Genomic DNA, 56948 nt, shown 5'->3' on the forward strand with positions numbered 1-56948 from the left:
CCTGCAACTCTCCCACCCCAAAAGAAAAACCCCCTGATTCATCAGGGGGCATAACCTTGTGTCACCCATGGGGGCACAACCTTACAGCGCGTGACACACTGCAATGCCCCTACCAGAGAATTTTGCTGATCAAAGTATCTTGACTAGAGCAACTGCTGCGATATCGTTTAGAAGTTGCTTCAACGCCCTGTCTTGTGCAGCAAAAAGCAAGATTTCTGAAACGCCCTCTTGACGAAAACTTTAGGAGTTTTTTGCTGAATAGACCGTTTTGCTGCTGTAGCTCACCTTACTGGATGAGGTTACTTCGGTAGCGATCGCCCATCGCCGCAGGTGCAAATACTTAATTTATACCTGGAGATATATGACTAAAGTAACTCGCCCTCTCAAGCTAAAGCTAGCTAAAAAAACGCTGGGGCAGGCTTGGTTAGAGGTTTTTACGTGGGAGCTGTAGGCTAGGAACAGCTTGCGATCGCCCTAAATGCTTCGTACCGTTATGCTGCTATGAACGTTCGGCCTTATTTGCGTCCTAAAACCTACGGCATAGCGGTTTTGAGCGTGACGATGGCGCTCCTGCTGATAGGGTTACTGAATCCGGTAGCCGACATGGCTACGACCCCATTTTTACTGTTTTTTGGATCGGTGATAATCGCCGCCATGTGGGGCGGTGTTGCCTGCGGATTGCTAGCCACAGGGTTAGCGGCCTTGCTCAGCAACTATTTTTTTATGTCCCCAAATGGTGGCCTGAGCTTAGATGCTCCAGCCATTATTCGGACCCTAGTATTTGTTACGCAAGGGGTTGTTCTTAGCCTGCTGTGTGGCTCGTTTAGATCGGCTCGCGATCGCTTAGAGCACAGCTCTCTACAGCTGCAAGAAAGCGAGTTTTCTCTACGCCACACCAACCAGTGGGTGACGGCTATTTTAGAGAGCGTTACCGACGGCTTTTATGCTGTCGATTTGCAGTGGCGGTTTGTGTACATCAACCCCCAGGCGCAGCACCTATTCAACCGTCCTCTAGAGGAGCTACTAGGGCAATCAATTTGGGAGGTGCTGCCAAACTTAGAGGGTAGCGCCATGGGGGAATCGTTTCAGCGGGCGATGACAACTCGACAGCCGCTGATCGTTGAAATTCCAGGGGTAGCGCACCCCAATCGCCTGTTTGAAATGCACACTAACCCCCTGGAAAACGGGCTGGCCATCTATTTTCGCGACGTGACCGATCGCAGAAATAGTCAGCGTCAGCTCTACCAGCAAATGCAAATGCTCGACTTGGCCAACGACAGCATTATTATTCAAGACCTCGACACGGCCACAATTACCTACTGGAACCAGGGGGCCGCGCGGCGGTATGGCTGGTCGGCGGAGGCGGCGATTGGGCAATCGACCACAGATTTACTCAAAACCGTTTTGCCAGAGCCCATGGAAGCGATTCGCGAGGCCATTTTGCAGGAGGGCTACTGGGCAGGGGAGTTGATGCAAACCACCCGCGACGGCCGCTCAATTATCACCAACAGCCGCTGGACGCTGCAATCTACCCCGGCAAATGAGCCCGCCGCCGTTTTAGAAATTAGCTCTGATGTGACTGAGCAAAAGCAGGTGGAGGAGGCCCTGCGCAAGAGCGAACTGCACTTTCGCACCCTGGCCAACTCTATGCCGCAGATGTTTTGGACGGCGCTACCCAATGGCCAACTGGAGTACTGCAACCAGCGCTGGTACGACTACACGGGCCTGACCCCGGCCCAGAGTTTTGCCCAGGGCTGGCTGGCGGTGCTGCACCCCGACGATCGCGATCGCGGCCAGGCTGCCTGGGACGAGGCGCTGCAAAAAGGGCTGCTGCTGGCCCTAGAAACCCGGCCACGGCGGGCCGCCGATGGTCAATACCGCTGGCACCTGGTGCGGGCGTTTCCCCTGCGGGATGAGCGGGGGGAGGTGCTGCGGTGGTTTGGCTCATCGACGGATATTCACGACCAGAAAATGGCGCTGGTGGAGCGCGATCGCGCCTTGGCCCAAGAGCGCGTCGCCCGGGAAGAAGCCGAGGCGGCCAACCGCATCAAAGACGAGTTCTTGGCGATGCTCTCCCACGAGCTGCGCACGCCGCTGAACCCAATTTTGGGCTGGGTCTCGCTGCTGCGATCGCGCCCCCTCGACGAGACTACCCGCACCCGCGCCCTCGAAACCATTGAGCGCAACGCCAAAGTTCAAGCCGAGCTGATTGAAGATCTGCTCGATGTGTCGCGCATTTTGCGCGGCAAGCTACAGCTTAATATTCAGTCTGTGATGCTGTCTGACGTGGTGCAGGCCGCCTTAGAGACCGTGCAGCTCGCGGCCCGAGCCAAGGAGATCACCCTAATCACCAAATTTGACCCCGACCTAGGAAAGATAGCGGGCGACCACAACCGCCTCCAGCAGATCGTGTGGAACCTGGTCTCCAATGCCATTAAGTTCACCCCCAAGGGGGGTGCCGTCACCATCGGCCTGCGCCGGGATGGTAGCTATGCCATTATTGAGGTGGCCGATACTGGCCATGGAATTAGTGCCGATTTCCTGCCCCACGTGTTTGAGCGGTTTCGCCAGGCTGACAGCAGCAGCACCCGGGCCTTTGGCGGACTCGGTTTGGGTCTGGCGATCGTGCGCTATCTGACAGAGCAGCACGGCGGCGAGGTGTCGGTGACTAGCCCAGGACTGGGGCAGGGGTCAACTTTTACGGTGCGACTGCACTTGGCCACTACAGCCTCACTCTCCCCAGCAAGCGCCCCCCCCGGCGTCATCAGCTTCACCGATCGGCGGGTGCTGGTTATAGACGACGATCTCGACTCGCTGCACCTGTTGACGGCCTTGCTAGAAGGCTACGGCATGGAGGTGCTGACCGCTAAATCTGCTGAGGAGGGCATGCACCTGATCGAGCAGCACCATCCCGATCTTCTAATTAGCGACATCGGCATGCCCGAGAAGGATGGAATTATGCTGATTCAGGCCCTGCGCCAGCGGCTAGCGGCAGAGGGGGGGCTGACCCCGGCGATCGCCCTGACTGCCTACGTCGATGGGCAAACGCGCGATCGCGTCCTCGCCGCCGGGTTTCAGCGTCACCTGAGTAAACCCCTCGACCTAGAGCAACTGGACCAGGCCCTGGCAGAGCTGCTCGGCGGTAGCGGCTAGGTCCACCTCTACTTCACCGCCGCCCCAACTCTATTTAAGGAAAACTCATGAAAATTTTGATGATTTTGACCTCTCACGACCAGCTGGGAGACACCGGCAAAAAAACCGGCTTCTGGCTAGAAGAATTTGCGGCCCCCTACTATGTGTTCAAAGATGCTGGGGCCGATATTACCCTAGCCTCACCCCGAGGTGGGCAACCGCCGCTAGACCCCAAAAGCGACGCCCCTGACGCCCAAACCGAGGCTACCGATCGCTTTGGCCAAGACCCCGACGCCCAGCAGGCCCTAGCCAACACCGCCGTGCTGTCTACGCTGTCAGCCACCGACTACGACGCCGTGTTTTATCCCGGTGGCCACGGGCCGCTGTGGGATCTTGCCGCTGACACCCATTCCATCGCCCTCATTGAGGCCTTCTATGGGGCGAATAAGCCCGTGGCCGCCGTGTGCCATGCCCCTGGGGTGCTGCGCCATGCTAAAGCGCCCGATGGTTCGCCCCTGGTGCAAAACAAAGGCGTAACCGGCTTTACCAACAGCGAGGAAGCCGCCGTGGGCCTGACCGACGTGGTGCCCTTTTTGGTAGAAGACATGCTGAAGCAAAACGGCGGCAACTACTCCAAATCTGATGATTGGCAGACCCACGTGGTCCACGACGGTCTCCTAATCACTGGGCAAAATCCAGCCTCCTCGGAAGCGGCGGCCCAAGCCCTGCTGCAAGCGCTAAGCGTCGCTCGGTAGGGGAAGAGCGGAGGGTGCGATCGCGCCAGGGTCAAGGTTTGAGGCCCCCATTTTGTAGGGGCGTAGCATGCTACGCCCCTACGGGACTCCTGCCTATGAATCGGGGTTTACCAAATCAGAACTGAGGCGCGAATTTGGGCAAGGGCAAACGCCGTTTGTCCCTATGAGGGACCTTTGAATTTACGAACGAGCTTGGGTGAGTTCGACCACGGCCTGCACCAGCTTTTCCAGATCGAGGGGTTTGCTGAGGTGGCGCTGATAACCGCTGGCCAAAGACTGCCGCTGATCTTCGTCGCGGGCATAGGCGGTAAGGGCGATCGCCGGAATGTTCCCACCCTGGTCTGGAGGCAAAGCGCGCACCCGGCGAATCAGCTTGTAGCCATCCATCTCGGGCATGCCGATGTCGCTGATCAGCACGTCGGCATGCATGGTTCTGAGGGCGGCCAGGGCTTCGCTGGCCGAGCCGGCGGTAATCACGTTGGCCCCGTACTGCTCTAGCAGCACCGTCAAGAACTCACGGGTATCGGCTGAATCATCGACAGAAAATACTCGAATGCCGCTCAAATCGAGGGCTGGTTTGGGCAGGGCAGCGGCGGGGTCAGTGCTCGTCTCCACCGACAGCTGAGGGAGCCGAACGCTGAAGGTGGCCCCCTGCCCCTCGCCAGGGCTGCGGGCGGTAATGGTGCCACCGTGAACATCGACTAGCTGGCGCACGATCGCTAGCCCCAGCCCCAGCCCCCCATGCCTGCGAGTAATGGAAATATCCTCTTGCCGAAAGGACTCAAACAGGTGAGGCAAAAACTCTGGGCTAATGCCAATTCCTGTGTCGCTGACGCTAATTTCGGCCTGGTTATCGACGGATTTTAGAGTGACGGTGACCTGGCCGTCGCTAGGGGTGAATTTGATGGCGTTGGAGAGCAGGTTGCTGACGACTTGCTGCAGGCGCGCAGTGTCGCCCGCCACTTGAATGGTTGGCTCCAGATCGAGCTTGAGGGCGATGGTTTTAGTCGCTGCCGAGGTCTTCACCGTCTCCACGGCCGCTTCGACTATGCCAGCTAGGTAAACCGGCACCGGGTTGAGGTGGAGCTTGCCGCGCAAGATTTTGGCCAGATCGAGCAGATCGTCAACCAGCTGGGTCTGAAGCAGGGCGTTGCGCTCAATGGTGGCCAGGGCCTGGGCGGTTTTAGCCGCATCGAAGCTGCGAGTTTGCAGCAGCCTGGCCCAGCCCAGAATAGGGTTGAGGGGCGACCTCAGCTCGTGGGAAAGCACCGCCAAGAACTGATCCTTGAGTCGATTGGCCTGCTCAGCCTCTTCGCGGGCGATGCGCTCGCGCTGGAGCAGTTGCTCGCGCTCGTGCTCGCTCTGTTTGAGCGCGGTAATTTCGATAAAACCTGCGATCGCCCCTCGCACCTCGCCGCTGGGAGCGTAGAGCGGCACTGCTTTGCCATAGATATAGCGCACCGTGCCGTCGGGGTAGACAAACTCGATTTCATCGGTGACTTCCTGCCCGGTGCGAATGGCCTTTTGCATCGGCAGATCCTGGGGCAGCAGTTCTTGCCCCTGCTTGTACTGCTTAAACGGCAGCGAACCGCCCCCGACCCAGGAGTTGGCAGTGGACAGCGAGCCCGGCTCCGCCTGCATGAGCTGGTGGGCCATGCGGTTAGCGGTCATCTGAGAACAGTCGACATCGTGGGCAATCCAGATGGCGGCGGGGGTGGCTTCCATCAGGGCGGCCAGTTCTTCAGCCTGGGTGCGGGCGATGGCTTCGCTGCCGATTAGGGCTTGCTCAAAGCGCTTTTGCTCGGTGACGTTGATGGCAATGCCGGTCATGCGAATGGGGTTGCCCGCTGTGTCGTAGAAGGTCTGCCCCCTGACCATGATCCAGCGGCGGCCGTCCTCAGGGTGGCCAATGCGAAAACTGACCTTCAGGTTTTTGCCCCGCTCAATGGCCTCACGGACTTTTATCTCAACGTGGGGGCGATCGAGTGGTGAGATGCTGGCCAGCCAGTTGTCGTAGGAGGGCTTTACCGTCAGGTCCAAGCCATAGAGGTGATAGTACTCCTCTGACCAGGTAACGTGATTGTTGACCATGTCCCAGTCCCACAGGCCGGCCTCAGCGCCCTGTTGAGCTAGGCGCAGCTGCTCTTCGCTCTTGCGCAAGGCGCCCTCCGTCGAGGGGCAATGGGTGGGCTGACCAGTAACAAATACTCCGCCGATTTGGCCAGCCTCATCCCAAATAGGGCTACAGGCCCAGTGATGCAGGGTAGCACCTTGCATAAAGTCGAAGGACTGCGATCGCCCGTTGGCAAACACCTGCTCAATGGCGCTGCCTGCCGCTCCCCAGCCGTCAATGGCGGTGAGGGACTGTCCTTGGGCATCGGCCGGTAGCAATGGGGCGCAGGCCGAGTTGTGCAATAGGATGCGATCGCATCCCCAAATGCAGGCCATGGGTGTTTCGGCGCTGAGTACTATGCCCAGGGTTGTCTTAAGGGCAGAGGGCCAGGTGGCGGCATCGCCCAGCGAGGTCTGTGACCAATCGCGCGATCGCAGCAGCGCGGCTAGTGGGGCGGGGCCAGCAAAAACAGCTTGGGTGGTTCCCTGAAGGGACATTATATTCTCCCGTAATGCCTGTGCACCTAGCGCCAGCAGCTCTCAACCCTAAAGGAATATAGCGGCTCTGCAATGCAACGCTGCGGCAGTAAATCACCGCTCGGTTAAATCAGCTGCCTGAATGGTTTTACTGACTCAAGCCTGGTTCAACCACAACTTCACTTGCCCAAAGAGCTGGACTACTAGGCCTGTATCGTTAGCTATAGCCGCGAAACTATAGCTATGACTGATAATCATCCTTTTTATAGAAAGGGTGATCTATCTTAGGGTAGAAACCTTTTTTACTTTTAATTACGCTAACCAATTCAGGCAATTAAATATTGGCTTCTATTAAAGCCAGTTAGTTAAACAAAGCGTTAAAAATACCTGCTGCAAACACTTAACTCAAATGTGCTGTCAACCAAAGCCATCGTCCTTGTGCAAAAGCTTGCCTTTGACTATATAGCTCACAAGAGGCTTAAAGGACATTTGTTATCACCTCTACTGCCTGGTTTTTCCTATGCTTTCTTTAAGAAAAGAAGCTACTTGATTTAAAAATCTTCTTTTATATCACTTTAGTTTTAAGCGAGGCTGTCGAATTTAAGTATTTGATTTTTACTGCAGAGAATAGCAATTTTAAGAAGAATATTCATAAATTAGATAGGTAAAGAGCGGTTTAGCTAACCATCCCATTTGAGAAGTCAAAAAATAATTTAAATGCTCCCTTAACATATAGAGCAGATTGGTTATTGACATAATTCTAAGCGCGATGAAAGAGTATACAGGAGCTGAGGGCCTGTGGACAACCTCTTCCCGTGGTTGTCCAAAAAATATAGCAAAAGACAGAGGCAAACGTCGTTAGGCGTATATCTTGGGAGCGATGTTGAGTCACTGCCGTTGTCCTAATGTTGGAATGCTAAAGCCAAAAACGTAGTGGACTATACCATAAGGCTTTGTCGCAAGGCTGACCATAAAACATCTTTGGTTTCTTTCACAACGGTTTTGGCTTTAAAGATAATTTGCAACAATTAAGTTGAAAGGATAATTACATGGAACACGTTCTACGTCGCCTAAATCGCAACCTGGCTCGGATTTCTATGGTGGTAGTAGCCTCGCTGTTTTTGCTATTAGGGATAGCTAACCCAGCAATGGCTTTTGGCAACTCAAGCAGCAGCCCCTCTGATGGCACCACCCAAATGAATAATCTCCAGGAAACGTCAGAGCGTGCCCTTGATGCTGAGCCTCGAAACCAGCAAGAAGTTCGGCGTAAAGCCCAGCAAGGCCCTAATGAAGTGCAAGGCGATGCTGACCTGCACACCATGAATTCCCCCGCAGATTCTCAAACTGCTACCACCGTTCAGGATCAGATTGAAAACGTTCTAGAGAAAATTACCCCCGGCAACTAGACCCCGTTGGTACCAGCGATGTCTTGAGCTACAGTCTAATGCCTCAAATCCCTCTCCTTGAAAAAGAAGAGGGATTTTTTTTGGGCTGTCAATCTGTAAACGTACTGTACCTAGCAAAGTCTCCCCATCTTTACCAGGTGAAGTCTGTGAAGCTCATGGTGAAGGACTTTAGAGTGTTGATTCCTCCCAAGGGGGAGAAGGGGAGGAATCAACAAGCAATTTTCAGAGAACTCGGTGGCTGTCTGCCGAACTAGCTAGTTTGGTGACTGTGAACGATGTCTTGGCAAAGCCGCTGAAGGTTGGAGTGAGACCCAGACGCTAGCGCTGGCTGAGCAACTCGGCGGTAGCTGCGGTGGGCCTCCTTAGAGCGCCCCAAGCGCTGTAGGGCAACGCCGCGAAAGAGCCATGCTTGGCTGTGCTCGGGGTTAAGCCAAAGGGCGCGATTGCAGCAGGTGAGTGCGTTTTCTAGACGGTTGAGCCAGATCAGCACCACGGCTTTTTGCACCAATAGTCGAGTGGTGGCAAACCCAGCTAGGGTTTGGGCCTGCTCTAAGCTGGCCAAGGCATCTTCGTAGCGGTTGAGGCAGGTGAGAGCTTCGGCTCGGTTGTGCCAGCTTTCGACATCGTGGGGTTCTAGGGCTAAGGCATACTCAAACAGCTCAAGGGCGTCTTCAAAGCGCCCCATCTCTAAGCGAATCTTGCCGAGTTCGCACTGGCCCATGGCAACGGTTTCGTTGTCGCAGGGAGGTAACGCCCTGGGAGCGGTGGCCAGAGACCGGCCTTGAGGTAGCGTTGCATTGGATCGAAGGCCAACGGGTGAGATTTGGCGATCGCGAACCATAGTTTTCATAGCTTTGTCCTTTTCCTAGAGGGAATCGGTGCATTTCAAGTAACGGTAGTTAGCGGTTGTGGCAATTTTGTGTCGGTGGCGTCTCAGTCCCGTCTCGTCGGTGTTGCCCAGGCCAGATTTAGCTCTTTTGTCATAGTCTTGGCACAGCAATGACACACAAAAAACCTACTCTGAACACCATCGTTAGGAGGTAGACGATGGATCTGGAACTGTCCTGTAAGCGATATCAGCTTGATATTCCCCACGGCATTTGGCAAGAATTTTTTGCCCAGCTCACCGATGAGCACCGGGGCCGGTTGATTACGTTGAAGCAATTAGACCAAGAACTGGGCGACTTTAACGTGCTGTATCAAAAGCCGCTGTTTTCGATCACCTACGACCAGCCCGACCACAGCAACGACTTGATGGTCACGGTCAACCGCTTTTTGGGCACCCGTGAGGCTGTTTATGCTCACCGCATTGTGTCTCCTCAAGCCGTCAGTATAGTTACTGATGAAGATGGGGCAATTCAGTCTTGCACCATCACCGATGAGGATTACGCCCAAACCGTCATTAGTTTTCAGTTTCAACGGCTGAGCCCAACCGGAGGTTTTTAGGGCTACGGTTTACTAACGTTTTTGAAAAGTGGTGCTCGATCGATCGGGCACCACTTTAGATTTTGTGGGCAGTTTGACTAGGCAGTGGTTCAAAGAATTCTGCAATGGCAGGGGGAATCAACAGATACCCCCTGCCCTCTTAAGGAAGTTAAAACAGGTCTTGGCAGTGCCGCCTAGCGGTTGACGGTGCTCATATCGGCGTAGCGATCGCCCACGGCGGCACCCTGGGGGGCTACAGCGTTAATGCGATCGAGTTCGGTCTGGGACAGCTCAAGTTCCACCGCCGCCACGTTTTCTTCGAGGTACTTGCGGCGCTTGGTGCCAGGGATGGGCACCATGTCGTCACCCTGGGCCAGCAGCCAGGCCAAAGCGAGCTGGGCGGGGGTAACGCCTTTTTCCTGAGCGATCGCCTTCACCTGATCAACTAAAGCCAGATTTTTGGCAAAGTTTTCACCTTGAAAGCGGGGGGCATGGCGGCGATAGTCGTCGGGCGCAAAATCGTCGGGTGTTTGAAAGGCACCAGTCAAAAAACCGCGCCCTAAGGGGCTGTAGGGCACAAAGCCGATGCCCAGCTCACGCACTGTTGGCAAAATGTCGTCCTCCGGCTCCCGGCTCCAGAGGGAGTATTCGGTTTGCAGCGCGCTGATGGGGTGCACAGCATGGGCGCGGCGAATGGTGTCAGGGGCCGCCTCTGACATGCCCAAGTAGCGCACTTTACCCGCCTGCACTAGCTCGACCATTGCCCCGATGGTGTCTTCGATGGGCACGGTGGGGTCTACCCGGTGCTGGTAGTAGAGGTCAATTACCTCGACCCCGAGCCGTCTGAGTGAGTCATCGCAGCACTGCTTGACGTAGTCGGGCTTGCCGCTAACGCCGCCCCAGCCGCCCTCGGCGGTACGCACGTTGCCAAACTTAGTGGCCAGCACCACCTGGTCGCGACGATCTCTGATAGCGCGGCCCACCAACTCTTCGTTGGTAAAAGGCCCGTACATATCGGCGGTATCGAGCAGGGTGACGCCAAGCTCTAGGGCACGGTGCAGAGTGGCGATCGCCTCCGCCTCATCGCGATCGCCGTAGAACTCTGACATGCCCATGCAGCCGAGCCCAATGGCAGAAACTTCCAGTTGACCTAATTTACGGGTTTTCATGGCTTAACTCCTAGTTGACGTGTTCTATTTCAAAATCGTTTTTCCCAAACTCCCAAATTTGGGGGTTTGGGGGTTGGGATGCTCAAACTTCCGCAGCACAGATCCAGGGGACCGGCTGCGAGCGGTGAAACTTGAAGGCTTAGACCTTTTGTGTGATTAGTAAACTGGCGAAAATCTGCGCTCCTGCCGCCCTATCCACTGCTGGTAAGGGCTTGATCGCAAAGATTATGCGTCAGGCAGAGCGGGTTTGTTCAGATGGGTTGAGTGAGTCATGAATGTTTGCCTCTAGTTCTGAATAGTGCTGAATCTTCCAGTCGATGACGGCCAGGTTGTCTTGCAGCTGCTGAATTTGGGCCAGCACTGCTTCACGGTGAGATTCCAGGATTTGCCGTCGGCTGTGGAACCCAGTGTCGGGCTGAGACCTCACCAGCTCTGCGTACTCCTGCATCTGACGAATGGGCATCCCCGTCAGGCGCAGGTTGTTTAAAAACTCGATCCAGCGGAGGTCGTTGGCTGAGTAACGCCGATGGCCGCTAGTGGAGCGACCAATGGGCGCAATCAGGTTGCAGCGCTCGTAATAGCGCAAGGTGTAAACGCTAAGCCCAGTGGCAACGGCGACCTGCTGAATGGTGAGTTCTTCCATATGTGCACGTTAGAGGTTAGAGCGCACTCTAAGTCAAGCAGAATTTTTCAAATCTGTCTGGTTTGATCTGGGGCAAGAGTGCTTGCCCTGAGAAATCCGTTTGCCAACCATCGCTTCATCAAAACAAATGCCATTTGCCCTACCTAGGTGCCCATGGGGATAGGATTGCCCCCTAGCCCCCAAAAATGGGGGAGTACAGAGTCTCAAAGTCCCCCAGAATTGGAGGATTTAGAGAGCCAGCGGAGTCTAAAGGTTTTGCCAGTTCATTCCTCGATTAGCAACGCCGAAGTGTTGAGTTCGAGTTCGGTATTAGACTTTAATCGCGGGCTGCGATAGCCCAGCTTCATTCGCTTTTTCCCAGCATGGCAGAACCGATTACCACTCTGACCGACTACGCGATCGCCCTGGAATGCCTGATTTTAGCCGGGCTGCTGCTGGGACAGGGGGGCGTGCAACGGCTATGGGCGGCCGCCTTTACCAGTGTTAGCGGCGCGGCCTTGATGGGGGGCATTTACCACGGGTTTGCCCACCAGATGTCTCTGCTCCAGCGAATTTGGCTCTGGCAGGGCATGGGTATAGCGGTAGCGATCGCCAGTTTTTTTACTGTTGTAGCGGCGGCGATGACCCTGCGCCGGGGCCGTCGCCGGGCCTTACTAGCCTTGGCGACGGCAAAACTCGCCCTGGCGATCGCCGCAGGGTTCACCCTATGGGGTTTTGCTCTGCGGGTGGCCGATTACCTCAGCGCGTTGCTCATTGTGCTGTTGGTGCAATGGCTCCAGCGCTATCGGGATCCTAGTGCCCCAGTCTGGCTGCTGGCTGCGATCGCCTTCTCGGGGCTGGGGGCCATAGGGCTGCTAATTCCCTGGCCTGGGGTCAGCCCTTTGGTGGTCTATCACTTGGTGCAAATGGTGGCGCTGTTCTGCATCTACCGCAGCGTTGCCGCTAAGCACCAGGCTAATGCCGGTGTTCCTGGCTAGAACTGAGTTTAGGAGATTACGGGTAGCGGCAGCGAGAAAGAGGAAAGGGGAGATGCAGCTGTGTAGTAGGCGATTCATCTCCCCTACCTCCCCTTCTCTACCCACTGACTCTGACTATGTCTCCCTCGCAGTCGATGTTGAGGCAAAGACGGTGGGCTTAGTGTAAAGCGAAGACATTAGATGTGGATGACTATATGGCTTCTAACAATCAAACAACTCAAATTACTGAAGACTCTACTAACGACCTGTTTCAACGCTACGACGCGCTGTCTGTAGACGATAAGCTGGCATTGCTCTACTACATATATGAGGCCATGGGCGGCTCTATCACTCCAGCAGCGCCCGAAGCCGCCGATCCTGAACTGGCTGAGCCGCTGATTAAAGCGCTGTATGACCTATCGGAAGAAGATCAGCTTGAGGCCATGCGCAGCGTTGCGCGGGGCGAGCACAGCGATATATCTGAGCGCTACGGTGCTTTGAGCGCCAACAACCAGCTGCTAGTCTGGTATGGCTGGGCCGAAGCCATGGGCAAGCAAATTGTCGATATGCCCAGCGACTACGAAGCCGAAGGCGATGTCAGCAAAATTCTGTCCGACATTAAGGGCATGGAGTTTCAGTCACAGATTTCGCTGCTGCGGGAAGCTGCCACCCAAATGGGCTTCACCAGCGTCACCGCTCCCCCTCCCCTATCCGAAACCGGCATCACCAACAGCTTGTAAGAACAATGCGGCCCCGGCATCTTTGAAGATGCCGGGGCCGCGAACATAGAACCTTGTGTTCAAGCTACTACCGGTGGTTTTCGAGCTGGTCGCGCGCCACGAAATAGCTATCTGGGCTATGGCCGATACGTAACCCCGCATCAGACCAGGCGATCGCCCCCCACTGCGCTACTGCCTCGGCATGGGTTTTGACGGTGCCAAGCTGACCGCAATCGTGGATGTAGCTGGTGCCCCGCCCGATGTTGTCGCGTCCGATGTAGACCTTAGCCCTGACCGCATAACCGCTGCTTTGGGGTTCCAGATATACCAGGGCACCGTAGAAGGCATCGCCATACTTGCCATCGCCCCAGCCCATAGCAACAACTCGGTTAATCTCCACCGTCTCTGAGCTATGAGCCACGGCCAGACCCGAGACGAAACCAATCATCAGAGCTACAGCGATGCTGAAAAAGAGCGGTAGAGAACGTCTCACGGCATAGCCTCAGCATCAAATTTTTAGCTCAAGCGGCTTTGGCTTCGGCCTCTAGATCTGCAATGTAGCCGTCGATCGAGTGGTCGCTAAAGCGGCGGCTGAGCACTTGCCATGTCCAGCGAGAGCCCAACTGAATAGCTTTTTCCACATGATCAAAGCCCTGCCAGGTGCGGGGAATGCGGGTGACAATATCCCAACCGTAGATGAAGCGATAGCTGTTGGGAATGCGGCCGTTGTACGACTCGACCATGGCGCGGTTGCCCACCCGAGGAGCGCCAAAGGTGTACACCTCAAAGCTGAGATCGCGCTTGCCGCCCAAGTTGTACTGGATGTCGAGGGCGGCGATGGTGGCCAAAGCCCCACCTAAGCTGTGGCCGGTGACGATGACGTGCTGCCCCACAAACTTTTCCATCGCATCCAGCAGCTGCTTGCGCACGGCGAAGTAGGCCGTCATAAATCCCTGATGAAACTTCACCTCGGTATTGCCGTCTCCGTAGGGATAGACCTGCTGGCGGAACTGAACATTGTTCATCCAGTCAATGGATTTGTCAGAGCCGCGAAAGACAATGTAGAGCCGATCGCTAGTCATCTCATTCAAAATCGACACCTGAGTGTCGGTAAAGCCATTGTCCTGGCTTTCGACAAACACTGGTTCAACGTCGGGATAGCTCGAAAACCGCAGACCATTAAAGTCGCGGTAGACCTCTTGGCACAGGCGAGCGCATTTGAGAGCAACGGCGTAGTCGACCATTGGGCATTCCTCCAAAAAGGCATAGTTTTTCCCTGAAAACTGGTAGAGGAGTAGCTGAAACCCCTGCTCTAGATTCTAAGGTGCAGGCACCGACCACCAGGCCAGGGCGTAGGGCTGGGTGGGTTCGCTGTGGGCCTGCTGCTGATAGATAACTCTCAGTTTGTACCGACCCGTTTCCGGAATTTGGTAAAAAATATGTTCAATACTGTCAACCTCGCTCACCGATGACCACACACTCTTGGTGATGTCGTCTTCGTCAGCGGGCATGAGGTACACATCGAGGTTGTTGAGCCCCTTGTCGTTAAAGCCCTCGCCCAGATCGTAGAGGCCGTTGCTGTTGGCATCGGCCAGTTCTACCACTCGCTCCCAGGCCAGGGTGGCCGACAAAAAGCTGCCCGCCTGGAGAGCATCGGCAAACTCGTAATCGTGAACAGTGGCGGGCTTAGCCTCCAGCTCAGCGAAGTTCCAGCCGATGGCGGGAATGGCCTGATCGGGGCCAGTGGCACCGGGGGCTAGCTGTTGGTAGGCGCGGTAGGCGTTGAGGTGGCCAGTGCCCAGGTCGCTGTGAAGCGGAATTTTGGGGTCGCGGTAGGCATCAGACTCAAGCCAGGAGCGGTTGCTGTCATCCACCAGGGTCCGGCTCATGCCCAGGCGTAGGCCGTCGCCGCTGTCTTTGATTTTGTCGGCGGAGTTGAGCAGCACGGCTTTCATCACCATGGGGTGGCGGGCATCTAGGGACCAGTTGGGCGACCCGGTGCGAAACTGGCGATCGACAAACTGTTGCAGCAGAGCAACGGCGCCCACCACGTGAGGCGAGGCAAAGCTGGTGCCGCTGGAGCGCCGCACCTGTCCGTCGGGGTCGATGAGTTCAATGTCGCTGCCGGGGGCTACCAGGGTAATCGAACGGCGAGGGCCTTCATTGGTTTCGGGGGCGGCCTGGCGCGATCGCAGTGTGGGTTCGCTGCCCAGGTTAGAGTAGTCGATTTTGCTGAATTGGCCGTTGACCTGGCGCGAGTAGGCGATGTTGAGCCCGTTAAAGTTGTCGGTGGGAATGGGAATGCCCCCGCCGCCCTGATTGCCCGCAATCACATACAGAGCACCGTGCACCCGCGATGACCAGTCGATGCACTGGGTGAGCAGGGCGTTGCCGTCGAGCACCGCGTTGGGGCGCGGGTCGCGGCCCAGGGGCTCACCAAAGCTAAAGTTGATCGCCCGCACGTCACCGCCGTTCTGCGACGCTACCGACTGGGAGGCGAGGCATTCTTCGGGCTGGGCGCTGCGATCGCCCAGCTCCCCTACCGCACCTGAATACAGCATGGCGGCGGGGGCAACTCCCACCCGCAGCTTGTCTTGGCTGATCATGACGCTGGCTACATTGGCGGCGTGGCCATCGACATACTCATCGGCCACGGCCCAGCCGTCGAGCACCAGCACGCGCCGCACCACCACAGGCAGGGTTTCTGAGGCCACTTTGTCGAGGCCAAACTGGCTGGGGCGGCCAATTTCGACCTGGCCAATGGCAATTTTTTCGCCAGTCAAATTGTAGGGGGCGTCGTGCAGCCGCCGGGCGTCAATTCCTTCAGGGCCAACGGATTCGGTGAGGGCCAGCACCGGCAGGGCCAGGGGCACCAGAGCACCGATTCCCCCCAGCCAGAGCAGCGCCCTCAGACGAGACTTTAATCCTTGGTGCTGCGTCATTCCTTTACCCCGCTTCGCCATAGCCCTGCCCTGCTGCAAATATCTCTGGGCAAACTCTATCGCAAAGGCCCTAGCCCCGGTAGGAAAACCGCTGAATCTATCTATTTCTTCAGAATCTTCTGCTGTTTTGCCCTAAGGCGGTGGCATCACTTGGGCTTTGACTTGGGCCCGCGTGAGCAGGCGGCTAAGGCGTAGGGCCTGGTGGCGGTAGAGCGGCAGCGGCAGGGTGCCGGGTAGCTGAGCCATAAACTCCCGCGCGTCGCCGAGGCGGTAGCCAACCACCCGAGCCAGCTCGGTGGCACCATCAAACAGGGCATCGGCGGTGAGGGCCTTTTCGAGGTAAATGTGCCAGGTGCGGGGGGCGAGTTCGCGCTGCTCAATGCGGCGCAGACCGCTGATGGTAGCCAGTACCGCCAGGCGATCGCCCGGCTGCAAGCGAGTGTCGTCGGAGGGCATGATTTTGCCGGGTTGATCGCCATGCTGATGCCATAGGGGCACAACGCCATAGCCATAGGCCACCTCCGACAGCAGCATCTCGGCCAGGGTATCGCCGGTTTCAACCCAGTACTGGGTAATCAACACCGTTTGGTCGTAGAGGCGAAATAGGCCAATGACATGCTCCCCAAAGGCCGTTGCAGCGAAGGCTTCAGCCGATAGCGCTGAGGCACAGAGCACCTGGGCGAAGGGAAAGATCTGGGCAACGCGATCGCTGAACTGGCGATCGTAGGTGCGAATGATGGCGCGGCAGTCGGGGTTGAGCCGGTGGGCCAACAGCCCCATCTCCAGGTTTTGAATTTCGTCTTCGCTAACGGCTACTACGCTTTTGGCCGTGGCCAGATTAGCCCTGGCAAGGGCGACATTGACATCGCCAGTCAGCAGCGGCACTTTAGGCAGCACGTCGGCATCCAGCGCCTGAGCCGAAATACCCACTATCGGCTGATCGAGTTCTTGCAGCGCCGCTACCACCTGCCGCCCGACCCGCCCCAACCAAATCACAACGACGTGGTCTTTTTCAGGTACGGGGGGGCGGCGCTCCATAAACTCAAACCGCAGCGTGAGCAGTTTTTCGGTGAGCAGGGCATAGAGTACGCCGACAAAAGCGGCTCCGGCCACTGTTAGCAGCACCCCAAAGGTCTGGAGCAGACGCGGATGCTCAAAGTCTGCGAGAGCGGCGTAGACATCGCCGTAGCCGCCAAACAGGGTAATAAATGTGTACAAAAATGCTTGAAATAGAGGAATGTCATCGGGGGAATTGGCATCTAAGAGCAGGGTGCCAACCAGACACAAGGCCAGCACGGTAACGCCGCAAACCGTGGCCACCCGGCGCAGCTGATGGCCAGAGTTAGCCTGCCAAATGCTGAGCAAGCCCTGCTGCAGGGCCGGCCAGTCGCGCAGACGGGCGATCGCCTGCCGCAGTCCTCTAAATGCCCCCTGACGCAGAGGTTTGGGGGCTTCGAGATGGAGCGATCGCAGCTGGGCGTCGCATTCGATCAAAACGACCTCGTCACCGGCTCGCAGCACCGTGTCGGGTAGCCATCTGTAGAACAGCGCCGAGGGGCTGGCAGCTACCCTATCCGGATCTGGAGCGAGGGGAGTATGGCAGAGTACCCGGCGATGGCTGGTGTCTAGCTGGTGGAGCTGGCGGCGATCGCACCAGCCATGCCTTGGCTCCAGCCGCTGCATCACCACCTGAAAGCGGTGGCCGTCGAGGCTAAAGTAGCCGATCAGCTCTTCCCCAAAGGCTCCTAAGGCAAAGGCCGGAGCCGCCAGCTGCGTGGGCTCAAGGGCGACAAAGTTTTTGAGCTGCTGCCCTATCAGCTCGTTGAGGTTTTGCTTATCTGAACGCATCACTAGCCGCACCCGAGGGTTCAACACCCGCGCCGTCAGGGCCGCCTCCAAATTGACCCGCTCATCCTGAGTGACCAGCAGCACCGCCCGGCACTGGCGAATTCCCGCCCGCTCCAGCACCTCTGCCGAGCGGCAGTCACCCAGTTCTAAGTGGTCAATTAAATCCCGTAGGCGGGGTACCTCCCACTGGTCGGGCAGGGTGTTGTTGATAGCATGGACAGGCACCCCAAAGCTTTTGAGATTGGCGACACAGTTTTGGCCCAGGCTACCTAACCCACACACCAAAAAGCCGTCGCTGGGTAAGGGTGGCGAAGACTTCAGCGGCTGAGGAACTGCGTCGAGCACAGGGAGAGCGGGGAAGTAGAATGCCGCTATTGTAGGCGGGAGAATTGAGCAGTGGCTGCTTCGCAGACAAGTTTGCGGTAAACACAGGTCAAACGGTGAGCACTATCTCAGTGCAAAACGAAATATCCTAAGCTGACCTACCGCAGAGCCGTACTTTGGACCTGCAATGCCAAACTGCTGTGCCGCATTGGCGATCTGAGGGCACAGATCACTAAACTGCTGTGCCAGATCGGTGATCTGCTATGCCACATTAACGATCTGCTGTGCCACATTAACGATCTGAGGGTGCAGATCACTAAACTGCTGTGCCAGATCGGTGATCTGCTATGCCGCATTGACGATCTGAGGATGCAGATTGCTTCGCAACGCTGCGCGAATATAAAGCGCTGTGCCACTTTGCTTAATTATGGTGTTTAGAGGCCGGGTGCCTTGGCTTATAGCTCAATTTGGGCCAAAGCTAGCGCGGTCCCGGCCTCGTTGATCAGTGGAGCTACTCCTCTATAAGTAGGGTTTTAGTCAAAATCACCATCCACTGCATGTCTGGGGAGGCTGTGCCCACCACTCCGCCTGGCGGCACGGGGATGGGGTCGCTCCAGTCGTTGGGGTCAGCGTAGCCGTGGGCATGGAGAATTTTGATGGTGCAGTCTATGGCGGCTAGGCTGCCGTAGAGCAGATGACGCACTTTCTCGGGGTGAGTTTGGGGGTTGCTGCGCGGAGACGGCGGCAGGTTAGATGCGCCGCGATTATCGGGTTCGAGATATTCAAACATCGGTTCTGTTTCCTTTGCGTATGGTTGCAAGAAACAGAACGCGAAAACCCTAGCCGCCCGCAGCTTGAGGTGCAAACTGGGGGGCTAGGGTACCATGAGCCTAGCCTCGCAATCTGCGTTAGAGATTTGCGGGGTTAGCTGTCGGTTGGTGCTGGTACCACCTTCCGGCAGCGCTAAAGTTTCCGAGTTCTGTGTGGTCACCGCTCTGCTGAACGGCTTAACGCAAAAAATAATGGTACAAAAGCTCCCCGTCAACCGTATAGCAGCAGGAACGTTTTAGATCGGCGCGGTTTATACCCTACCTCTAGGGCGGGCGTCAAAATGTAACGTCATGAGCCTAAGCGAACGCACCTAGCAAAATGGAAGATATACAGATTACTCGCTGCCTATCTATCTACCCGATAACGACAATCAAGCTGCAAGTAATCCGCCTATCTACTCTGTAAAGGGAATTAGGCAGATTAAAGCGATCCAATAACTTGTTAGCCTCTTGGGTTATTGCGAAGGTCGGTTCTTGCAACTTATCTGCTAGCACTCATAGTTAACAATACTCCGGACAAAAATTTGCCCTCCTATTGCCGTAAGCCAGAGCCTACGTTGCTCGAATTGTTTAAATCAAGGTCAGCCTGCGAGCTAACTTTGATTCAAGTAGCCAATCGCTGGAGTGATTGCCCTATAAGCCTTATAGCTTCGTTGCTAAAACTGTCCGGACTGTTGAGTTAAGTTACTTAAAGGTTATTGACGAGACAATGGTTGAGGCTGTTTAGGGAGCATTCTGTTAAATAAAGTTGAGTTTGCCTGGAAAGCCTCTGCCTCACAAGGAAAATTAGGTAGAAAAGAGGAATAGAGTCAAAATTTTTGATAAAAAGGAACTTCTCTTGATAAGAATGGCTACATCAGTATCAAACCATTGATTCTGCTGCTCTCGCTGGAGCCACTATTGCAGCTTCTTTGACCATTTTCTCAGTTCCCGGACCTTTTTCCCGTTAAACGGTGCTGTCGGGCTTATACTACTCACTCTTCTACTTTCATATGAGCTGAAACGGTATCGGAAGGGTTGGCAGAACGTAGCTTTTGGAATGGTTTGTGCTCTATGTGCCCTACTGATAGTAGGTTTTGTGACTTCGGTATTTCCTGTCTGCGTTGCTATTTGAGGAATGGTTTCAGCTCCACGTTGTGAAGTCATAAAAATCGTCCACCACATTAGGGACAGAAGTTGGCGATCGTTATTGAGTTGTGCTTTAGTGATTCTAGGGTTACTAATCAGGGATTTAGAATGATTGCTAGACGAGGCGAGGATTTACGATTTGATCTAACACTAAACTTTCGCAAAGCAGTTTTGGGTGGAGAAGAAGTTATCCGCATCTGCCACTTAGAAAACTGTCAAAGTTGTGGTGGAGAGAGAGTACAGAAACGAGGACTGGGAGGTTGGCTTCAAGGTAGACCAGCCCTTACCTGTAGAAGCTGTAACGGCAATGGGCTTATCACAGTCACAAAAAATCTAACTATTACAATCCCTCCGGGGGTTGAAGAGGGAACTCGTCTAAGGGTCGCTGGAGAAGGAGACGCAGAGCCAGGTGGAGCAAGCGGCGATTTATATGTGTATTTGTCAGTAGACCAAGATCCAGAATTTAAGCGAGATGGCATTAATCTGCTGTCAGAAATCACGATTAGTGAAGAGGCGTCAGCCTCAGGATGTCAGGTAAAAGTTAGGACAATTGACGGTACTGTCGAAACATTGAATATTCCAGCAATTGGCAATCGTGTTGCTGATTTAAGGTTGCAAAATAGAGGAGTGCCAGTCCTCGGTAATCCTAAACAGCGAGGAGATCACTTAGTGAGCATCAAAATTAAACCGAGTATCAAATCTCGCCCGTCACCTTTTGCTGTAAAAGAAGCAACAGAAAACCCAATAGACTACGATGCTCACTACAAAAGATTGCTTTTTGTAGATCAATCTTTTGAGGAACTCATAACCCAATACAACTCAAAGGATAGTTTGTTGGTTGAGCCTTTCAATCATCTGCATGATGGAAACTTAGAGGCAGCAAAGAAGAGTTTAAGGCAATTGCTGGATAGCCCCATTGCTGAAATTCGCCATAAACTTTGGACATGGAAAGCATTGCGTCAATTGGGAGAGACTCCTCCCCACAGCATTGCAGATGACGTTCATGGTGTTGTATTTGAAATTCCGGTAGATGGTTGGGTAGACACTCTAGCGGCTTATTCAGATGGCAGAGTCCGTTACTTAAATGGAAAGCTTGGTGTGAATGGATTAATCATGTTTGAAGATACAGAACATCCGCACATTAAACCGCTGGTGATGCGGGTGATTGACTTAGCTAAATCATTGGTTGGAAAAACACCTGTTATTGACCAGCACAACGAGGAAAGCCCAACTATTGAGCCCAGAGTTAGTGTTCTAACACATAAAGGTCTTTACATTTTTGATAGAAGCCACTCTAACAGGGGCGTAATTGAGCCTGTCCTTTCTACTGGTACGCAATTATTTCTTACACTCCTAGAGATACAAAACCAGAGTAAGCAGCAATGACATTATCCATTTGAAATTCGGTACATCTAGGGACTGTGGTATGCGACGTGATGTTTATGTTGTCAATGATGCCGGAAACTGGAGTGTAGTTGCGGCTGAAGCCGTATACCAAGTTATTTAAGTGCGATCGCCGATCTTGTAGGGTGCGTTCCCCACGACAATTCCCAATTATTTCGCCCATAAATTCCTGGGAACGCACCAGAATTTTGGACTCTAAGCAAGCGATCGCAGTCTAACAACGCCCATGCACACCGACCGCTAAGAGTTGATCCGTCATGATGCAGAGTTTGTCTGCAACGGGTGATGGGCACCGCTAGAAGAAAATTTTGCTCTAAGTCTAGAACTTTAGTTCCAGGGTTTTTAGAAGACGTCTTATACCCCCAATCGCTGCAAACGATACAGACTCGAATACAACCCCTCCCGCGCCAGCAGCTCGTCGTGGCTGCCCTGCTCGACCAGCTCGCCATGCTTGAGTACGAGAATGCGATCGACGTTGCGAATAGTCGATAGACGGTGGGCAATAATAATCGCCGTGCGCCCCTCCAGCAGCCGCTCCAACGCCTCCTGAATCATCGCCTCGGTACCCACATCCAGGTTGGCGGTAGCCTCATCCAGCACCAAAATTCCCGGGTCGCGAATCGCCGCTCGGGCAAAGGCCAGCAGCTGCTTCTGCCCACCTGAGAGATTTGTGCCCCGCTCCCGCAGCTCGGTGTCGTAGCCCTGGGGCAGATCTTCAATCAGGCCGTGGATGTTGGTCTTTTTCGCCGCTTCAATCACCGCTTCAATGGGATATTCCTCCCCCAGGGTAATGTTGCTCTTTACATCCCCAGCAAAGAGAAAGCCATCCTGCAAAATTACCGCCATGCGCCGCCGCAGCTCTGACTGGGGCAAATCGCGAATATCCACCCCATCCAGCAAGATTGCCCCCTGGTTGATATCGTAGAGCCGACACAGCAGCCGAATAATCGAACTCTTCCCCGCCCCCGTCGGCCCCACCAGGGCCACTTTTTCGCCGGGGCGAATGGTGAAGGTGAGGTCCTTGAGCACGTGCTCATCGGCCTTATAGCCAAAGGTGACGTGGTCGAAGCGAATCTCGGAGGCTTTGGAGAGTGATGGGGTGATGGGGTGAGGGGCGGATGAGTGAATGGGTGGATGGGTGGTAGACTCGGCGGCGGATTCTAGCTGGGTAGGGTAAGTGGTAGGAAAAGCGCTCAGGCTATCGTTTTTACTCCCTACCCCATTACTCCCTACCCCATCACTCCCCACTCCCTCACTCCCCACCTTCTCCGGGTCGCGAATCTCAACCGGCACGGTAAACAGGTCGGTGATGCGCTCCACGGCGGTGAGACCGGCTTGGATGGCGGTGAATTTGTCAGCAAACTGGCGCAGGGGGTCAAAGAGGCGCTGGGCAAAGAGAATAAAGGTGGCCAGGGTGCCAAAGGTGAGGGCGTCTTGCATCACCAGCAGGCCGCCGAGCCAGAGCACGCCGCCGATCGCTACCAGCGAAATCCACTCCAGCGTAGACGACACTGCCGAGTCGTAGAAAATAGTTTTATCGACGGCGGTGATGTATTTCTGGTTGGTGTGGCGAAACATTTCGGCGTTGTAGCGCTCGCGCCGAAACAGCTGAACTACGTTGATGCCCGCCACGTTTTCTTGCAGGGTGGCATTGAGTTCGGACAGGTGCTCGCGGGATTTATAGTTGGCTTTGCGAAACTGCTGCTGAAAGTAAATAATCAGCCAGGTAACGGGCACCAGCAGGGCCAACAGCATGAGGGCCAGCTGCCACTGCATGGTAAACATCACCACGATCAGCACCAGCATCGACACCACGTCGGTAATAATGCCCACCGCCCCCGTGGAGAACACGTCGCCCAGGGCATCGACATCGCTGGTGATGCGAGTAATCAGCTTGCCCACAGGGGTGCGGTCAAAGAAGCGCACCGCTAGGGAGGTGACGTGGGTAAACAGGTCGGTGCGAATGTCGGCGGTAATGTTTTGGCCCACGGCCTGCACCAGGTAGCTCTGAAAGCCATCCAGCAGCAGGCGAATCAGCACGGTAACTACCAGCAGCCCTACCAGTAAGTTCAGCCCGCTCTGGAGGGTGAAGCCCTCTAGGAAGAACATCACCGGCTCTTGGCGAATTAGGGAGATGGCCTGACCAATTAGCACCGGCTGAAGGGCGTTGGCCAGCGATAGGGGCACCAGCAAGACCAGCGGCATCACCAGAGCATTGCGGTGTTTGTAGATGTAGGGCCACATGCGCAGAAACAGCCGCCAGTCGCTGTCGGGACGGCGGGTGGTGTCGTCGCTGGGGAGAGTGGGGGTAGCGGTCATGGGGGCAATGCAAATGTTGACGCAGCCTCCAGTTTAGGTCTGAATTGAGGCAAGTGGCGGAGTCATACCCCCTACTCACCTACCCCTCACCCATCCACCTAATTGCCGCAGGTTAACACCGTCGCGTCAGGATTTTCTGTGGTGGCCTGCTGCATTTGGGTGGGGTTGGGTCTGCCGTAGGTGCTGAGGGTCTGCACATCTTCGGGGGAGGGCACGGCCTCGGCAACTTCCTGACCCAGGTCGCTGACGTAGATCACCTGGTCGATGGTGAGCTGCCGCTGCTCTTGCTCGGCGTAGAGGCTGGCGTAGCGATCGCTCACCCGTTCCTGCCACTGGGCCGGAGCGCAGTAGCTGCGATCGATGATTACCGTTACCGCTGGGCCTGAGAGAAACTGGCGCAGACCCAGCCCCAGGCCAACAAAGGCCAACCAGCCCAGGCCGAGGGTGAGAATCAGTCGTTGGTTGGGGTTGCGCATGGGGGCGGAAGAAAGGCCTCAAGAACCGGAGGAAGGGGTACAGGGTATAAGGTTTAGGAGGTATAGGGTATAGGGCAATACCTTGCACCCTATACCCTGAACCCCGAACCCCTAAAGATTAACCTGGAACAGATCCTTAAACAGGGTTTGCACATTGTCGGGAGCGCCTTGCTGCACGGTAGATTCGCGCAGGGCTGCGATCGCCTCCAATTCCCCCTGATTTACCTCACCGTAGGCGATGGGGTAGAAGCGCACATCGCTGTAGGCGAGAACGTCTTGGATAGCGTCAAAGGTGTAACCTCGGTTGACCTCGCCGTCGCTGAGCAGCAGTAAGTAGTAGCGTCCGTTAGGGTCTTTTTCTTTTTGGGCCAGCAGGTCGGCTAGGCCCACCATGGCCCCGTCGTACATGGCTGTCGCACCATCGGCCTGCAAACTGTCGATAGTGGCCAAAAACTTTTGGTGCTGAAGCTGATCAAAGGGAGCCAGGGGCAGCCGGCGGGTGGGCGCATCGGCAAAGGTAACGATGCTGACGTAGTTGCCCGAGTTAATCTGCTCGGCGGCGACCCGTAGACCATCCTTAAGAGCCTGAATCCGCTCGCCTTCCATGGAGCCGCTGGTGTCGATCACCAGGGCCATATAGACGGTGCGGCCTCCGTCTTTGCGTAGTTTCCAGTTCGACTGAGCAGCCAGCAGGGTCTCGCCGTTGGGGAAGGGGGGCACCTGCTTGGCCTTCATGTAGTCGGTTTCGACAAAGCCCTGCTGCTGGGCTAGGGTCTGCATTTCGGCCGACTGGGCAAACTGGGCAAACCGCTGCAGGGCCGCCGCTTGCTGGGGCGTGTTCCAACCAAAGCCCACCAGGGGATTGTTGTGGGGCACACCAAAGGGCACAAACTCGGTGTCGCTAAAGCCAGGCACCTCCCGCAGGGCCAGGTAGTTTTGGTATTCCAACGGAAAGGCTTGCAGGTTGCTCTGGTCGCGCAGGAATAGCTCCTGCAAGTCGAGGGTGGTGGGAGTGGTGATCAGCACCTGCTGCTGAAACTGGTCGAAGACCGAGTTGACCTGAGGAGTTTGCAGCTCAGCCACGGTGAGCTGGCCGCCATCGTCCTGGTGTCCGGCGGCTCGCCAGTAAAGTGTATAGAGCAGGTTGAGCGCGGTAGCGCTGCTGTAGGGGTTGGGATAGGCCACGGTGACTTCGCCTGAGGCGATCGCATTCAGCAGCCGGTCAAAGCTGACGGTGCCGTTTTCAGCCAGGCTATCGTAGACGGGTTTGGGCAGTACCCAGCCAGCGGTGTTGGGCACTAGGCGCGCAGCCACAGGCACGGTGCTTACCCCTTGGCTCTGTACCATGGCTACCCAAAGGTCATTAGATGGGCTGTAGCCCTGGGGCTTGACGGCTCCGGCCCCCAGCAGTCGGGCGGCGGTGCCCGAGGCCACCTGGCGCACCCCCACCTGAATCACTTCCCCAGAGGGCAAGGTCTCTCTGCGCTGGTTAAAGGCTTCGGCAACTTCCACCAGCCAGCGCTCGTTCTGGCGATTGACGTTGGCCTTTTCAGAAGAGCTGTAGATCTCTACGTAGGCGGTGTTGCTGCCGCCGGGCTGGGCCGCGTGTAGCGGGAGGGTATTGACATCGGGCAGCGGATCTACGATCTGGTCGGTGGTGTAGCGGCTGGCCACCTCATCGGCGATCAGCTCTTCGCCAACGCTAATCTTGGGCAATATCGACTGCTCTAGGGCCTGCCGAGCGCTCTCTACAGAATCAACTTTAGGAGTGCCGTTGAAAACGTCCGGCGTACAGTTCCACAGCAGCACGGCGCAGAGACTGATGAGGAACGGGATCAGGGGGAAGCGGCGCATTTTGGGAGTGGATGAGTGGATGGGTGAGGGGTAGGGGGTGAGAAAGTAGATACAGAATTAGTCGCGTGTTTTCCTGAGGGTTTTCGTGGATTTGAGGTTTACGCAGAATCTTGGTTGTCTTGAAGGATGGTTTTGTTAGCCTCAATCAGAGATTGGAGGCTGTGGGGTAGGGTGCTGTCGCCAGCGGTGTCGAGGGTGGAGAGAGCGACCTGGTCTTGGAGTTGTTGCAGCTGAGAATGGGTGGCCTGGAGGCGATCGCGGCTGGCGGCCAAGCGCTGCTGGGCCATCTTTTGATAGGCGGGGGTTTCGATCTGGTCGAGCACGGCTAGGCCATCGGCCACCTGGCCTGAGAGATCGAGTACGGTGTGCAGGGCTTCGAGCAGCTCTACCTGCAGGAGGGGGTCGCGATCGAAAATACGGGCGGCAAAGCGCTGCGATTCGATGGACCAGTCCTGTACTTCGCGCCAGGCTTTTTTGGCCTTGGGCGGTACTCGCTGCTCCAGGGTACCCAGCTGGTTAGCAAAGGTTTGGGCATCGAGCAGGTCACCGCTGTTGGCCGTGGCTTCTTTTGGGCGAAAGCCTGCCGCCCAGCTGCTCACTATAGCCGCCGCCACTCCGGACCCCGCTACCACAGCCACTGGCTTTGGCCCCGCCAAAAAAATCATCAAGGCATACCCTAGGGCAGTGCCCCCCAGCAGCAGATAGGTCTGGGGCAGCCCCCACAAGGTCGATCGGCGCATACCCATAGCCTGCTAAACCCCTTTAATTAACGCTACTGTAGCCTACGGCACCGTCAGCGTCCCCCCCAGGGCATTGATGGCGTCAGACAGCTGGGGCTCGGCGGCACTGGTCGCGGCTACCAGCAGCAAAAACGCTTCTTCGCCGCGCTGGCGGGCAAAGATTTTGCCGGTAATAGGCTGGGGCGGAGCGGCCCCCTGGCTGAGGCGACCCGTCCAGTTGATGCGAATGCCGCCGCCGGGGATGGGCTGTATGTCGTCGCCTGCGACAAAGCCTTCTCCAGCGCCAAAGGTGCTCTCAGCCGCTGCCACCAAGGCCGCTTCGGGAGTTTGGGCCGATGGTAAGGGGGTCACCGCTACGGTGTAGGCCAAACTGCCATCCGCCGCCTGAAATAGGGGGGTACCGCCCGCCGAGCTGACGCTGTAGCCGTCTAAAATGCCGATTTGAAACCGGCCCTGGGGGTCTTCAAAACTGCCGTTGACCATGGGCAGAGCCGGAGCCAGGGCTGGCGGGGGGGCATTATTTTGTGCAATCGCATCCCGATTACTTCCGGCACCAAGGTGCATCGCCTGGGTTAGTAAGATGCTCACGACTAGGGCGATCGCTGCGATCGCTAGCCCCCTAAACCGCCGAAACAGCTGCCCCATGGTGGAATCCTCTCTACCTAATGGCTAAACATAGCAACTTTAGCTGCGGCGCATCCAAACGATCAAAGAAGTTAACCTGGACCTGCCCGAAGATGCCAATTCGCGGTGCCCCTAGACCTTGAACTTAGCACCGGCGGTCTTTGACTATCTTGTTAGACAGCGCAGTCGGAGCACAGATAAGGCAAAGTTTTTACGCAGCAGCTACCAAAGGTTTTTGCCATCAATAACTACGACAAGTGCCTCCTCTGCATCAAAGTCATCGAACAGACGGGCATTAACTCCGATGCGGCGACTGCTCTTGTCCCAGCTTCCATCTAGTTCAAAGGCTGGGCTATCAGAAAACGTGCCACACCCGCAGGTTGGGCAGAAATGATGCGCCACAAGTTTCGACTGCCAACGGTAAATGGCATCGTCTGTTGGGGTGACTACCTGAAATTGATCAGGCTGGTAATACGCCCACAGTGCGCCACGTTTAGAGCAGAACGAGCAAGTGCATCGAGTCAGTTGTTCTGGAATCTCGCCCTCAATACGAAAGGCCGTCTTTCCGCAGTGGCAGCTTCCGGCGATCGCCATAGTGTTTCTCCTAACCTTCTTACAGATTTAGCCCCTCACCAAAATACGCTTCCACACAGCGCACGAACATCTCCACCCCAAGCCCTAGGGCCGTTTCATCGAAGTCGAAGCGGGGGTGGTGATGCGGGTAGGCCAGCGCCTTGTCAGAATTGGCTGAGCCTAAAAAGAAGTAGCACCCCGGCACTTCCTGCAAGAAAAAGGCCATATCTTCGCCGCCCATGGTGTGGCAGTCAGGCACCACTCCCGCCGGAGTCTCAACCACCGCCAAAGCCACCGATCGCACCAAATCCGCCATCCCCGCATCGTTGATTACGGGCGGGTACAGCGCTCGGTAGTCGAGGCTATAGCTGGCTCCGTGGGCCTGACAAACGCCCGCAATAATCTGCTCCATGCGAGGGGCAAAGTAGTCGGCATAGGCGGGATCAAAGTAGCGCACAGTGCCGCCAAAGGTGGCGCTGTCGGCAATCACGTTTTGGGCCTTGCCGGCGTGAAACTGGCCTACGGTGACCACCGCCGACTTGGTGGGGTCAATGTTACGGGCCACAATGGTTTGCAAAGCGTTGACAATCTGCGACCCAACCACGATGGAGTCAACGGTTTGATGAGGCAGCGCGCCGTGGCCCCCTTTGCCCTGCACCGTGCAGGTAAAAAATTCTGACGCCGCCATCAGCGCTCCGGTGCGGACGCCCACGGTGCCCAGGGGCAGGTTGTTCCATAGGTGGAGGCCAATCATGGCGTCCACATCGGGGTTCTTGAGCACCCCCGCTTCGATCATGGGTTTTGCGCCCCCTGGCCCCTCTTCTGCGGGCTGAAAGATCACTTTGACGGTGCCCGCAAAATCGCGGTGGGTGGCTAGATAGTAGGCGGTGCCTAGAGCGATCGCCACATGGCCATCGTGCCCGCAAGCGTGCATCACCCCATCGTGCTGCGAGCAGTAGGGTACCGTGTTTTCTTCTTGAATGGGCAAGGCATCCATATCGGCGCGAATACCCAGCACAGGGCCGGGTCGGGTACCCTCAATCACCGCTGCCACGCCGGTTTGAGCAATGTTGCGCTGGTGGTCAATGCCCCACTCGCTGAGCTGCTCGCAGATAAAGTCGGCGGTCAGCCACTCTTTGAACCCCAGCTCAGGCCGCTGGTGCAGGCCGCGCCGCCAAGTGACCAACTGATCTTGCAAAGATTGAATAGCTGGGCGAATGCGATCGCGGTTGACGGGCAGTGGCGGGGCGGTGGTGGCAAACATAGCGCAACAACAGAGAAAGGGGGCTCAACAAACCTCTCCTGCAGGCGAGAGGTACCTCTATCAGCATAAACCAGTTGCCCTGAGCCCTTGGGTGGCCAACCGCAGACAAGACCCGGCCCAGCATTTGCAGTTTAATAGAGGTGTTCAACCCGCACCTACGCTCACATCTATGACGCTCCAGGAATTACAAGACCAGGTTTTGCAACTTTCTGTCGAGGACCGTTGGCAGCTCGTGAATACGGTTTTAGCCTCGCTGCAAAAAGAAACCCACTGCGCCCTGATGGAACCTGACCCGGCCTTTCCAGACATTGCCTTCCGTTCTGATGCCGAGAATAGCTGGGTGCCTGTGGTGCACGGCACCAGCATTCATGTGCGAACCGTGGTGATGGCGGCAACTGAGTGGGAATGGTCAACAGAGCAGATTGCCGAAGAGTATGGTCTTTCTAAAGCTCAGGTGGAAGCGGCCCTAGTCTTCTATCAGGCCCACGGCGATGAGGCGGCTGTAGCCGTCACTGAGCAGATACCCACGCAAGTGCCCGAGCAGGTAGTCGAGAAACCGATCGAAGCAGCAAAAGCCTAACCTCACCCTACCCCTTTCTACAGAGCCCTCCCAAATTGGAGCAGCGTTAGACTGTCAATAATGCTGTTACAAAAATTAACCGATGCTTCCCGATTTGATGGGTGCCACCCGAGACTACTGGCGCAAGCTGGATGAGGTCGAAGCCGCCTACCGCCGCAACGAGCTAACCGTTCAAGAAGTTGACGCCGAAGTGAAAGCCCTAATGGTTGAGCTGGGCCAAACCCGGCGGCAGTTGCTGCGGCATAGCTGGGCGATCGCGCAAACCTTTGTCAATCAGCAGGGCGAGGCGCTAGCGGGGGTAGCGGCGCTGGGTGTGCTGGCCTACGTTTGGCTAGTGGCTAACGGTCAGGCTTAATAAGCTTTATTTGTGCTCAGCGGCGACGCCATTTTTTCGGCTAGGTAGCTGAGTTACTTGCGATCGAAGCTGTAAAGAATTCGGATGAAGAGTATAGTCCAGAGATTATTAAATGACTTAGTAGAAATAGGTTTGGGGTGACCATAGGATCGCTTAGAAACCACGAATTAATAGGTTCTTTGCTTTCTAAAAGTCTCAAATACCAATCTAGATAATTTTTTGCAGATTGGGTCGTCCTTAGTGCTGATGCTCTACTTAACCCAAATATAAACGGACGAATGTCTCGGCAGCCTCTGAATCAATCTGCTTCAAAGCTTCCTTAATTTCAAAAATTACGTCTCCAGCTGGGTCACGGAGTTCTTTCACCCAGCGGTTCACATTGGCGCGATCTGTGCCCATCGTCACTGCCAATTTGTTTTGGCTAATGCCGTAAGCCTCTAAAACCTGCTGTAGTGCGTTGCCTGCCCTTCCCATGCCCAGATTTTGGCAGAGGGGGCTAGGCCCGTCTATGTTGCCAAACTGTCAGCGTTCGTTTATGCTGCCAACATGTCAACATCATCTTTGCCATGTCACAAGCTAGCCGTTCGCTTGCCAACGCAACTCCCCACCTCCGCCACTCTGCTTTCCTTGCTGCTGCTATGCCACAATCCACTGATTCGCCTGGTGAGAGTCGCGAGCCTGTGCATCTCATGGTGATTGGTAGCGCTCAGGGCATCGAAACCATTGTGCAAACACTTCATCTGCGGGGCTTCGCCCATGTCAGCGAGTGGAGCATTGTCATGCCCCACGGCTCAAGCAAACTCATGCGAGTGCTCACCCGATGGGTGCAAGAGATTCGCTGATGTGCTTGGTTCTAGCCTCTACCTCAGCTTCATCGCTACGATAGTTTCGTAGTAGTGCATACGATAGGGCGAGGCTCCACCAACGCGAAGCAATGCACTACCGAAAACCACACCGAAAGATGGGCACATCTTAGGGTTTAGAGCACTAGGATGTGTCATCGATTTTCGCTGCAATTCTTCTCCCATCAGCAACGCCATGCCTGTCCCAAAAGCGGGCTATGGGTTGTAGCCGCTGATGCTTGGGCATCAGCGGTTTGTTGATCACAACTTTCAGTTTTATTTACCCGATGCCCCCGTCACCCGCTTAACGGCATCTGTGGCCTTTTCAGCTAGGCTTTCATTGTCCTCTTTAGGATCAACCTTGCCCTCAGCTTGGCGCATTTCTTCCCGTATGCCTGTCGCTTCGCTCATATCATAAGCCCGGTTTAACCGTTCTTCGGCACTTAACGGTTTGCCCTCGATGCGACCCGTGAGCTGGTCTTTAGTTTGACCGTGGGCCTCTTTCGAATCAAAGGGAATTTGGGCCAAACTCGGCTGTACAGCAATGGTTAAAAAACTGGTTAGACCCAGGAAACAGGCAAACCCAACCATTAGCAAGCGTCGTCCCATGCGATCGCAGCGGAACAAAGAAATTAACGTCATAGGAAAATCTCGTAGTCTTGGCAGAGAGAATCTTCGCTGGAAGATGGACCTCTTTGGGCCATCCCTGCGGTGACTGTAGCCTATCGGCGCGAGGGGTACGACCTGTTCCGTCTAGCGATATATTTTCGTCCTCGTTACGATAGTGAAGCCAATTAGGGACACTGCAATGAAAATAAAGCACGTTATCAACCTCCATAAAGGCACTACGGCTCTTTTTGTCGCGGCTCTGATGGTGGCTTACCAAAACTTTGGCCTGGGGCCGTGGGTTTACCTGGCCCTTCATGGCACCTATGGCCTGGTGTGGCTGCTAAAAGATCGCCTCTATCCCGACAAGCAGTGGGAGCAAACCATTCCCCTAGCCACCGGAATTTTTGGCTTTGGGTTCATCAGCCTCTACTGGGTAGCTCCTTTTTTGCTGGTTAGCCGGGGGGTGGAGCCGCCGTTGCCTTTGGTCGCAGGGGCAATCGCCCTCAACATCCTCGGCATATTTCTGCACTACGCCAGCGATGCTCAAAAGTACTTCACCCTCAAGTATCAACCGGGGCTAATTACTGAAGGGCTTTTTGCCCGCTGCCGCAACACCAACTATCTGGGCGAAATTCTGATTTATCTATCCTTTGCCCTGCTAGCGATGCACTGGCTACCCTTTGCCATTTTAGGGCTGGTTGCGGCCGTGCTGTTTGTGCCCAACATGCGCAAAAAGGACGAGTCGCTGTCGCGTTATCCAGAGTTTGCAGATTACAAGGCGCGATCGGGGTTGCTGCTACCGCAGTTGTTAGGTGCTTCTGCCGCCAGTTCCCAAGCCGCTGCCGCTGAACCGCCCAACTAAACAACTAACCTCAGGCACTTTGCAGCAAAGCTTGCTGGTTTTGCAAAATTTGTCTGGCGAAGGCGAGCTTTGCTTGCAGATCGGCATCGGCGATCGCCTCTAAAAAGCGCATAAATTCCACCTGCTGCTCCAGGCTCCGAAACGGAAAAGCCTTGATGGCTAACTCTGGTAGATTAGCGCTTACCCTCAACAGCTCAACTCCAACTACTCGCTCATTGGCATCATAGTCGTATATCACATCGAGTTCTATTGAGTCAGACTCTACAATTTCACCCTCAGCCAGGCGTAAGTAAAGAGCATCAACGTCGGGATCGTATTCAATGTTCATAGCTTGCCACGCATGCGCCTGTCGAAGTGGATCGTCACTATGTGCCAGGGATTGGTAGTCCTATTGTAAACAACCTTCAAGACCCGTCCGCCAGCCTCTGGTATTGCCCGGTAGACACGCTGGCAGGTGGGGTCTTCTGGATGAGACTCAATCAGAGCTGGCTCTGCAACCGTAAGGACAACCCAAGCCCATTCAATTTTGCGCTCAGCTAGTCTCACCTCGGCGTGGTGGCTCAGGCTGTAGGAGATTTCATCATTGGTCATCGTACTAAATGAGACTGCACAACTGCCGACTTGCCCCGCCAGCATACCCTAGGGTCTATGATCTAAGGGTTCATGACCCAGTTGCCCATGACTCTGTTTACTCTGCGCTCTGCCACCAAAGACTTTGGCATTAAGGAAATTCTCCGCGATGCCAGCTTTAGCCTGGATGAGGGCGACAAGGTGGGCCTCATCGGCACCAACGGCTCGGGCAAATCGACCCTGTTGAAGATGATTGCTGGGCTAGAGCCCTTCGACGGCGGCGATTTTTGGGTCAACCCAGGGGCCAAGATTGTCTACTTGCCCCAGCAGCCCGACTTTGAGGCCGATCGCACTGTCCTAGAGCAGGTCTTTGCCGACGCGGGCGAGCAGATGGCGCTGATTCGCGAGTACGAAGATATCTCGCACCATATGGCCCAGGGCACGGGCGACGCCGACGCTCTAATGGCCAAGCTCTCTACGGTATCTGAAAAAATTGCCGCTGCCGATGGCTGGGATCTAGAGACCAATGCTAAGGCCATTCTTAGCCGCCTAGGTATTGATGACTTTGACACCAAGGTGGGCGATCTGTCAGGGGGATATCGGAAGCGAGTGGCGATCGCCGCTGCCCTGCTCGCCGACCCCGACGCCCTGCTGATGGACGAGCCTACCAACCACCTCGATGCCGAATCGGTGGAGTGGCTGCAAAGCTACCTCAGCGGCTTTCGTGGCGCGCTGCTGCTGATCACCCACGATCGCTACTTTCTCGATCAGGTCACCAACCGCATTCTCGAAATCGATCGCGGCGACCTCTATGGCTACGCGGGTAATTACGCCTATTACCTAGAGAAAAAGGCGTTAGCTGAAGCTGCTGACCAAAGCACCCAAAAGAAACACGCCGGGGTGCTGCGCCGCGAGCTGGAATGGCTTAAGCGCGGCCCCAAGGCCCGCAGCACCAAACAAAAAGCCCGCATCGATCGCATCGGCGACATGCAAAACCGCGAGTTTAAAGAATCCCTCGGCAAGGTGGATATTTCCACTGTTGGTCGCCGCATCGGCAAAAAGGTGATCGAGCTGGAGAATGTCTCCAAAAGCTACGAAGATCGCCTCTTATTCAAGGACTTCACCTACGCTTTTGCCCCCGACGATCGCATTGGTATCATCGGTCCCAACGGTGTCGGTAAATCGACTCTAATGAACGTGATCACCGGGCGGCTAGAGCCCGACACTGGCACCGTCGATATTGGCACCACCATTCACGTCGGCTACTTCGACCAGCATTCTGAAGACCTGTTTGCCAACCCCAGCCAGCGGGTGATCGAATACCTCAAAGAAACCGCCGAACTGGTCACCACCAACGACGGCAGCGTAATCACCGCCTCTCAAATGCTGGAGCGGTTTTTGTTCACCTCAAACCAGCAATACTCCCCTCTAGAGAAGCTTTCTGGTGGCGAGCGGCGGCGGCTGTTTTTGCTGCGAGTGCTGCTCTCGGCCCCCAACCTGCTGATTCTTGACGAGCCCACCAACGACCTCGACGTGCAGACCCTCGGCGTGCTGGAGGAATACCTGGAGGAGTTCAACGGCTGCGTGATTGTAGTTTCCCACGATCGCTACTTTCTCGATCGCACCGTCAACACCATCTTTGCTTTTGAAGGCAACGGCGTACTGCGAAATTATCCCGGCAACTACTCGGTCTATTTAGACCATAAGAAAGCGGCCTCAGACACTCAGAAGGAAAGCGGAAAACAGGCCGCTGCGAGCAAGGCCCAGGCCGCTGCGTCTGCGACGATAACTAAGGTAGAACCAACCCCCGATGCCAAAGCCAAAAAGCTTTCCTACAAAGAAAAGCGAGAATATGAGCAGCTAGAAACCCAAATTCCCGCTATGGAAGCCGAGAAAGAAGCGCTAGAAAAACAGCTTTACGGCAACCCACCCAGCGACTATAGCGAGGTGACCAAGTTATCTGAGCGATTGGGCGAACTCACCGCTACCATTGATTCCTCCACAGAACGCTGGATGGAGTTAGCAGAACGGATGGAGTAGGTATTCGTAGCCAGTAAGGCCATCAATTGCAACTGGTAGGGGTGCAAAATTTTGCGCCGACGCAACATCTGTGGCTTGGCCATAGACAGGGGGAATTAAGAGCATCCACAGTCTGTAGAACTATTTCACAGATTTGGTATTGATCCTTTGAGGGCGATCGCCGTCCCCCCCTACTGATCGGGGGGCAGATAGGGATTAGCGTCCATCTCTCGCTGTACAGCGAGACCAATGTTTAGCGCCTCCTGCAAGAACTGTCGGTACTCGCTGGCCTGGTGATTGACCTGTAGAGTTTGCAGCGTCACCAGGTTGGCCTCAATAGTAGTAAATAAGTCCTGGCGTCGATCCAGCAGGGCTCGGTGGTGCCGCAAAATTTTTTCGGTCATCAGAGCTGAAGTCAGGCTGTCTCGGGTGGACTGGAGGGCAGTTAGAATCTCACTGTTCTGCAACCCTTGACCTGACCCCTGAGCCACATCCAATGCCTCCATCACTTGCAGCGCCTGAATGATGTCATTGTGGCGATCACACTCATCCAGCAGTCGCGCCAGGGTGATGAAGCTTTTAGAGCGCTGCCACTGGTAGAAGTGCCAGGCGACAGCTCCGATCGCGATCGCCCCAGCAATCCCCAGCAGCAGCGCCCCAAACTGGTCAAAGCCCTCCTGCTGACTCACCAGCACCAGCCCGAGTCCCAGACAAACCACAAACATCGTCCCCAGCACCAGGCATTCTGTAATGAAAAGGGAGAGCAGTTGCCGCCGCGATCGCCACACAGAAGGGCGAATCATTCTGCCCATAAAAACCGAGTCGATGTCTAGACCCGTGAGCTGATCGAGTTCAGATCGGGTAATGCGTAGCGCCTGCAAATCAGAGGTCATCGTCTCTGCAAAATTAGAGATTATCAGTCAAAAATATGAATTAGAAATATAGTCTTTGGTGGGGAAGCAACTATTTCCTCAGCTTGTCCAATAGCGGTCAATCAATTGCCAAACAGCAGTGCGGCAATGCTGCGAATCACCTGGGAGTAAAAGTTGCCTTCTACCTCACGAAACAGCTGAAAGGGTTGGTCGGGGGAGCCAAAAAAGGGTCTTAGGGTCCACCCCAACTGGCTGCCCACTAAGCCATAGAGCGTCAGCCAAAACAGCAGCAGCCGGTTGCGAATCTGCGGCGTATCTTCAGTAAAATCCATCACAGAGCGAATGCCCGCATAAAACAGCCTCACCCCAATGAAGCCGGTAAGACCAAAAATGGCGACATTGAGCAGCAAAAAGAAGTGATAGCTGCGAATAGAGACCAAAAAGAATAGCGTCACTGGCGCAAAGCTGAACAGCAGCACGCTAATCACCGAAACGGTGGTGAGACTGAGCACTGCATACTGTTTAAAGTCAGCCTTGGAACCAAATAAGATGTCGAAAAAATATAGCGTTGGCAGGCAAATAAGCAGCGTTAGCAGATAGAGGGCCGGCAGTTTGACCATCGACACTAGCAGTTGTTGCCAACCGCTCGACGAGCCAATAATGGCCCCATAGATAGCAAAAAACAGCGAGCTGACCACCAGCAGCGACAAAATTTTGGACTCAATCTTTTTGCCCTCGCGGACTTCTTCTAGAAAGGTGGTGCGATCGCGTAGCAGCAATATCAGGGTTGAAAAGTGATCCATAATCTTACCCAAAGCGACAGCGGTAAAGGCCTATCTGGAGCGTAACCGTCTCTTGTGGTGGAATAAGTCGGAAAAAGGCGGCACTCGTTTTTTCCGTCGCAAGCGACTGAGAGATCTAAGGGAGTATGGGCTCAGTGATGCGGCAAAGCACACCTGCTACTAATTGTTGTACCCATGGGTTGAATCAGCTCAATCAGCAGCAGGTGGCCAAGATCAATATACTCCTGAGACCCTTTTTAGCAGTCAGCGTTAATTTGGGCAATTAGGTCTGTCAATACCTGCTCGGCTCGCTCGTTGTCAACCTGACACGTGCCGGCAGCATCGTGCCCTCCTCCCCCATATTTCAGCATGAGTTCGCCAATATTAGTTTTGGAGGTGCGGTTAAAAATAGATTTGCCCGTTGCCAGCACAGTGTTTTGCTGCTTTAATCCCCACATCATATGAATCGAGATGTTGCACTGGGGAAACAGAGCATAGACCATAAAGCGATTGCCCGCATGGATCACGGTTTCTTGCCGTAGATCAAGCACGACCAAGTTATTGTGAACCGTGGCGCAGCGCAAAATTTGGGCTTTGAACTCAGGCTCTTGGGCAAAGTAGAGCTCTACCCGCTCTTTTACATCTGGCAGAGCTAAGATCTCGGCAATTGTGTGATTTTTGCAGTAGTCAATCAACTGCATCATCAGGTTGTAATTCGAAATTCGAAAATCTTTAAACCGCCCTAATCTTGTCCTCGCATCCATCAAAAAATTCAGAAGAGTCCAATCATTAGGATGCAGCACCTCTTCTTTGACATACTGTGCTGAATCAGCCTGGTCTACTGCCACCATCATTTCGTTCGAAATAGCAGGAAAACGGGTGGCCCCGCCATAGTAGTTGTAAACGACTCGCGCCGCCGAAGAAGCCTGCGGGTCGATGATATGATTGTCCCGCTGTCCCTGATTACGGAGCATTTCGCTAGAGTGGTGATCAAACGCTAAATGCACCCCTTCAACGTAGGGCAGGTTAGTAGTGATATCGTTGGAATTGACGTCAACTTTGCCATCCTGCATGTCTTTGGGATGCACAAACATGATGTCATCAATTAGATCCATATCCTTCATTAGGACGGCGCATACGAGACCATCAAAATCGCTGCGAGTGACCAACCGATGCCGAGTTTTGGTAGCTATCATAGGGGCTCCTTGCAATCCAAAATGCTGAAAAAAGGGGTTGTTCCAGCCCAGTTTTCCCAAACTCAGCTAATCGCTACCAAGTCTTGATAGTTGGTTAAATTTGACTCTGCTAGTGCAAACCATCAAATCCTCTATTGAGCCAAAGACGTTTCTGGGAAACGCAAAAACACCGCAGGCTGGGCTTAACCTACGGTGTTTTGAGAGGATGCTTTGCTCTAAAGGGTAGCGATCGCGCCTACGGTCCGCGCTACAGCATCAGCCCAGAACATCACCCAAAAAAGTCATTAGGGTTTGCCATGAGCGGCGATCGGCGATGCCATCGTAGCGATCGGCGTCGCTCCAAATCGTAAAGGCGTGGTCAACCCCGCCGTAGATTTCCATATCAAAGTCCACCTCAGCTGCGTCGAGTTCGGTGGCCAGCTGGGCCACATCGGCCATGGGAGCAGCGCTATCGTCAGAGCCGTGCAGAATCAGAATGCGGCCTTGGGTTTGGCTATAGTCTTGCCCTTCAGGGGTATCAAAGCTGCCGTGGAACGACACAAAGCCATCTACATCCATGCCAGCACGGGCCATTTCGAGCACGGCGGCCCCACCAAAGCAGTAGCCAATCGCCACGACTTGGCTGCTGTCTACTCCGGCCTGGGCCTGGGCTTGGGCAAGACCAGCCATCAGACGAGCACGCAGGGTAGCGCGATCGCCGTAAAGCGTACTGGTTTGAGCCCGCGCTTCGTCGGGGTTGGCAGGCCGCACACCCTGACCAAAGAGGTCGACCGCAAAGGCCGCATAGCCCTGCTCAGCCAGCATTTGGGTGCGGCGCTTCTCGTATTCGCCTAGGCCATCGCGATCGTGAATGAGCAGCACCAGGGGCTGGGTTTCACCAAAGTTTTGGTTGAAGGCAAAATAGCCCTCAAAGGGTTTCCCGTCCAGGTTGTAGACTACCGGCTCGGCCACAATATTAGCCTTGGCCTCGGAGGATAGGCCCACTGCCACCAGCGTGGTCATTACGGCAGCTAGCATGACGAGTAAGAGTTTCCTGATCACTGCGATCTCCTTGTTTAAAGAACACGATTGGAGTCATAGGGCCAAAACTCTCTGACGAGAGGATTTTAAGGTCTAGCCTTCCTTGTATCCAGGGAAAATTTGTGCAGTGTAAGCAGGGCTCACAGCCCTACCGTCGCGAAATTAACCCCTGGGGCAAAGAATGTCTCTAACCCCTGATATCGTAAAGAAGTTTGAAGCTCTATGCAAAATTGCGCCTCTACCTATGGAATGGACTGCCGACGCTGAAGCCCGCCTCAAAGAGATTCCCTTCTTTGTGCGCCCTGCCGCCCGCAAAAAAATCGAGAAGTTTGCCCAAGAGCAGGGCATGAGTCAGATTACCGTTGAGGTCTACGAAGCGGCCAAGAAGCAGTTTGGCTAGGGGCGATCGCACAGCGACAGCCGCTGCGGTACCAAATTCCTATTTGTGCTGCTCAAAACTATCCGGTTTTAATCCACTTGTCGGCCCATTTGTGTCGGTGAATGGAAAAAATTTTCTTACCTAAAAATTAGTAATTTTCGCAGCCGCAACATACATAGAACCCTGTCAGCTTTTAACTGGGCAGGAGCCCTGCCATATTGGGCCAAAGGATTAGGCTGAAAGCTGATGTAGGGTTAAACTTCCGTACCAAACCCTTTCTTTCCTCCTAATATGGAAAGCCACATTGACGATTGCAAAAAGTAGGTTTCCTGTTGCCGCGAGAAGATTAAATAGGTCGGCAATCCGAACCGTTTTGAATTAATAAAAGCCCTATTCTCAATAGGCACTTTGGTTAAACTGTAAGAGTAGATAAGAAAGATACCGTTCATCCTGTCCACTGTCTGATGTCGCTAGCTTGACAGGACGGAAGTAGAGAAATCTTCTCGAAGGAACGTGCCAACCATTCTCTGCCTTGGGAGGCGAACCTAGTTATGAGCACTGCTCTTGTTGCCGGACTCGAAATTATTGCCGCTGTCACCTTGATGACCGTGGTGGTCTGCCCTGTACTGGTGTGGATACTGCCCGATCGCAGCCAACCCGTGGGCTAAAAACTAAGGGGTCAGGTGCCCAAGGTCGCTAGCAAAACTTGCTGGCATAACCCAATAGGCATCTGACCCCTTGACGCTCAATTCTGCAAAAAAAAGGGGTGAATCGTATGATCCACCCCACTTTTTTTCGCACTAGTCTCTAGGTACCGGCTTTTGCAGATATACCGCTAGGGCATCGGCCATTACCTGTGCCATAGGTCGCCCCTCTTTGTCGGCGGTGGATTGCAGGGTCATGAACAAATCGTGGGAAATGCTCAGCCGGTGCCGCCCCTCTTTGGTGTGCCGCGGAGTATATTGGTCGGCGTTATAGGTGGCAGAAAACTGCCGCAGGGCCTGAAAGCCGACGCGATCGCAGAAATCTCCAAAGCTTTCGCCCTTTTTGCGCCCGTCGCGGAAGAACACAAACAGCGGCTCTAGGGTGGTGTCGACATCGTTGTCGTGGAGGCGCTCCAGGTAGGGGCGAGCCAGTCGCGTCTGGTTAGGAGAACCTCCCAGCCACACCTGGTACGACTCGGGAGCGCTGCCCACCAAGCCTAGCTCGGCCATGTACGGGCGGGCGCAGCCGTTGGGGCAGCCGGTCATGCGCACGACAAAGTGTTCGTCTTCCAGGCCCAGTTTGGTGAGCAGGGCACGCAGACGACCCAGCACCGTGGGCATAATGCGCTCTGACTCAGTTACCGCTAGGCCGCACAGGGGCAGGGCAGGGCAGGCCATGGCGTAGCGCACCAGAGGGTCGATCTCGGTTTCTTTCGCTATCCCATGGCGGGTGAGAATGGCCTGAATTTCGGCTTTGTCTTCAGGCTTGACCTCGTAGAACAGTACGCTCTGGTTGGGGGTGATCAGCATCGGCAGGTGGAATCGCTGCACGATCTCCCTCAGCGCTGATTTGAGCTGAATGCCCTCGCGGCGGTCAATAATGCGGCCGTTTTCGACAGAAATGCCGACAAACCAATTGCCGTCGCCCTGCTCATGCCAGCCTAGGTAGTCATAGAAGGTCCACTTAGGCAGCTTTTTAAAGGGCTTCAGGGGCTTGCCCAGGTAGGTTTCAACCTGCTGGCGGAAGCGATCGACGCCCCAGTCGTGGATTAGGTATTTCATACGGGCGTGGCGGCGATCGTGGCGATCGCCATAGTCGCGCTGGGTGGCGACGATCGCCTTCATCAGGTCGTAGACATCGGCTTTGTCAACGTAGCCAATTTCGTCGGCCGTGCGGGCGAAGGTTTCTTCTTTGTTGTGGGTGCGGCCTAAACCGCCGCCAGCCAGCACGTTGAAGCCTTTGAGCTGCCCAGAGCGATCAGTGATCACCACCAGGGTGACGTCGTGGGTGTAGGCATCAACGGAATTGTCGCCAGGCACTGTGACCGCGCATTTGAATTTGCGGGGCATGTAGTAGGTGCCGTAGATCGGCTCTTCGCTGTTGTGCACGACGGTACCGTTGCCGTTGCGCTGGCGGGCCGCCACTACGTCGGGGTGCTCTTCGACGGAAACCGCCTTCTCACCGTCCAGCCAAATTTCGTAGTAGGCTCCGGTTTGGGGCCGCAGCAGGTCGGCGATGTTGTTGGCATATTCCTGGGCCAGCCGGTACTCGGGCCGGTTTTTGTAGGGGGCTGGGGGAGCCATGATATTGCGGTTGAGGTCGCCGCAGGCCCCTAGGGTAGAGCCCATATTGCGCACGATCGCGCCAATGGTGGCCTTGAGGTTTTGCTTCAGCACGCCGTGGAGCTGTATGCCCTGGCGGGTGGTAGCCCGCAGGGTGCCGTTGCCGTACTCATCGGACAGGCGATCGAGGGTCAGATATAGCTCCGGAGAAAGGTACCCGCCGGGGTTGCGGGTGCGCAGCATCATCTGGTAGTCCTTCTCTTGGCCCTTGGCGCGGTTGTCGCGGTTGTCTTGCTGATACGAGCCGTGGAACTTGAGAATTTGAGTGGCTTGTTCGGAGAAGTGCGTGGTGTCTTGCAGCAGCTCGCTGGCTACGGGCTCGCGCAAAAAGCGGCTGTTCTCTTTAATGCCCTCCATTTTGGAGGGGGTAGGCCCAGGGGCGGCGGAGTTGGGTTTGATAGGAGTCTGAACCATAGCGGCAGGCAATAACCGTTAAAACAGAAAAATCCAGGCAATGGCACCGCAGAGCGGCCTATTCCCGGAAAGCTCGGACAGTGACAAAAGCGAAAATTCACCGGTAATCCGGTCGGGATTTCGGTGAATGCTTCATTATCCTACCATCGGATCCAAAGATTCGGGCGATTTACCCACGGAAGTTCACAGTTTCCTTTAGAACTCCTGTCCGCTTTTGAAGCGTTTGAGCTGAAAGGTTTAGGGAGGGGTGGACAAACGCGATCGCCACCGCCGTCCAAGGGAGCCAATCCGTTTAGGATCAAACTAAATCCCCCAGGAGCAACACCATGCCCGATGTCATTATGTACCAGGAAGAGATGTTCGTCGTGCTCATGCCCGGCGCCGCCGAAGAATTTCTTTCCCCAGAGGAACTGCTAGAGCGGTTGACGGAGTTGCTGAGCGATCGCCAGCACGATTTACCCCGCGACCTTCAGCGCTTCACTACCGTTGCCGAGCAGGCTCTACACCTGCGTGATACAGCCTGTGAGCTAGAGCTCAGCCCCGGTGAAGCCATGCAGTGGTATGTCGTGCGTCTAGAGAAATAGAGTTTGTCAACCAGAAAACTCAGCTCAACGGTGGCAGGTATAGGGGCAAACGGCATTTGCCCAGATGGATTTAAGCGCAAGCAAACAGGATTTGGCAAGACAATCTGCTGCGGAACAAAGGGGAACGTGGTGTTAGCCAAGCTCCCCTCTGCGCCACTACTGGCCTGATACTGCCCTAACAGACAGCATCAGGAATCGGCTATCACTAGCTAAACAGCGATTTTGCCACCGTCGTTGCGGGTAATCACCACCGTCGCTGAGCGAGGGCGAGCGGTGCCGCCATCGGGCCAGTGGCTCGTAAACTGCGCCGGGTCAGTGACCGACTCGCTGCTCTCACCCGGATGCTGGATGTTGACGAAGATCACCTTGCCATCGGGTGACTCGGTAATGCCGGTGACTTCACAGTCGCGCGGCCCTACCAAAAATCGACTCAGCACCGTGGGGCTAGCCGCTTGACCCACGTAGGTCTTGACCTGCTGGTCGGCATTGGCGTTGCTAGGCACCGCTTTGTTGGTCACCATCTTAGACTCACCGTCGCCCACAGCCCCCGGCAGGGCGGCCAGCATCATGCAGTTGGTGGCATCGGTGTAGTAGCCGTCATCGGTTTGCACCCACAGCAGACCGGGTGTCGCCTGGCTAAACCAAATGCCGTCCGGGCTAGAGAAATCGTTCTCGGCGGTCAGGCCCGACAAATTGATATTCTCTCCTGCGTCGGCTTGGGCACCAAAGAGGTAGACATCCCAGTTAAAGGCCATGGCGGCGGGGGTGTCGTCCGACTCGCGCCAGCGAATGATGTGGCCGTTAACGTTGCCCTGGCTGATAGTGGTTTCTTTTTCTTCGGCATAGTACCGGGGGTTGGCGGCATCTAGGGGAGTTTTGACACCCCGACCGTTGCTGCTCGACACGTTGTTGGTCAGGGTAATGTATACCTCGCCAGTGGCCGGGTTGACCCCGCCCCACTCGGGCCGATCCATTTTCGTTGCTCCGGCGGCATCGGCGGCGATGCGGGCGTTGATTACCACATCGGCCTGGTCGGCAAAGTCGTAGCTGGCGTAGTTGGCGATGTTGGGGTTATCCAGGGTGAGGGGCAGCCATTCGCCAGTGCCGTCATCGTTGAACTTCGCCGCGTACAGTGTGCCCTCGTCAAGATACTTGTCGCCCGCAACGGCACCTCGATTGGCGTCCCGTGGCTCCCAGGCGGCGGCGGTGACAAACTTGTAAATGTACTCGTTGCGGGCATCGTCGCCCATGTAAAACACCAGCGGTTGGCCAGCTACCGGCGTAGCTGACCAGCAGCCCTCGTGGGCAAACCGACCCAGGGCGGTGCGCTTTTTGGTGGTGGCGTTGGGGTTAAAGGGGTCAATTTCGACTACCCAACCGAAAGTGTTGGCGACGTTGCGAAAATCTTGCTCGGCTCGGCTAGCGGTTTTGCTAACATCCCAACGCTTGTAGAGGTCGGTGTTGCCAGTGGCGTCGGCACGCGACCAGTTGTAGCGACCCGAGGTGGCCCCACCAATGCCGTAGCGCTTGAAGGCGGCCACTTCCTTAGCGGTGCGGACAGCATCGTCTTCGCGGCGGTTGAAGTAGCCGGCCCAGTTTTCTTCGCCGCTGAGGAAGGTACCCCAGGGGGTGTAGCCGTGGCCGCAGTTGTTGAGGGTACCACGGGTTTGCTGACCGCTGGGCGAAAAGGCCGTGGCCATCATGGGGCTGCGGCGAGCGGGGCCAGCGAGCTCAAACGTAGTGGTGGCAGTAATGCGGCGGTTGAAACGGGAGTCGCGGTTGAGATCGTAGGTAGACCCCTGCTTGGCGATTTCGACGATGGTGACCCCATGAGCAGCAACTTCTTTGTCAATTTCAATAGCGGGGCGGGCCTCAGTGCTCTCAGGGCCGTAGTTGGTAGGGCCGCTGGGGTGCACAAAACCCAGATCTTCGCAGACTTCATTGTTGATACAGAGCAGGGCGCGATCGCTGCTGTTTGGATCCCAGCCATTGCCGGCGCGGTTCATGCCGAAGTACTGCATGGCATCGTGGTGATCACCCGCCCGCACCTCAAAGTCGTTGTCGGTGCCGTCGTTTTTGTAGGGAGTGACGTTGCTCTTAATCGGGTCGCCCGTGGCCAAGAGTACGCGAGCGGTGTAGCCTTCAGGCACAACCAAAGTGTCGGTGGTGCTTTTGGCTACGGGGCTAAAGTTGAAGCGCAAATTAGTAGCGGCTTTGGCAGCTTTTTGAGTCTGCTTAGTGGAGTCGGCTGCAAAGGCCAAACCCGTCCCCAGCATGGCGGCCGCGGCTAAGGATGAGCTGCCCTTGAGAAATCCCCGGCGGCCTAGGCGGGCGCGGTCTAAAACCTGGTTGAAGGAGTCGTTGTTTGAGGGGTTGTGGTTTTCATCCTCAAAGTTGACCACTTTCTTAAGAATGGTGCGGATATCTTGCTTCTTTGCCATGGTCAGGGCTCCCAATCGGCTTTTTTGAGTAACGAGAAAATGTTATGTGGCCCTGGTAACGACGAGTTTAACGAGTGTTTAGCAATTATTTAAGAAATAGTGAAAGAAGAGTAATCAATTGGCTAGATGACACCTTAAAAAAGGTTTAAGAAAAGACTAAGAAAGTCCAAGTTTTTTGATTGTTGTTGCCATCCACAGAAAGCACATCGCCAGGGAAAACGGCAGCTTGCCCCTACAAGAGACGTTGTAGTTTTATTCATACCTGTATCTAGCAATGCCTTTAACTAACCAGTGAGCCATGGCATATATGAAGCTTAATAAGCCACAAGCCCCCGCCCAGTGCCGCACCTCCGCTATTGAGCATAAAATTAGAGCATCTGACCTGTGATAGTTTGCGGAGCCCCAAGCCGATGACCGACTCAGCCCTGCTGCCAGTGCCCGATTTCTATAACCCCAGCCGGGTCGGTGAGGTGTGGTCGGTGCCCTATCAGCAGCGCGCCGCTGAGGCCAAAGCCTGGGCCAAAGCCCATCACATTGCCCCCGCTGCCGAGGATGATCGTCGCCTCTGCCTGCTGCTGATCGATGTACAAAACACCTTCTGCATTCCGGGCTTTGAGCTGTTTGTGGGCGGGCGATCGGGCCAGGGAGCTGTGGACGATAACCGCCGCCTGGGCGAGTTTATTTACCGCAATCTAGGGCAGATCACCACGATCACCGCTACCCTCGATACCCATCAGGCGATGCAGGTGTTTCATCCCCTATTTTGGGTCGACGCTGAGGGTGAAAATCCGCCGCCGATGACTATGATTCACTACGACGATGTGGTGCAGGGCAAGTGGCGGGTCAACCCGGCGATCGCCGCCAATCTCACCGCCTCCCGCGACCTGCAAGAGTATGCTCTACACTACACCAAAACCCTGGATGACCGGGGTAAGTATCCCCTCACCGTTTGGCCCTACCACTCGATGCTGGGGGGCATTGGTCATGCACTGGTGCCGGCGATCGAAGAGGCCTGTTTTTTCCACACCATTGCCCGCCAGAGTCAGACCCGCTTTGAGCTGAAGGGCAGCAATCCCCTCACGGAGAATTATTCGGTGCTCAGTCCTGAGGTGATGGAGGATAGTCAGGGACAGGCGATCGCTCAAAAAAATGCCCCCCTTATTCAAACCCTGCTGGAGTTTGATGGGGTAATTGTCGCTGGCCAGGCCAAAAGTCACTGCGTCGCCTGGACGGTGGCTGACCTATTGAGCGACATTGAGGCCACTGACCCTGCCCTGGCCCAAAAAGTTTACCTGCTTGACGACTGTGCCTCTGCGGTGGTTGTCCCCGGCGTGGTCGATTTTACTGATCAAGCCGAAGACACCTATCAGCGCTTTGCCGAGGCTGGTATGCATCGGGTGCAGTCAACCACGGCGATCGCAGACTGGCCCTAGCCTGCGATCGAGCAATGCCGTTGAGTTATGGCATGAGTGAATTTGGATAGTGGCGATTGCTAATTTGGCCTGCTGCTCAGCGACTGCACAGCCGCTACAGTTCAGCTAAATAGGTTAACAACGGCAAAATAAATGCAGCAAAAATGCCACCGATTACCACCCACTCAACAACCTTCAACGGAGCGTTTGTTCTTTTCATAGATACAAGTCTTTAAAAATTATTAATTTATATTTAACGCCCAAATCGCTCGTGGAATTTTTCTCGAAGATATCCTATCCATAGGTACGGCGATTCTTCAGGACGGTACTTGGTTTGAACCATTGAAAGCAGCAAGGGCACTCCGCCGACCTTGAGGCCCATAGCAATATGGCCCAACAAAGTTATTAGCAGCACTAGCCACGCCGTCAGATGTAGCCTGTACCAAACGTGGTGCAGTTCGCCAGCGGGCAACCAGGCCTCTTGCATCATTCTGCCGGTCACTACGGATAAGGTAGCGGCTAGGAGCATGGCGGTGTTTAAGAGTCGCTGAAGATTGACCCACCAGCCGGGTTTACCCACTTGATGGGTAAGTCGAGACCAAAAGTCAGGAAACAACAATCGCCGATATCCCCAATGAAAGCTATAGATGGCCAGAGCGGGAAATATCAGCAAAAAGAAGAGACCAAACGTACCATGAATGCCTTGAATATCTGGCAGTAAGGGCAAAGGAATAGAGCCAAATCGACCATCATAGGTGTTGTAAACCAGAAAGCCGGTAATCAAGGCACTAATTGCTAGCAAGCCAGCGATGCCGTGTAAAAGCCTTAAAACCAAAGGCTGATAAGGAATTAATTTAGACATTTCACTCGCCAACCGAGGTAATTTTATTCATTAGAGAAATATGATAGGTCAGAAAATACTTCCATGGCAAACAACAGAAGATGAACAAAAAGTGAAATAGAGTCACCTCAAAAATGATTAAATTATGAAATAAGAGTTTATTTCTTATAGTTCTGATCAGTATTTTTAATTAGGCTCAAATCCCCTGTTCGTGATATGGTTTAAGTCATGAAGGGGAGTAGCTTTGGGTTTTAACCCAATCGTCTGAATCAACATACTGGCGATGAGCCTGGTTCAGATGGTGAATTAGCACTGTGAAGTAAAACTGTGCGTTCGCAAGCGAGACCTTCACTGAGTCCACAACTGACGTGGGCTTGGTGGAGTTCTTGTGAGCATCCATCATGCCCGCTCAGGCTTAATAATCCTGGAGACGAGCATGCATCCACTGACCGGATTTACCGCTGGCTTACTGTTCATCACCCTATCTGAGTTAGGGGATAAAACCTTTTTTATCGGCATGATTTTAGCCACCCGGCATCCTCGTCGCTGGGTGTTCGTGGGGGTTACAGCCGCGCTATTTGTCATGACGGTTTTGTCGGTAGCAATCGGTCAGGCCGTCACTATTTTTCCTGAGCACTACGTTCAGGGGTTAACTGTAACCCTGTTTCTAGGATTTGGCCTCAAGCTGCTGTACGACGCTAGTCGTATGGTCGGAGGCGGTAGCCTGGCCGATGAGCAGGCCGAGGCCCTAGAGGCCGTCGAAGAAAGTGAGGCTGAGGTCAAAAAATGGTCGATCAAAGCCGTGCTGATTCAATCCTTTAGCCTGACCTTTGTGGCGGAGTGGGGCGATCGCACTCAGTTTGCCACCATTGCCCTGGCTGCAGCTAACCATCCGGTGGGCGTGGTGCTGGGGTCAACCCTGGGACATGCGGTGTGTGCTGCGATCGCCGTTGCCTGCGGCAAACTCGTTGCTGGCCGCATTTCAGAGCGCTGGCTGACAACCGTTGGCGGGCTGTTATTTGTCATCTTTGGCCTAGTTGCCGCCGCGGAAATGGTTTAGGGCAAGCTAGCGGTGAGGCCAACTTGCCCAGCAGGCTAGCGAACGCCTGTGCCGTAGGCAATCACCTCAATGGCAATAACGCCTTGGCCGTTGTTGCTGCTCAGCTCAGCGGTTTGAATGCGGATGTTGACAACCTGGTCTGCGCCCCAGCTCAGGGCTGACTCTTCCATCCGCAATATGGCTTCGCGGCGGCCCCGTTCAAGCAGGCTTTCGTAAACCGTGATGCGTCCGCCAAAGAAACTAAATACCCCCGCGATGAACGTCTTAAAAAAGTCGGATGATATGACTACGCTGCCGGTGAATAGTTGTGCCTGATGGGCTTTAGGCAGAGACACTTTAGCCCCAGCAGTGCTGAGCATCAGCCCTTGAATAGCCTGTTCTCGCTGCTGTAACTGACGAAAGTGCTGCTTTTCAGTTCGGGTACCAAAAAAGTAGCCGATCCCTAGCAATACCGCAAAAACAATTAGCTCCTCCATAGCTATTCAACCCGCACGGCGGTGCCGTAGGCAAACAGTTCTGCTGCGCCCTAGGTTAGCGATGCAGTGGCAAAGCGGACGTTGACAATGGCGTTTGCGCCCCGCTTTTGGGCCTCTTGCACCATGTGGCTGGTGGCCTCTTCGCGGGCTTCTTGCAGCAGTTCGGTGTAGCCCTTGAGCTCGCCGCCTACGATATTTTTGAGTCCAGCAGCAATGTCTCGGCCGATGTGTTTGGCTCGCACGGAGCTACCCTGTACCAAGCCCATATGCTGCGTAATGGTTTTGCCAGGAACGGTTTCGATGTTGGTGAGAATAATGTTAGGTGCAGAAGATCGAGGTTGAACGGTCATCTCGCGGGCTGTGGCTCTATAAAACAACGACAACCCTAGCCTTTGCGATCAGCGGCGTCGATGTTTCCTAACGGTTTGCCCACTATTGCTTGCAAACCGTTACACATAGCCTTGATGAAAAGCCATGGTGCAAGCTATTAGCGAATCCAAAATTACAACACTGAAACCCGTGCTTAGCGCTTCTGAAAATTCAGATTGCTATTAGGAAAACAAAAAAATATGTACTTGAAGAGAAAAATCTGCCATTCCCATGATGAGGAGATCGCTATACTATCGGAGGCGACTTTAAATTGAGAACAGGTTTATAAGAATCAAAAGCTGCGCTTTCAGCACGATTTAATAGCCATTCGGGTACTTCGACCCAGTGAATATAAATATCGTTGCCATAATTGGCTACAAGTTGAGCAAGCTTATGATGGCCTCCATTCCAACGCTGGTAAAGGTTTTTAGACTGGCCAACATACAAAACAGTACCATCCTGATGAAGAACCAGGTAGATGCCACTTGTTTTAGGCAGCAGTGATAGCTGGCTAAGAGAGATTATGACTACAACTCCTCAATATAAATATCTGCTATTTGAGCTTCTAGCTGAATCCGCTTCCAATCAATCTCTATCTCATCTTTCGTCAATCCAGCTATAGCACCAACCGTGAGTAGGGATCCTTTAAGCATTTTTTCGGACTCTTCTAACTCAGTCAGACTTATGTCGAGCGTTTGTTTCAGAGCACGGACTTGCTCTAAAATTGTTACCCAATGAGCTTTGTATCGTAGGTCGCGTCCTTCTGTTAGTTCAGGATGCCCTTTTCTGAGTTCTTGAGTTGTTCCTGTCTTAGTCAGCTTGTAAACTTCTTGCTTAACCTCAAGCATTTTCATACTGCCCCCTTACAACTTGGTGTAGTGGACAACAGTTTTAACTAACTTTAAAATTTCAGACTTCTCGATATTAAATAGATCAGATCCCAACTCAATTGCCTTATTAGATGACTTTGTACTATAAATAAGCTTAACTTTTTCTTGAATTTCCTTTGAGGCATTTTCTTGCTTCAGTACAGCCTTCACTAATTCCCGCTGTACCCGGTAAGTATCATTCCAAGTTTGTAGAGAGCGCTGACTATTTTCTAAATGTCCAATCTGCTTGATCTTTTCAGACCACGAATCTAATAACTGCGACAGAGCCGATGCTGTACTGACTCCAGCCTTCTCAAACAGAGACTTAAGTACTTGCCCTTTCTTTTGGCTGTCCTGAATAACTTTGACGTGCTCATCACGATATTTTTGCAGAATATTTTCTGCCGCTGCTACCGCAACCTGCTTTTCTTGCCTGCCAGTGATCTGACCTTGCTGCTCTGAACGAATTTGATCTAACACCTGATCATAGTTCGTCATTCGATGGCGGTAGTGATTGAATAGCTGCCGACCATCCGCTAAATCGTATGGTATTTGGGATCCATTCCCATCCTGAACATCGTAGAGCTGTTCAGGATTCGTTAATTTCACGCGCTTGCGGAGACCAGCTTTATACTCATCGTTCTCAGTACCCAAGGCTCATTCCTCAACTCGAAACAGTCATAGGCTTCTCTTTGTACTCTACCCATGAATCTTTTAGGATCAATATTCTTCGGTGGATCTTGATACAATCACCAAAAATTGAACATCGATATCTTGTGAGCTAGTCAAATCAGCAAAATGAAGCACCACACATAGCATTCAGCAGGTAGCTGGTTACTAAAGCATTGTTAGGTGGCCTGTTCGGGAATGAGTTAGTTGGCAATACCCAACGGCCTACAAGAGTTATATAAAAAGGGGATGCCCAGTGGACATCCCCTTTTTATGAACTACGCAAACTTCAACGTGATTTACACAATTGATGCCATGCTCACATCGTTGGTGGCAAGCAGCTGTTGCAGCTCTTCAGAATCCACAGTTTCCTTATCCACCAGCATTGTGGCCAGTTGGTCGAGCACGTGGCGGTTGTTGGTCAGCACCTGCTTGGCACGGGTGTAGGCCTGGTCAACCAAACCCCGCACTTCGGAGTCGATGGTGGCGGCGGTCTCCTCAGAGAAATCGCGCTCGGCGGCGATGTCGCGACCCAGGAACATGTTTCCCTGTTGGCGACCGAGGGCGACGGGGCCGAGCTTGTCGCTCATGCCGAAGCGGGTCACCATCTGACGGGCAACGCGGGCGACCTGCTGGAGGTCGTTGGAGGCACCGGTGGTGACTTCCTCTTCACCGAAGATGATCTCTTCAGCGATGCGGCCACCGAGGGCTACGGCCATCTGGTTTTGCAGGTAAGAGCGGGAGTAAAGTCCTGACTCTAGGCGATCTTCGCTGGGGGTAAACCAGGTTAGACCACCGGCGCGGCCGCGAGGGATGATGCTGATTTTCTGCACGGGGTCGTAGTCGGGCATGAGGGCACCAACTAGGGCGTGACCGGCTTCGTGGTAGGCGACTAGCTCTTTGCGCTTTTCGCTCATGACGCGGTCTTTCTTCTCAGGGCCAGCGAGGACGCGATCGATCGCATCGTTAACCTCATCCATGGAGATTTCGGTCAAGTTGCGGCGGGCGGCGAGAATAGCGGCCTCGTTCAGCAGGTTCGACAGGTCGGCCCCGGTAAAGCCAGGGGTACGACGAGCGATCTTTTGCAGATCGACATCTTTAGAGAAGGTCTTGCCGCGGGCGTGGACGTTGAGAATTTCGAGGCGACCGGCGTAGTCGGGGCGATCGACCACCACCTGGCGGTCAAAACGACCGGGGCGCAGCAGGGCCGCATCGAGCACGTCGGGGCGGTTGGTAGCGGCAATAATGATAATGCCGGTGTTGCCCTCGAAACCATCCATCTCGGTGAGCAGCTGGTTGAGGGTTTGCTCACGCTCGTCGTTGCCGCCGCCGAGACCTGCGCCCCGCTGACGACCAACGGCGTCAATCTCATCGATAAACACGATACAGGGAGCGTTGGCCTTGGCCTGCTCGAACAGGTCGCGGACGCGGGAGGCACCCACACCGACAAACATTTCGACGAACTCAGAACCGGAGATGGAGAAGAAGGGCACGCCCGCTTCACCGGCTACGGCTTTGGCCAGCAGGGTTTTACCGGTACCGGGAGGGCCAACTAGCAGCACGCCCTTGGGAATCTTGGCACCGACGGCGGTGAAGCGATCGGCATTCTTGAGGAAGTCAACGACTTCGGTCAGCTCTAGCTTGGCCTGCTCAATGCCAGCTACATCGCCAAAGGTGACTTGAGTCTGAGGCTCCATCTGCACGCGGGCTTTGGACTTACCAAAGTTCATAGCCTGGTTGCCAGGGCCACTCTGGGCGCGGCGCAGCACAAAGAACAGCACCCCCAGCAGCAAAATGGGAATCAGCAGGGTGCTAAAGGCGCGAACCCAGACGCTGTCGTCGCTCTGGGGCATGACAACGATGTCAACGTTGTTGGTTTCCAGGGTGCTAATTAGCTCCTGGTCGTTGGGCAGGTTAACGATGATCTGACCGTTACCCTCGGGGTCTGTGAAGCGAGCGCGGGTGCGATCGGCGCTGATGTTGACGCGCTCGATCTGGTTATTTTGCACCGCGTCTAAAAACTGGCTATAGCGCCAGGTCTGGGTTTCAGGGCCAGAGCCATCAAAAATTGCGGTCGCCAGGGCAATGACTACAACGACCAGCAGGGCATATAGACCTGCATTTCTCCACCGTTTGTTCACCGGGCTATTGCCTCCACTTACTTCTTGGGATGAACTGTTGCTTAGAAACCGTTTCTAATGAAACCAATTTGGGGCTAATGCTTAAATAAGCCGCAAGATTAGAGAGATATTAACTTATGTTAACGTCATCTGTGAGAATGGGCTAATCGATAATTGGGATAGGGGTTAATTTTCGCTAAATGCAGCCCGCAAAGCCGCTAGGGCCGGGTGCTGTGGGTTAACCTCCAGTTTACTGCGATCGCCCAAAACTGTGTGAATAGGTACTACCTGCACCCCTGAGTTGCTATGGGCCAACACCTCAAAGCGTTGAATCACCCCCGGCGGCCAGGGGGATTGATTGACCTGTTCCCCTTGCTGCCGTAAATGTTCCATCAAATGGGAACGAACTATCCCCGGTAATAGGCCGGCTGCCAAGCTGGGGGTATGCCACTGACCGTTGGCCCAGCCCCAAAGGTTGCCGGTGCTGGTTTCTAGCCATTGGCCTAGGGCATTCACTAGGATGGCCTCGCGTGCACCGTGCCGCTGGGCAGCCTGTAGGGCCAGCCAGGCCCCAAGGTAGTTGCCGGTTTTGTAGGCGGGCTGCGATCGCCCAAACATCTCCCCCCGCGCCACCCAGGCGGCAATGCCCTGGGTCTGCATCGTCTCTAGGTCTGAGGGCAGACTGCGCCCGGTCACCAGCTCGCGACCGTCGGGGAGGCAGGTGATCCGCAAAACGGGATGGTCTTCTAACAATGCCTCAGCCCCCTGCCGCACCCTACCCCAATCGGGGCTGGGCCAGCCAAAATTGGTCAGGCCATGAACTAGACGCTGCTGGTGAGCCACCCAGTGGGTGAGGGGATGGTCAAGGCTCTGGTCATAAATTCGCAGGGTGGTGAACACCGTGGCCCCGTAGATGAGAGCGGGGTCGTTGACGGCGAGGGCAATATCGCTCCCCTGGCAGAGCTGCCCGTCGAACCAGTAGGCCATTCGCCGCTACAGCCCCTGCTGAATATATTGCAGAATGCCGCGAGCGATCGCCTGAGCCATGGATTCGCGCCAGGCGGGGTCAGCTAGGCGGGGGGCATCTTGAGCGCCGGTAACAAAGCCAATTTCAAGTAGGGTGGCGGGCATGGTGCTTTGGCGCAGCACGGCAAAACGGGCCTGTTTGACGCCGCGATCGCGCATGCCTGTTGCCGCTAGCATGCTGGCCTGGAGAGTAGCCGCCAGCCTGCGCCCGGTTTCGGAGGAATAGTACGACTCAATACCGTTGACATCGGGGCGGCTGAGGCTAATGGCGTTGGCGTGAATGCTGACAAATAGATTCGCCTGGGCGCGGTTGGCGATGTCGGCTCGGGTCTGCAAATCGACAGCAACGTCCTCACGTCGAGTCATCACCACGACAACGCCCTGGCTTTCGAGCAGCTCAGCCACCCGCAGGGAAATGGGAAAAATCACCTGCTTTTCTTGCAGACCGCCAATGCCCACTGCTCCGGGGTCACGCCCGCCGTGGCCGGGGTCAATGGCTACAACCACTCGGCCACTCGGCACTGAGGGCAGTGGCTCTGCAGAGCGCGTAGGCGGCGGTGTGGGATTGGGCGGTGGGGAACTGGGCGGCGTTTGGGCCTGGGGTGGAGGCGTTTGGGCTTGTGGTGTCTGGGCTTGGGGCGTTTGGGCCTGAGGTAGCCTGGCTGGAACCGCTGCTAGGGGAGCCGGTTCGTCGGCAATACTGCTGATGGGCACGCCGCTGGGGGGCAGCACAATCACGCCGCTGTTGTTGCGCAAGGCGCGCCAGTCGGGGCTGGTGGGGGCGAGCCGTAGGGTGATTCGGGTAGATGGGGGACTGGTGGGCTGCTGGGCAATGTCCCAGGCAATGATGCTGTAGCGGTAATTGGGCAAGTCATCGGGGCGCAGGTTGCCCGCTACGGCAGTGTTAGGTAAATCAATGATGGCAAAGCGGTTGTCGGCATCGTCGCTGGTAATTTGCACCGTGGGGGTGGGCGCCGTGCCGCTGAGCCGAACCAGGAAGCCGTCGCCGGTGGTGACCACGCCACTGAGAATGGAGCCAGCGCCAGTGCCGGTGTTGCCCTGCACTCGATTGGCCGTGGCAGTGGGAGGTGGTAAAGCCCCCGAGGCTGGCGCCGCGCCCTGGTTGAGGGTGGGCAGCTGCACCGCCCACTGGTTGGGGCGAACCCCTTGAACCCGCACATCCTGAGGGTTCAGGCTGTAGCCGGACGCAAGCTCGATGACTAGGCGGGTGGTTTGGCGATCGAACTGGCCCGCTCGCACTTCTCGCACGGCACCGCCTACGGACTGGTTGGCATTGGTGCTGCCCATCTGGGTGTTGGGCAGGTCAACCACGATGCGGGTGGGGTTAACCAGCAGTTGAGCCCGAGGCTGCACTTGGCCGTCGGTGGTGAACACTAGCTGATTGGTTTCAGCATCAAACCACCAATATTGCAGGGTTGCAGCCCTAACGGGGGCAGCCACAACTAGGGCACCCAGAGTTGCTAACGCTCCTGAGGTGAGCCCTAAGGTGAGCCATCTTGACTCCATAAGCACGACCAAAACACGACCAAGACCTAAGCCACCCGACAGTATAACGATGAGAACCGAAGTGGCATCCGTAGGCCATAGGTTCTAGCGAAAAATTTGAAAGGGGATGTTAGTATGAGCGTACCAAATTGACTCTGCCATGCTCGACCTGATGAAGCTGGCCCGGCAGATGCAGGGCATTAGCCAGCACCTTAGCCAGGAGGCTGCTGCCGCCCAAGAGCGCATAACGGCAGCCCGCCAGCTGTTGGCGATCGCCGCCACCCATCAGCCCGATTTGGTTGCCAAGGCCGAAATTTGGGGCGATCGCGCTCCCTTCACCGCCGCACAGCCCACTGAAGCCCTCACCGTTCGCAGCGTCATCGCTGCCGCCCCCGAGGCCCACACCGTCATCGCTACCGACGGGTCGCAAATTTCCCCCAGCCACCACGAGATTGCCTACTGCTATTTAATTAATGTGGGCCGCGTCGTGCTCCATTACGGCCAGAGCCGATTTCCAATGCTCGATAGCCTGCCAGAGGTGGTGTATCGCGCCGAAGATCTCTACCTGTCGCGTCAGTGGGGCATCAGCACCGAAGAATGGATGGGCCATCGCCGCACCGTGGCCGAGGCCGTGGTGCTGGCCGAAGTGGGGGAAGCCGTTCACAATAGCCTAGTTGAAGCCAACTCCAGAGCAGACAGGGTGCCTGTGCTGGCTTTAGTCGATGGGTCGCTGATCTACTGGTTTTTGGAGGCGCTGCCGGGAGAGGCGCGCGATCGCATTCTCCTTCCCATCCTTGACTCGTGGGAGCGGCTGCGGCGGCAAAACATACCGTTGGTGGGCTATCTCAGCGCCAGCCGCAGCGGCGAAGCGATGAACTTTTTGCGGTTTGCGGCTTGCCCGTTTTTGCAGCCCGATTGCCAAACTCATTGCAGTAGCGACGAGGGCAACCAGGCCGACCGAGCCCCCTGCGGTCGGTTTTTGCCGCTGCGGGATGCGACATTCTGGGCGACAGAACTAGCCCCTGGGGAACGCAGCCCCTTCTGGCGCAGCACCGCCAGCATTTTGGATCTGTACGGCGACCATCGGGTGTACTTTTGCTATCTCAATGTCGGCCCTGAAGTGGCGCGGGTGGAAGTGCCCCAGTGGGTGATGGCAGACGAAGCGCTGTGTGAAATGGCGCTCAGAATGGTGCTCACCCAGGTGCAAAAAGGGTATGGGTATCCGGTGACGCTAGCGGAAGCGCACAATCAGGCGGTGGTTAAGGGGGGCGATCGCAGCCGTTTTTTTGCCTTACTTGAGCAAGAAATGATTCGTGCCGGGCTCAAGAATGTTGGCACCTCCTACAAAGAAGCCCGCAAGCGCGGCAGCATTGCCTGAGCCTGACTATTCTAAAAACCTTCAAAAACCCATAACAAACCGATCGGTAAACCAAGCGGTCAAAACCTATGTTAAGCAGTATTTCGGAATAGGATGCTGTCAGGGTGTAGTCGACGGTGAATTTGCAGGCTGGGGTCAGTCTGCGTCTGCGTTTGCCGTCGCCAACGACCGATAGAGCTCTATGCCGATGCGTACCCTTGCCATGCCCCCCCAGTCCCCCGACTCTCTTTCTCAGGGCGATCCGGATGGC

The 56948-nt window shown here is 55.1% G+C and carries 53 protein-coding genes and 1 riboswitch (1 of these 54 running past the window's edge); of the genes, 18 read left to right on the forward strand and 35 right to left on the reverse strand.

Annotated elements, in window-relative coordinates; translation table 11 throughout:
* Positions 1–501: 501 nt before the first annotated feature.
* Both H6F59_RS20010 and H6F59_RS20015 read left to right on the forward strand, forming a co-directional pair.
* Complete coding sequence (locus H6F59_RS20010; protein ID WP_190704519.1) at positions 502–3153, forward strand: PAS domain-containing protein; 2652 nt, start codon at positions 502–504, stop codon at positions 3151–3153.
* A gap of 47 nt (positions 3154–3200) precedes the next feature.
* A complete protein-coding gene (locus H6F59_RS20015; protein ID WP_190704522.1) occupies positions 3201–3887 on the forward strand; it encodes a type 1 glutamine amidotransferase domain-containing protein in 687 nt (228 codons plus the stop codon).
* Positions 3888–4067: 180 nt separating this feature from the next.
* Here H6F59_RS20015 and H6F59_RS20020 read toward each other — a convergent pair whose 3' ends face one another.
* Positions 4068–6497 (reverse strand): ATP-binding protein, encoded by a 2430-nt coding sequence (locus H6F59_RS20020; protein WP_190704525.1) that lies wholly within the window; start codon positions 6495–6497, stop codon positions 4068–4070.
* Positions 6498–7525: 1028 nt separating this feature from the next.
* Here H6F59_RS20020 and H6F59_RS20025 point away from each other — a divergent pair.
* Positions 7526–7882 carry a hypothetical protein gene (locus tag H6F59_RS20025; protein WP_190704528.1) on the forward strand — a complete coding sequence of 119 codons (357 nt, stop codon included), beginning with the start codon at positions 7526–7528 and terminating at the stop codon, positions 7880–7882.
* A gap of 250 nt (positions 7883–8132) precedes the next feature.
* Here H6F59_RS20025 and H6F59_RS20030 read toward each other — a convergent pair whose 3' ends face one another.
* Complete coding sequence (locus H6F59_RS20030; protein WP_190704531.1) at positions 8133–8732, reverse strand: tetratricopeptide repeat protein; 600 nt, start codon at positions 8730–8732, stop codon at positions 8133–8135.
* A gap of 197 nt (positions 8733–8929) precedes the next feature.
* On the opposite strand from H6F59_RS20030, the gene H6F59_RS20035 reads away from it, so the two are divergent.
* Positions 8930–9328 (forward strand): DUF5335 family protein, encoded by a 399-nt coding sequence (locus H6F59_RS20035; RefSeq protein ID WP_190704533.1) that lies wholly within the window; start codon positions 8930–8932, stop codon positions 9326–9328.
* Positions 9329–9501: 173 nt separating this feature from the next.
* Here the strand turns inward: H6F59_RS20035 and H6F59_RS20040 are convergent, their stop codons facing one another.
* On the reverse strand, positions 9502–10476 hold the full coding sequence (locus H6F59_RS20040; RefSeq protein WP_190704536.1) for an aldo/keto reductase: 975 nt from the start codon (positions 10474–10476) through the stop codon (positions 9502–9504).
* A 232-nt stretch (positions 10477–10708) separates the two neighbouring features.
* Positions 10709–11119 (reverse strand): MerR family transcriptional regulator, encoded by a 411-nt coding sequence (locus H6F59_RS20045; RefSeq protein ID WP_190704538.1) that lies wholly within the window; start codon positions 11117–11119, stop codon positions 10709–10711.
* Positions 11120–11481: 362 nt separating this feature from the next.
* Between H6F59_RS20045 and H6F59_RS20050 the strand changes: the two genes are divergently transcribed.
* On the forward strand, positions 11482–12096 hold the full coding sequence (locus H6F59_RS20050; RefSeq protein ID WP_190704542.1) for a DUF6962 family protein: 615 nt from the start codon (positions 11482–11484) through the stop codon (positions 12094–12096).
* Positions 12097–12290: 194 nt separating this feature from the next.
* Positions 12291–12815 carry an orange carotenoid protein N-terminal domain-containing protein gene (locus tag H6F59_RS20055; RefSeq protein ID WP_190520504.1) on the forward strand — a complete coding sequence of 175 codons (525 nt, stop codon included), beginning with the start codon at positions 12291–12293 and terminating at the stop codon, positions 12813–12815.
* A gap of 67 nt (positions 12816–12882) precedes the next feature.
* Here the strand turns inward: H6F59_RS20055 and H6F59_RS20060 are convergent, their stop codons facing one another.
* From H6F59_RS20060 to H6F59_RS20080, 5 genes are all read right to left on the reverse strand, one after another.
* Complete coding sequence (locus H6F59_RS20060) at positions 12883–13287, reverse strand: hypothetical protein (protein WP_190704546.1); 405 nt, start codon at positions 13285–13287, stop codon at positions 12883–12885.
* Between the two features lie 28 nt (positions 13288–13315).
* Positions 13316–14038 carry a lipase family protein gene (locus tag H6F59_RS20065; protein ID WP_190704549.1) on the reverse strand — a complete coding sequence of 241 codons (723 nt, stop codon included), beginning with the start codon at positions 14036–14038 and terminating at the stop codon, positions 13316–13318.
* A 75-nt stretch (positions 14039–14113) separates the two neighbouring features.
* Entirely contained in the window at positions 14114–15736 is a 1623-nt protein-coding gene (locus H6F59_RS20070) for a S8 family serine peptidase (RefSeq protein WP_242021592.1), read from the reverse strand.
* A gap of 132 nt (positions 15737–15868) precedes the next feature.
* Positions 15869–17929, reverse strand: a complete 2061-nt coding sequence (locus tag H6F59_RS20075; protein WP_190704555.1) for an NAD-binding protein — start codon at positions 17927–17929, stop codon at positions 15869–15871.
* A gap of 490 nt (positions 17930–18419) precedes the next feature.
* Positions 18420–18698: a hypothetical protein gene (locus tag H6F59_RS20080; RefSeq protein WP_190704560.1), complete on the reverse strand. Its 279-nt coding sequence runs from the start codon at positions 18696–18698 to the stop codon at positions 18420–18422.
* Between the two features lie 1216 nt (positions 18699–19914).
* Here H6F59_RS20080 and H6F59_RS20085 point away from each other — a divergent pair.
* Complete coding sequence (locus H6F59_RS20085; protein WP_190704564.1) at positions 19915–21252, forward strand: DnaJ C-terminal domain-containing protein; 1338 nt, start codon at positions 19915–19917, stop codon at positions 21250–21252.
* Between the two features lie 372 nt (positions 21253–21624).
* Here the strand turns inward: H6F59_RS20085 and H6F59_RS20090 are convergent, their stop codons facing one another.
* From H6F59_RS20090 to H6F59_RS20120, 7 genes are all read right to left on the reverse strand, one after another.
* Entirely contained in the window at positions 21625–23589 is a 1965-nt protein-coding gene (locus tag H6F59_RS20090) for an ABC transporter ATP-binding protein (protein ID WP_190704566.1), read from the reverse strand.
* 98 nt (positions 23590–23687) lie between these two features.
* Entirely contained in the window at positions 23688–24065 is a 378-nt protein-coding gene (locus tag H6F59_RS20095) for a hypothetical protein (RefSeq protein WP_190704569.1), read from the reverse strand.
* Positions 24066–24176: 111 nt separating this feature from the next.
* Positions 24177–25919 (reverse strand): VWA domain-containing protein, encoded by a 1743-nt coding sequence (locus H6F59_RS20100; RefSeq protein ID WP_190704572.1) that lies wholly within the window; start codon positions 25917–25919, stop codon positions 24177–24179.
* A 98-nt stretch (positions 25920–26017) separates the two neighbouring features.
* Positions 26018–26659 carry a hypothetical protein gene (locus tag H6F59_RS20105; protein WP_190704575.1) on the reverse strand — a complete coding sequence of 214 codons (642 nt, stop codon included), beginning with the start codon at positions 26657–26659 and terminating at the stop codon, positions 26018–26020.
* Positions 26660–26701: 42 nt separating this feature from the next.
* Complete coding sequence (locus H6F59_RS20110; protein ID WP_190704578.1) at positions 26702–27304, reverse strand: hypothetical protein; 603 nt, start codon at positions 27302–27304, stop codon at positions 26702–26704.
* A 201-nt stretch (positions 27305–27505) separates the two neighbouring features.
* Positions 27506–27877, reverse strand: a complete 372-nt coding sequence (locus H6F59_RS20115; RefSeq protein WP_190704581.1) for a GFA family protein — start codon at positions 27875–27877, stop codon at positions 27506–27508.
* A gap of 19 nt (positions 27878–27896) precedes the next feature.
* Entirely contained in the window at positions 27897–29120 is a 1224-nt protein-coding gene (locus H6F59_RS20120) for a M20 family metallopeptidase (RefSeq protein WP_190704584.1), read from the reverse strand.
* A gap of 232 nt (positions 29121–29352) precedes the next feature.
* Here H6F59_RS20120 and H6F59_RS26550 point away from each other — a divergent pair, with 232 nt between their 5' ends.
* Positions 29353–29700, forward strand: a complete 348-nt coding sequence (locus tag H6F59_RS26550; protein ID WP_313887269.1) for a DUF433 domain-containing protein — start codon at positions 29353–29355, stop codon at positions 29698–29700.
* Between the two features lie 82 nt (positions 29701–29782).
* Entirely contained in the window at positions 29783–30055 is a 273-nt protein-coding gene (locus tag H6F59_RS20130; protein ID WP_206755223.1) for a hypothetical protein, read from the forward strand.
* A 255-nt stretch (positions 30056–30310) separates the two neighbouring features.
* On the opposite strand, the gene H6F59_RS20135 is transcribed toward H6F59_RS20130, so the two are convergent.
* On the reverse strand, positions 30311–30529 hold the full coding sequence (locus tag H6F59_RS20135; RefSeq protein ID WP_190704595.1) for a helix-turn-helix transcriptional regulator: 219 nt from the start codon (positions 30527–30529) through the stop codon (positions 30311–30313).
* A gap of 164 nt (positions 30530–30693) precedes the next feature.
* On the opposite strand from H6F59_RS20135, the gene H6F59_RS20140 reads away from it, so the two are divergent.
* On the forward strand, positions 30694–30897 hold the full coding sequence (locus H6F59_RS20140) for a hypothetical protein (RefSeq protein ID WP_190704598.1): 204 nt from the start codon (positions 30694–30696) through the stop codon (positions 30895–30897).
* A 276-nt stretch (positions 30898–31173) separates the two neighbouring features.
* Here the strand turns inward: H6F59_RS20140 and H6F59_RS20145 are convergent, their stop codons facing one another.
* Positions 31174–31539 carry a hypothetical protein gene (locus tag H6F59_RS20145; protein ID WP_190704601.1) on the reverse strand — a complete coding sequence of 122 codons (366 nt, stop codon included), beginning with the start codon at positions 31537–31539 and terminating at the stop codon, positions 31174–31176.
* 166 nt (positions 31540–31705) lie between these two features.
* Between H6F59_RS20145 and H6F59_RS20150 the strand changes: the two genes are divergently transcribed.
* Positions 31706–32368 (forward strand): isoprenylcysteine carboxylmethyltransferase family protein, encoded by a 663-nt coding sequence (locus H6F59_RS20150; protein WP_190704605.1) that lies wholly within the window; start codon positions 31706–31708, stop codon positions 32366–32368.
* 10 nt (positions 32369–32378) lie between these two features.
* On the opposite strand, the gene H6F59_RS20155 is transcribed toward H6F59_RS20150, so the two are convergent.
* Both H6F59_RS20155 and H6F59_RS27725 read right to left on the reverse strand, forming a co-directional pair.
* Entirely contained in the window at positions 32379–32696 is a 318-nt protein-coding gene (locus tag H6F59_RS20155; protein WP_190704608.1) for a DUF2283 domain-containing protein, read from the reverse strand.
* A complete protein-coding gene (locus H6F59_RS27725) occupies positions 32693–33004 on the reverse strand; it encodes a DUF4258 domain-containing protein (RefSeq protein ID WP_397194239.1) in 312 nt (103 codons plus the stop codon). Before H6F59_RS27725 ends, H6F59_RS20155 begins: the two co-directional genes overlap by 4 nt.
* Positions 33005–33046: 42 nt before the next feature.
* Between H6F59_RS27725 and H6F59_RS20165 the strand changes: the two genes are divergently transcribed.
* Positions 33047–34978 (forward strand): ABC-F family ATP-binding cassette domain-containing protein, encoded by a 1932-nt coding sequence (locus tag H6F59_RS20165; RefSeq protein WP_190705022.1) that lies wholly within the window; start codon positions 33047–33049, stop codon positions 34976–34978.
* A gap of 170 nt (positions 34979–35148) precedes the next feature.
* Here H6F59_RS20165 and H6F59_RS20170 read toward each other — a convergent pair whose 3' ends face one another.
* The 4 genes from H6F59_RS20170 to H6F59_RS20185 all read right to left on the reverse strand — a co-directional run bounded on the left by H6F59_RS20170 (position 35149) and on the right by H6F59_RS20185 (position 38824).
* Complete coding sequence (locus tag H6F59_RS20170; RefSeq protein WP_190704615.1) at positions 35149–35850, reverse strand: hypothetical protein; 702 nt, start codon at positions 35848–35850, stop codon at positions 35149–35151.
* A 101-nt stretch (positions 35851–35951) separates the two neighbouring features.
* Entirely contained in the window at positions 35952–36632 is a 681-nt protein-coding gene (locus H6F59_RS20175; RefSeq protein ID WP_190704619.1) for an actin-binding WH2 domain-containing protein, read from the reverse strand.
* A gap of 236 nt (positions 36633–36868) precedes the next feature.
* Positions 36869–37807, reverse strand: coding sequence for an exopolyphosphatase (locus H6F59_RS20180; protein ID WP_190704622.1), 939 nt, complete (start codon positions 37805–37807; stop codon positions 36869–36871).
* Between the two features lie 255 nt (positions 37808–38062).
* Complete coding sequence (locus tag H6F59_RS20185; protein WP_190520560.1) at positions 38063–38824, reverse strand: dienelactone hydrolase family protein; 762 nt, start codon at positions 38822–38824, stop codon at positions 38063–38065.
* A gap of 247 nt (positions 38825–39071) precedes the next feature.
* Between H6F59_RS20185 and H6F59_RS20190 the strand changes: the two genes are divergently transcribed.
* Entirely contained in the window at positions 39072–39227 is a 156-nt protein-coding gene (locus H6F59_RS20190) for a PCP reductase family protein (protein ID WP_190520903.1), read from the forward strand.
* Between the two features lie 419 nt (positions 39228–39646).
* Positions 39647–39724: riboswitch (Glutamine riboswitch) on the forward strand.
* A 282-nt stretch (positions 39725–40006) separates the two neighbouring features.
* Here H6F59_RS20190 and sir read toward each other — a convergent pair.
* Positions 40007–41947 (reverse strand): sulfite reductase, ferredoxin dependent, encoded by a 1941-nt coding sequence (sir, locus tag H6F59_RS20195; RefSeq protein ID WP_190704636.1) that lies wholly within the window; start codon positions 41945–41947, stop codon positions 40007–40009.
* A gap of 326 nt (positions 41948–42273) precedes the next feature.
* Here sir and H6F59_RS20200 point away from each other — a divergent pair, with 326 nt between their 5' ends.
* Complete coding sequence (locus H6F59_RS20200; protein WP_190704639.1) at positions 42274–42531, forward strand: chlororespiratory reduction protein 7; 258 nt, start codon at positions 42274–42276, stop codon at positions 42529–42531.
* Between the two features lie 209 nt (positions 42532–42740).
* Here H6F59_RS20200 and H6F59_RS20205 read toward each other — a convergent pair whose 3' ends face one another.
* Positions 42741–44972: a PhoX family phosphatase gene (locus tag H6F59_RS20205; protein WP_190704643.1), complete on the reverse strand. Its 2232-nt coding sequence runs from the start codon at positions 44970–44972 to the stop codon at positions 42741–42743.
* Positions 44973–45382: 410 nt separating this feature from the next.
* On the opposite strand from H6F59_RS20205, the gene H6F59_RS20210 reads away from it, so the two are divergent.
* Positions 45383–46405 (forward strand): isochorismatase, encoded by a 1023-nt coding sequence (locus H6F59_RS20210; RefSeq protein ID WP_190704647.1) that lies wholly within the window; start codon positions 45383–45385, stop codon positions 46403–46405.
* Between the two features lie 232 nt (positions 46406–46637).
* Here the strand turns inward: H6F59_RS20210 and H6F59_RS20215 are convergent, their stop codons facing one another.
* Positions 46638–47258 carry a cytochrome b/b6 domain-containing protein gene (locus H6F59_RS20215; protein ID WP_242021593.1) on the reverse strand — a complete coding sequence of 207 codons (621 nt, stop codon included), beginning with the start codon at positions 47256–47258 and terminating at the stop codon, positions 46638–46640.
* 403 nt (positions 47259–47661) lie between these two features.
* Here H6F59_RS20215 and H6F59_RS20220 point away from each other — a divergent pair, with 403 nt between their 5' ends.
* Positions 47662–48285: a TMEM165/GDT1 family protein gene (locus H6F59_RS20220; protein WP_190704651.1), complete on the forward strand. Its 624-nt coding sequence runs from the start codon at positions 47662–47664 to the stop codon at positions 48283–48285.
* Between the two features lie 35 nt (positions 48286–48320).
* Here the strand turns inward: H6F59_RS20220 and H6F59_RS20225 are convergent, their stop codons facing one another.
* The 8 genes from H6F59_RS20225 to H6F59_RS20260 form a co-directional block, all read right to left on the reverse strand.
* Positions 48321–48761 carry a YbjQ family protein gene (locus H6F59_RS20225; protein ID WP_190704655.1) on the reverse strand — a complete coding sequence of 147 codons (441 nt, stop codon included), beginning with the start codon at positions 48759–48761 and terminating at the stop codon, positions 48321–48323.
* A gap of 50 nt (positions 48762–48811) precedes the next feature.
* On the reverse strand, positions 48812–49111 hold the full coding sequence (locus tag H6F59_RS20230; protein WP_190704659.1) for a YbjQ family protein: 300 nt from the start codon (positions 49109–49111) through the stop codon (positions 48812–48814).
* A 265-nt stretch (positions 49112–49376) separates the two neighbouring features.
* Complete coding sequence (locus H6F59_RS27730; RefSeq protein ID WP_190520908.1) at positions 49377–49655, reverse strand: GIY-YIG nuclease family protein; 279 nt, start codon at positions 49653–49655, stop codon at positions 49377–49379.
* Between the two features lie 2 nt (positions 49656–49657).
* Entirely contained in the window at positions 49658–49984 is a 327-nt protein-coding gene (locus H6F59_RS20240) for a hypothetical protein (protein WP_190704663.1), read from the reverse strand.
* 9 nt (positions 49985–49993) lie between these two features.
* Positions 49994–50653 carry a hypothetical protein gene (locus H6F59_RS20245; RefSeq protein WP_190704666.1) on the reverse strand — a complete coding sequence of 220 codons (660 nt, stop codon included), beginning with the start codon at positions 50651–50653 and terminating at the stop codon, positions 49994–49996.
* Positions 50654–50967: 314 nt separating this feature from the next.
* Positions 50968–52809 carry an ATP-dependent zinc metalloprotease FtsH3 gene (gene ftsH3 / locus H6F59_RS20250; protein ID WP_073610447.1) on the reverse strand — a complete coding sequence of 614 codons (1842 nt, stop codon included), beginning with the start codon at positions 52807–52809 and terminating at the stop codon, positions 50968–50970.
* Positions 52810–52974: 165 nt separating this feature from the next.
* Positions 52975–53775: an aminotransferase class IV gene (locus tag H6F59_RS20255; protein ID WP_190704680.1), complete on the reverse strand. Its 801-nt coding sequence runs from the start codon at positions 53773–53775 to the stop codon at positions 52975–52977.
* A gap of 6 nt (positions 53776–53781) precedes the next feature.
* Positions 53782–55341, reverse strand: coding sequence for an N-acetylmuramoyl-L-alanine amidase (locus H6F59_RS20260; protein ID WP_190704683.1), 1560 nt, complete (start codon positions 55339–55341; stop codon positions 53782–53784).
* A 139-nt stretch (positions 55342–55480) separates the two neighbouring features.
* Between H6F59_RS20260 and H6F59_RS20265 the strand changes: the two genes are divergently transcribed.
* Both H6F59_RS20265 and H6F59_RS20270 read left to right on the forward strand, forming a co-directional pair.
* Complete coding sequence (locus tag H6F59_RS20265; protein WP_190704687.1) at positions 55481–56698, forward strand: DNA double-strand break repair nuclease NurA; 1218 nt, start codon at positions 55481–55483, stop codon at positions 56696–56698.
* Between the two features lie 181 nt (positions 56699–56879).
* Positions 56880–56948, forward strand: the beginning of a protein-coding gene (locus H6F59_RS20270) for a WD40 repeat domain-containing protein (RefSeq protein WP_190704690.1). 966 nt of this gene lie beyond the right edge of the window; only the first 69 of its 1035 coding nucleotides appear in the window; its start codon is at positions 56880–56882; its stop codon lies beyond the right edge, outside the window.

Origin of the sequence: Nodosilinea sp. FACHB-141, from assembly GCF_014696135.1 — a bacterium.
Lineage (GTDB): Bacteria > Cyanobacteriota > Cyanobacteriia > Phormidesmidales > Phormidesmidaceae > Nodosilinea.

Excerpts from the sequence above, each read along its gene's own strand:
- H6F59_RS20155 (WP_190704608.1), bottom strand. The coding sequence starts at position 32,696 with ATGAACATTGAATACGATCCCGACGTTGATGCTCTTTACTTACGCCTG.
- H6F59_RS20145 (WP_190704601.1), bottom strand. The coding sequence starts at position 31,539 with ATGACGTTAATTTCTTTGTTCCGCTGCGATCGCATGGGACGACGCTTG.
- H6F59_RS20030 (WP_190704531.1), bottom strand. The coding sequence starts at position 8,732 with ATGAAAACTATGGTTCGCGATCGCCAAATCTCACCCGTTGGCCTTCGA.
- H6F59_RS20175 (WP_190704619.1), bottom strand. The coding sequence starts at position 36,632 with ATGGATCACTTTTCAACCCTGATATTGCTGCTACGCGATCGCACCACC.
- H6F59_RS20025 (WP_190704528.1), top strand. The coding sequence starts at position 7,526 with ATGGAACACGTTCTACGTCGCCTAAATCGCAACCTGGCTCGGATTTCT.
- H6F59_RS20105 (WP_190704575.1), bottom strand. The coding sequence starts at position 26,659 with ATGCGCCGATCGACCTTGTGGGGGCTGCCCCAGACCTATCTGCTGCTG.
- H6F59_RS20260 (WP_190704683.1), bottom strand. The coding sequence starts at position 55,341 with ATGGAGTCAAGATGGCTCACCTTAGGGCTCACCTCAGGAGCGTTAGCA.
- H6F59_RS20165 (WP_190705022.1), top strand. The coding sequence starts at position 33,047 with ATGACTCTGTTTACTCTGCGCTCTGCCACCAAAGACTTTGGCATTAAG.
- H6F59_RS20120 (WP_190704584.1), bottom strand. The coding sequence starts at position 29,120 with ATGTTTGCCACCACCGCCCCGCCACTGCCCGTCAACCGCGATCGCATT.
- H6F59_RS20055 (WP_190520504.1), top strand. The coding sequence starts at position 12,291 with ATGGCTTCTAACAATCAAACAACTCAAATTACTGAAGACTCTACTAAC.
- H6F59_RS20010 (WP_190704519.1), top strand. The coding sequence starts at position 502 with ATGAACGTTCGGCCTTATTTGCGTCCTAAAACCTACGGCATAGCGGTT.
- H6F59_RS20140 (WP_190704598.1), top strand. The coding sequence starts at position 30,694 with ATGCCACAATCCACTGATTCGCCTGGTGAGAGTCGCGAGCCTGTGCAT.
- H6F59_RS27725 (WP_397194239.1), bottom strand. The coding sequence starts at position 33,004 with ATGCTGGCGGGGCAAGTCGGCAGTTGTGCAGTCTCATTTAGTACGATG.
- H6F59_RS20130 (WP_206755223.1), top strand. The coding sequence starts at position 29,783 with ATGCTTCCCGATTTGATGGGTGCCACCCGAGACTACTGGCGCAAGCTG.
- H6F59_RS20150 (WP_190704605.1), top strand. The coding sequence starts at position 31,706 with ATGAAAATAAAGCACGTTATCAACCTCCATAAAGGCACTACGGCTCTT.
- H6F59_RS20180 (WP_190704622.1), bottom strand. The coding sequence starts at position 37,807 with ATGATAGCTACCAAAACTCGGCATCGGTTGGTCACTCGCAGCGATTTT.
- H6F59_RS20200 (WP_190704639.1), top strand. The coding sequence starts at position 42,274 with ATGCCCGATGTCATTATGTACCAGGAAGAGATGTTCGTCGTGCTCATG.
- H6F59_RS20170 (WP_190704615.1), bottom strand. The coding sequence starts at position 35,850 with ATGACCTCTGATTTGCAGGCGCTACGCATTACCCGATCTGAACTCGAT.
- H6F59_RS20115 (WP_190704581.1), bottom strand. The coding sequence starts at position 27,877 with ATGGCGATCGCCGGAAGCTGCCACTGCGGAAAGACGGCCTTTCGTATT.
- H6F59_RS20040 (WP_190704536.1), bottom strand. The coding sequence starts at position 10,476 with ATGAAAACCCGTAAATTAGGTCAACTGGAAGTTTCTGCCATTGGGCTC.
- H6F59_RS20090 (WP_190704566.1), bottom strand. The coding sequence starts at position 23,589 with ATGACCGCTACCCCCACTCTCCCCAGCGACGACACCACCCGCCGTCCC.
- H6F59_RS20045 (WP_190704538.1), bottom strand. The coding sequence starts at position 11,119 with ATGGAAGAACTCACCATTCAGCAGGTCGCCGTTGCCACTGGGCTTAGC.
- H6F59_RS20100 (WP_190704572.1), bottom strand. The coding sequence starts at position 25,919 with ATGCGCCGCTTCCCCCTGATCCCGTTCCTCATCAGTCTCTGCGCCGTG.
- H6F59_RS20065 (WP_190704549.1), bottom strand. The coding sequence starts at position 14,038 with ATGGTCGACTACGCCGTTGCTCTCAAATGCGCTCGCCTGTGCCAAGAG.
- H6F59_RS20210 (WP_190704647.1), top strand. The coding sequence starts at position 45,383 with ATGACCGACTCAGCCCTGCTGCCAGTGCCCGATTTCTATAACCCCAGC.
- H6F59_RS20020 (WP_190704525.1), bottom strand. The coding sequence starts at position 6,497 with ATGTCCCTTCAGGGAACCACCCAAGCTGTTTTTGCTGGCCCCGCCCCA.
- H6F59_RS20135 (WP_190704595.1), bottom strand. The coding sequence starts at position 30,529 with ATGGGAAGGGCAGGCAACGCACTACAGCAGGTTTTAGAGGCTTACGGC.
- H6F59_RS20220 (WP_190704651.1), top strand. The coding sequence starts at position 47,662 with ATGCATCCACTGACCGGATTTACCGCTGGCTTACTGTTCATCACCCTA.
- H6F59_RS20185 (WP_190520560.1), bottom strand. The coding sequence starts at position 38,824 with ATGCTAGCTGCCGTAATGACCACGCTGGTGGCAGTGGGCCTATCCTCC.
- H6F59_RS20035 (WP_190704533.1), top strand. The coding sequence starts at position 8,930 with ATGGATCTGGAACTGTCCTGTAAGCGATATCAGCTTGATATTCCCCAC.
- H6F59_RS20240 (WP_190704663.1), bottom strand. The coding sequence starts at position 49,984 with ATGAAAATGCTTGAGGTTAAGCAAGAAGTTTACAAGCTGACTAAGACA.
- H6F59_RS20255 (WP_190704680.1), bottom strand. The coding sequence starts at position 53,775 with ATGGCCTACTGGTTCGACGGGCAGCTCTGCCAGGGGAGCGATATTGCC.
- sir (WP_190704636.1), bottom strand. The coding sequence starts at position 41,947 with ATGGTTCAGACTCCTATCAAACCCAACTCCGCCGCCCCTGGGCCTACC.
- H6F59_RS20050 (WP_190704542.1), top strand. The coding sequence starts at position 11,482 with ATGGCAGAACCGATTACCACTCTGACCGACTACGCGATCGCCCTGGAA.
- H6F59_RS20230 (WP_190704659.1), bottom strand. The coding sequence starts at position 49,111 with ATGACCGTTCAACCTCGATCTTCTGCACCTAACATTATTCTCACCAAC.
- H6F59_RS20110 (WP_190704578.1), bottom strand. The coding sequence starts at position 27,304 with ATGGGGCAGCTGTTTCGGCGGTTTAGGGGGCTAGCGATCGCAGCGATC.
- H6F59_RS20015 (WP_190704522.1), top strand. The coding sequence starts at position 3,201 with ATGAAAATTTTGATGATTTTGACCTCTCACGACCAGCTGGGAGACACC.
- H6F59_RS20225 (WP_190704655.1), bottom strand. The coding sequence starts at position 48,761 with ATGGAGGAGCTAATTGTTTTTGCGGTATTGCTAGGGATCGGCTACTTT.
- H6F59_RS20265 (WP_190704687.1), top strand. The coding sequence starts at position 55,481 with ATGCTCGACCTGATGAAGCTGGCCCGGCAGATGCAGGGCATTAGCCAG.
- H6F59_RS20095 (WP_190704569.1), bottom strand. The coding sequence starts at position 24,065 with ATGCGCAACCCCAACCAACGACTGATTCTCACCCTCGGCCTGGGCTGG.
- H6F59_RS20070 (WP_242021592.1), bottom strand. The coding sequence starts at position 15,736 with ATGACGCAGCACCAAGGATTAAAGTCTCGTCTGAGGGCGCTGCTCTGG.
- H6F59_RS20205 (WP_190704643.1), bottom strand. The coding sequence starts at position 44,972 with ATGGCAAAGAAGCAAGATATCCGCACCATTCTTAAGAAAGTGGTCAAC.
- H6F59_RS20080 (WP_190704560.1), bottom strand. The coding sequence starts at position 18,698 with ATGTTTGAATATCTCGAACCCGATAATCGCGGCGCATCTAACCTGCCG.
- H6F59_RS20190 (WP_190520903.1), top strand. The coding sequence starts at position 39,072 with ATGGAATGGACTGCCGACGCTGAAGCCCGCCTCAAAGAGATTCCCTTC.